Here is a 56,683-nt window from a genome sequence, read left to right as displayed (position 1 = left end):
TCCGCCGTCAACCGGAATGACGGCTCCAGTGATGTACGAGGCGTCGTCCGAGGCGAGGAACCGCACCGTCGCGGCGATCTCCTCCGGCTGCGCGTACCGGCCGAGCGGCACCTGCGACACGATGTTGTCACGCTGCTCGTCGGTGAGCGCCTTGGTCATGTCGGTGTCGACGAAGCCGGGCGCGACGACGTTGAAGGTGATGTTGCGCGAGCCCAGCTCCCGGGCGAGGGAACGCGCGAAGCCGACCAGGGCGGCCTTGGAGGCGGCGTAGTTTGCCTGGCCCGCCGAGCCGAGCAGGCCGACCACGGACGAGATCAGGACGACCCGGCCCTTCTTGGCGCGCAGCATGCCGCGGTTGGCGCGCTTGACGACCCGGAAGGTGCCCGTGAGGTTGGTGTCGATGACCGAGGTGAAGTCCTCCTCGGACATGCGCATCAGCAGCTGGTCCTTGGTGACGCCGGCGTTGGCGATCAGGACCTCCACCGGACCGTGCTGGTCCTCGATCTCCTTGTAGGCCTGCTCCACCTGCTCCGGGTCGGTGATGTCGCACTTGACGGCCAGGAAGCCGGCCGGCGGCTCACCCGAGCGGTACGTGATCGCGACCTTGTCGCCGGCGTCGGCGAAAGCGCGGGCGATGGCGAGGCCGATGCCCCGGTTGCCTCCGGTGACGAGAACCGAGCGGCTCAACGGATCACCCTTTCGATAGCGGTCTGACACATCCGCCCGAACCCGTGGATGGCAGGCGGCTTCAGTCGAAAACCTATCGGTACCGCCGCGCCCGCGGACAAGCGGGCACCGACAGTGGCGCGGGGGTGTCGCTGTCGGGACCCTACAGAAGGAGCCGGTTCCGGGACCCGAAACATGTGGTCCGCCGGCCCGCTCCCGCGACATGATCGGACGCGACAGGCCACGACAGCAGGGAGACCTCCGTGCCTCATTCCATCGACGAAGCCTTCACGGCGCTTCCCCTACGGGCCCTCGCCGACGCCGCGCTCGCACGCGCGCGTGCGCTGGGGGCCGAGCACGCGGACTTCCGGTTCGAGCGGGTGCGCAGCGCCGCCTGGCGGCTGCGGGACGGCAAGCCCGCCGGATCCTCGGACACCACCGACCTCGGGTACGCGGTCAGGGTGGTGCACGGCGGCACGTGGGGCTTCGCCTCCGGGGTGGATCTGACCATGGACGCCGCCGCCCGGGTCGCCTCGCAGGCGGTGGCCATGGCCAAGCTGTCCGCGCAGGTGATCAAGGCCGCCGGCTCCGATGAACGCGTGGAACTGGCCGACGAGCCGGTGCACGCCGACCGGACGTGGGTCTCGTCGTACGAGATCGACCCGTTCTCGGTACCGGACGAGGAGAAGTCGGCGCTGCTCGCGGAGTGGAGCAACCGGCTGCTGAGCGCGAACGGCGTCGACCACGTGGACGCCTCGCTGCTCACCGTCCACGAGAACAAGTTCTACGCCAACACGGCCGGGACCGTGACGACCCAGCAGCGGGTGCGGCTGCATCCGCAGCTGACGGCGGTGTCGGTCGACGAGTCGAGCGGGGAGTTCGACTCGATGCGCACGCTCGCGCCGCCGGTGGGCCGCGGCTGGGAGTACCTGACCGGGACCGGCTGGGACTGGGACGCCGAGCTGGAGCGGATCCCGGAGCTGCTCGCCGAGAAGATGCGGGCACCCAGCGTGGAGCCGGGTCTGTACGACCTGGTGATTGACCCGTCCAACCTGTGGCTGACCATCCACGAGTCCATCGGGCACGCCACGGAGCTGGACCGGGCGCTCGGCTACGAGGCCGCGTACGCCGGCACCTCCTTCGCCACCTTCGACCAGCTGGGCAAGCTGAGGTACGGCTCCGAGCTGATGAACGTCACCGGCGACCGCACCGCCGAGCACGGCCTCGCCACCATCGGCTACGACGACGAGGGCGTCGAGGCCCAGTCCTGGGACCTGGTGAAGGACGGCACGCTGGTCGGCTACCAGCTGGACCGGCGGATCGCCCGGCTGACCGGGTTCGAGCGGTCCAACGGCTGCGCGTACGCCGACTCGCCCGCGCACGTCCCGGTGCAGCGCATGGCCAACGTGTCCCTGCGGCCGGACCCCGCCGGGCTGTCCACCGAGGACCTGATCGGCGGTGTCGACCGGGGCATCTACGTGGTCGGTGACCGGTCCTGGTCGATCGACATGCAAAGGTACAATTTTCAATTTACCGGCCAGCGGTTCTTCAAGATCGAGAACGGGCGGATCACCGGGCAGCTCAAGGACGTCGCCTACCAGGCCACGACCACGGACTTCTGGGGCTCGATGGCCGCCGTGGGCGGACCCCAGACGTACGTCCTCGGCGGTGCCTTCAACTGCGGCAAGGCCCAGCCGGGCCAGGTGGCCGCCGTGTCCCACGGGTGCCCGTCCGCCCTCTTCAAGGGCGTCAACATCCTCAACACCACGCAGGAGGCCGGCCGATGAGCGCCCGCACCAGCAAGCCGCACGAGGTCGTCGAGCAGGCGCTCGCGCTGTCCCGCGCCGACGGCTGTGTCGTCATCGCCGACGAGCACTCCACCGCCAACCTGCGCTGGGCGGGGAACGCGCTGACCACCAACGGTGTGACCCGGGGCCGTACGCTCACCGTGATCGCGACCGTGGACGGGCAGGAGGGCACCGCCTCGGGGGTGGTGTCGCGGTCCGCGGTCACCGCGGAGGAGCTGGAGCCGCTGGTGCGGGCCGCCGAGGCCGCCGCGCGCGGTGCCGGGCCCGCCGAGGACGCGCAGCCGCTGGTCGGCGGTGTGCCGGAGTCCCCCGACTTCACGGACGCGCCCGCCGAGACCTCCTCCGCCGTGTTCGCCGACTTCGCCCCGGCCCTCGGCGAGGCCTTCGCACGCGCGCGTGCCGGTGGCCGGGAGCTGTACGGCTTCGCCAACCACGAGCTGGTGTCGACGTACCTGGGCACCTCCACCGGGCTGCGCCTCAGGCACGACCAGCCCACCGGCACGCTGGAGCTGAACGCCAAGTCGCCGGACCGCACCCGCTCGGCGTGGGCCGGCCGGTCCACCCGGGACTTCAAGGACGTCGACCCGGGCGCGCTCGACGCGGAGCTGGCCGTACGGCTCGGCTGGGCGGAGCGGCGCGTGGACCTGCCCGCGGGCCGCTACGAGACGCTGCTGCCGCCCACCGCCGTGGCGGACCTGCTGATCTACCAGCTGTGGTCGGCGTCGGGCCGGGACGCGGCCGAGGGCCGGACGGTGTTCTCCAAGCCGGGCGGTGGCACCCGGGTCGGCGAGAGGCTGAGCGAGCTGCCGCTGACCCTGCGCAGCGACCCGAACGAGCCGGGCCTGGAGTGCCCGCCCTTCCTGATCGCCCACTCCTCCGGCGGCGACGAGTCGGTGTTCGACAACGGGCTGCCGACCCACGCCACGGAGTGGATCAGCGGGGGCGTGCTGAAGCACCTGACGACGACCCGGCACAGCGCGGCCCTGACCGGGCTGCCGGTCGCGCCGGTGCTCGGGAACCTGATCCTGGACGGCGGCAACCGGTCCCTGGACGAGATGGTCGCGGACACCGAGCGCGGGCTGCTGCTGACCTGCCTGTGGTACATCCGCGAGGTCGACCCGGCCACGCTGCTGCTGACGGGCCTGACCCGGGACGGCGTCTACCTCGTGGAGAACGGCGAGGTGACCGGGCAGGTGAACAACTTCCGGTTCAACGAGTCGCCGGTGGACCTGCTGGGCCGGGCCACGGAGGCGGGGCGGACCGAGAAGACGCTGCCGCGCGAGTGGAGCGACTGGTTCACCCGGGCCGCGATGCCCGCGCTGCGGATCCCCGATTTCAACATGAGCTCTGTCAGTCAGGGCGTATAACCTCGTAGACGTTCGTGGTCGGGTGTCACCCGACCGCCCGAAGATCACCAAGGAGACACGAGAACCGTGACGGACATCGTCGACGAGCTGAAGTGGCGGGGGCTCATCGCCCTCTCCACGGACGAGGACGCACTGCGCAAGGCGTTCGCGGACGGCCCCGTCACGTTCTATTGCGGCTTCGACCCGACCGCGCCCAGCCTGCACCTCGGCAACCTCGTGCAGATCCTGACGATGCGCCGCATCCAGGAGGCGGGGAACCGCCCGCTGGCGCTGGTCGGCGGTGCCACGGGTCTCATCGGCGACCCGAAGCCCACGGCCGAGCGCACGCTGAACGCGCCGGAGGTCGTGGCCGGCTGGGTGGAGCGGCTGCGCGCGCAGATCGAGCCGCTGCTCCACTTCGACGGGCCGAACGCCGCGGTGATGGTCAACAACCTGGACTGGACCCAGGGCCTGTCGGCCATCGAGTTCCTGCGGGACGTCGGCAAGCACTTCCGGGTCAACAAGATGATCGCCAAGGAGGCCGTCTCCCGGCGGCTCAACTCCGACGCGGGCATCAGCTACACCGAGTTCAGCTACCAGATCCTGCAGGGCATGGACTTCCTGGAGCTGTACCGGCGGCACGGCTGCACGCTGCAGACCGGCGGCAGCGACCAGTGGGGCAACCTCACCTCGGGCACGGACCTGATCCACCGGGTCGAGCCGGACGCCGTGGTGCACGCGCTGGGCACCCCGCTGATCACCAAGGCCGACGGCACCAAGTTCGGCAAGACCGAGTCCGGCACGGTGTGGCTCGACCCGGAGATGACCACGCCGTACGCCTTCTACCAGTTCTGGGTCAACGCGGACGACCGTGACGTCTCCAAGTTCCTGCGCATCTTCAGCTTCAAGTCCCGCGAGGAGATCGAGGAGCTGGAGCGGCAGACGGAGGAGCGTCCGCAGGCCCGGGCGGCCCAGCGGGCGCTCGCCGAGGAGCTGACGACGCTGGTGCACGGCGCCGACCAGACCGCCGCGGTGATCGCCGCGTCGCGTGCCCTGTTCGGGCAGGGTGAGCTGGCGGACCTGGACGGGCGGACGCTGGCGGCGGCACTGTCCGAGGTGCCGAACATCCAGGTCACCGAGCTGGCTCCGGTGGTGGACCTGTTCGCCGAGGTCGGCCTGGTCGCCAGCAAGTCCGCCGCGCGGCGGACCGTGAAGGAGGGCGGGGCGTACGTCAACAACGTGAAGGTCACCGCGGAGGACTCCGTCCCCGGTGCGGAGGAGTTGCTGCACGGGCGGTGGCTGGTGCTGCGGCGTGGGAAGAAGAACCTGGCCGCGGTGGAGGTCACGGGCGCCTGAGCGGCGTAGGGGCGTGGGCGGACTGGCGACTGCGGCTTTCGTCGTGGTTGCTCGCGCGGTCCCCCGCGCCCCTTCCGGGGCTCAGGCCCGCTGCTGTTTCCGCTTGCCCAGCGTCGCCATGTAGAGGGCGTCCACGGCCGCGACGATGACGATGGCGGCCACGAGCTGGAAGATGTGCCGGCTCCAGTCGATGCCCGGGGTCGCCTCCACGCCGGCCGCGCGGGCGAGCGCGTTGCCCACGATGGCGCCCAGCATGCCGCAGATCGTGGTCAGCCACAGGGGGCTGTGCTGCTTGCCCGGGATGATCGCCTTGGCGATGAGACCCAGCACGAATCCCACGATGATCGCCCACAACCAGCCCATGGCTGCCTCCTCGTACGGATCGACGTGAGCATTACGGCCAGTGTGGTTCGGTCCGCCGTACGGCGCATGTCGAGTGCGCCCGTACGCGGCAGGGGCCCGAGGTGTCCTCGCAGGCAGGGGGCGACCCGGTCTCGAAGGCGGCGGGGGCGCGGCGTACCGTGGGAGGTGTCCCGCCCGGTTCCCCGCCGGGCAGTGGACGAGGGTGCGGGCCGGGGAGAGTCCGATGCGGGCGGATGGTGGAATGTGATGCGGAAACAGCACGGCGGCGGCGTCCAGGTGTTCCGGATCACCGGTGCCCGGACCGGGCTCGCCGAGGATGTCCGGGGCCGGCAGCGGCGGTACGTGATCTCGATGTCGGTCCGTACCGTTTCGGTGATCCTGGCGGTCGCGCTGTGGAACGTCGAGCGGCACGTGGCCATCGCCGCGCTGGTGCTCGGTGCGGTCCTCCCCTACATCGCCGTGGTGATCGCCAACGCGGGCCGGGAGAGGCCGCCGTCCCTTCCGTCGACGTTCGTCACCACGCCGGTGCGGCCGATGATCGCACCGGCTCGGGAGGACTCCGAGGCCGAGAACGTACCGCCCAATCCGGCGGCCGGAGTGCGCGGTGAGCGCTCCGGACCCGCCTGAGCAGGGCGGACGCGGCCGAAGCGGAATGCATTTATGCGCCAAGCTCAAGAAAAGCTCAGATCAATCCTGCTGTTCCGGTGCCGGGCGGCGGGGTACCCGTGACATACTGCGTACGCGCTCCGCATCCCCCGTCGGAGCGATGGACCGACGCCGGGCAGCTCCCCCCGTGGCTGCCCGGCGTCGCCCTGTTTGCGCCCCTTCGTGAGACGAACCCGAGACGAAACCGTGAGTGACGAGACCCCTATCTGCTCCGCCAAGGGCTGCCGTGCCACCGCCGTGTGGGTGCTGGCGTGGAACAACCCCAAGGTCCACACCCCGGAGCGGCGCAAGACATGGCTGGCCTGCGAGGAGCACCGCGAGCATCTGTCGCAGTTCCTCGGGGTCCGGGGGTTCCTGAAGGACGTGGTGGCGTTCGAGGAGTGGCGGGCGGCCGAGGGCTAGCCGCCGATCGCGGACATCGGGCGGTCCGGCTGCACGAACGACGGGTCGTCCAGGCCCGCTCCGGCCTTCTTGCCCCACATCGCCTGGCGCCAGATGCGGGCGATCTCCTCGTCCGGGGCGCCCGAGCGCAGGGCCGCGCGGAGGTCGGTCTCCTCGGTGGCGAACAGGCAGGTGCGTATCTGGCCGTCGGCGGTGAGACGGGTACGGTCGCAGGCGGCGCAGAACGGCCGGGTGACCGAGGCGATCACGCCGACCCGGTGCGGGCCGCCGTCCACCAGCCAGCGCTCCGCCGGTGCCGAGCCCCGCTCGTCCGCGCCCTCGGGACTGAGGTCGAAGCGGGTGCGCAGGGAAGCGAGAATGTCCCCGGCGGTGACCATGCCCTCGCGCTTCCAGCCGTGCTGGGCGTCCAGGGGCATCTGCTCGATGAACCGCAGCTCGTAGTCGTGCCCCATCGCCCAGGCGAGGAGGTCCGGGGCCTCGTCGTTGTTCAGCCCCGGCATCAGCACGGTGTTGACCTTGACGGGGGTCAGACCGGCCTCGCGGGCGGCTTCGAGGCCGTCCAGCACGTCCTTGTGGCGGTCCCGGCGGGTGAGGGTCTTGAAGACGTCCGGGCGGAGGGTGTCCAGGGAGACGTTGACCCGGTCCAGGCCCGCCGCCTTCAGGGCGGTCGCGGTGCGGCGCAGGCCGATGCCGTTGGTGGTGAGGGACATCTGCGGGCGCGGTTCGAGGGCCGCGACGCGCTCGACGATGCCGACCAGGCCCGGGCGCAGCAGCGGTTCGCCGCCGGTGAAGCGGACCTCCTCGATGCCGAGGCTGCGGACCGCGATGTCGATGAGCCGGACGATCTCGTCGTCCGTGAGCAGGTCGGGCTTGGCCAGCCACTGCAGGCCCTCCTCGGGCATGCAGTAGGTGCAGCGCAGATTGCACCGGTCGGTCAGCGAGACCCTCAGGTCGGTGGCCACTCGGCCGTAGGTGTCGATGAGCACGTGGGCCCCCTCCCTCTCCCGGTCACTCATTTTCGGTCGTGCGTAGGTCCTGCGTCACCTGTGAGCCTACGTGACCTCACCGACATCGACAGCGGCCCGATCCCACGAGGTACGACGCGACCGCGTCGTAGGACCGTACAGTCCCGTACGACGCGGTCGTCCGTACGAACCCTCAGTGCGCTCCGGTGCCGGTCAGGGACCGCACCTCCAGTTCCGCGTACTTGCCCTCGTCCGGGGCCTCCTTCGACAGGAGAGTGCCCACGACGCCGAGCAGGAAGCCGACCGGGATGGAGATGATGCCGGGGTTCTCCAGCGGGAACCAGTGGAAGTCGACGCCGGGGAACATCGAGGTCGGCTTGCCGGAGACCACCGGGGAGAACAGCACCAGGCCGACCGCGGTGACCAGGCCGCCGTAGATGGACCACAGCGCGCCCGTGGTGGTGAACCGCTTCCAGAACAGGCTGTAGAGGATGGTCGGCAGGTTGGCGGAGGCGGCGACCGCGAAGGCGAGGGCGACGAGACCGGCCACGTTCAGGTCGCGGGCCAGGGCGCCGAGCACGATCGAGACCGCGCCGATGCCGACGGTGGCCCAGCGGGCCGCGCCGATCTCCTGTTTCTCGGTGGCCTGGCCCTTCTTGATGACATTCGCGTAGATGTCGTGGGCGAACGAGGAGGACGAGGCCAGGGTCAGGCCGGCGACGACCGCGAGGATCGTGGCGAAGGCGACCGCGGAGATGGTGGCGAGCAGGATGGCTCCCCAGTTGGAGTCGACGCCGCCCAGATGCAGTGCCAGGAGGGGTGCCGCCGTGTTGCCCGCCTTGTTGGAGACGATGATCTCGTCCGGTTTGATCAGCGCGGCGGCGCCGAAGCCGAGGGCGAGGGTCATCAGGTAGAAGGCGCCGATCAGGCCGATCGCCCAGATCACGGACTTCCGGGCGGCCTTGGCGGTGGGGACCGTGTAGAAGCGGATCAGGATGTGCGGCAGACCGGCGGTGCCGAGGACCAGGGCGATGCCGAGCGAGAGGAAGTCCAGCTTGGTGGTGCCGGTGGCGCCGTACTTCAGGCCGGGCTCCAGGAAGGCGCTGCCCTTGCCGCTGTTGTCGGCGGCCCTGCCGAGCAGGTCCGAGATGTTGAAGTCGAACTTGAGCAGCACCAGGAAGGTCAGCAGCAGGGCGCCGACGATCAGCAGGACCGCCTTGACCATCTGGACCCAGGTGGTGCCCTTCATGCCGCCGATGGTGACGTACACGATCATCAGCACGCCGACCAGGGCGACGATGCCGATCTTGCCGCTGTCGCTGGTGATGCCGAGGAGCAGGGAGACGAGGACGCCGGCGCCGGCCATCTGGGCCAGCAGGTAGAAGATCGACACGACGATCGTCGAGGTGCCGGCGGCGGTGCGCACGGGACGCTGGCGCATCCGGTAGGCCAGCACGTCGCCCATGGTGTAGCGGCCCGAGTTGCGCAGGGGCTCGGCGACCAGGAGCAGGGCGACGAGCCAGGCGACGAGGAAGCCGATGGAGTACAGGAAGCCGTCGTAGCCGAAGAGGGCGATGGCGCCGGCGATGCCGAGGAAGGACGCGGCGGACATGTAGTCGCCGGAGACGGCGAGGCCGTTCTGGAAGCCGGTGAACTGCCGTCCGCCGGCGTAGAAGTCGGCGGCGTCCTTGGTCTGCCGGCCGGCCCAGACGGTGATGACGAGGGTCGCGGCGACGAACACCGCGAACAGGGTGATGATCAGCGTCCGGTGCTCGCCGGCCTCGCCGGCGGCGAGCAGGGTGTGCGATGCGGGGCTCATACTCCGCCCTCCATCCGGGACTTGATGGCCTCGGCCTTCGGGTCGAGCTTGGCGGCGGCGTGGCGCGCGTACCACCAGGCGATGAGGAACGTGGTGAGGAACTGGGCGAGGCCCAGGACGAGGGCCACGTTGATGTTGCCGACGACCTTGGTGCCCATGAAATCGCCCGCGTAGTTGGAGAGCAGGACGTACAGCAGGTACCAGGTGGTGAAGGCGATGGTCAGCGGGAAGGCGAAGGAGCGGTGGGCGCGGCGCAGTTCACCGAACTCCGCGCTCTGCTGCACCTCGGTGAACTCCTCGGTGGAGGGAAGGGAAGCTGGGGGTTTCGCGGGTGGCGGCGTCTCGGTAGCCACGGGCTCTCCTCGCGTCACGGACATGCGCTGTCTGGCCTCACAGGACCGGGGATCACGTTACCGGTAGTCGTGTTGCGACTCCGCTGGGTGATCCCGGTGGCGGGGGCGCCGAGTCGACGGTCCCCCGTCCACGGTCACGGCGCCCCGCGCGGACCGGTTCAAGTCCGCCGGGCTCTTTCGGAGATCGCGCGCGGCAGATAGCTTCGGCCACCACTCGTCATGTACCTGCCCGAGCACCACCTGTGTCTCGGGCGGTTCCGTATCCGGATGATGTGGAGATCCCATGGCTCATCTGCGCTCCAGACGGCGCCTCGCGCTCGCCGTGCCCGTCGTGCTGTCGCTGACCGCCTCGCTCGGCTTCCTGCCGTCGGTGGCCTCGGCGGCGCCCGCCGCCGGCACGGTGGCGCGGGCGGCGGACGGTCCGAATCTCGCCTACGTGGTCAACACCCGCACCGACCACCGCACGATCGAGTCCGTGCGGCGCGAGATAGCGCGCAACGGCGGTACGGTCGTGGCCGCTTACGACCGGATCGGCGTCATCGTCGTCCACTCCGCGAACCCCGACTTCGGCGCGCGGATGCGTGCGGTGCGCGGGGTCGACTCGGCGGGCGCGACCCGCACGGCACCGCTGAGCGCGGCGGGGACCACGGACGAGGGCGCGGCGCAGGTCCTGTCCCGGGCGGAGCAGGCGCGGCTCACGGCGAGCGCGGCGGCGGGCGAGGAGCCGCTGGAGGCGGACCAGTGGGACCTGCGGGCGATCGGCGCCGACCAGGCCGCGCGGATCAACCCGGGCAGCCGGAGCGTGACCGTCGGTGTCATCGACACAGGCGTCGACGACACCCACCCGGACATCGCCCCCAACTTCTCCGCGTCCCAGTCGGCGAACTGTGTGAGCGGCAAGGCGGACACGACGTACGGCGCCTGGCGGCCGGCGGACGCCGACCACTACCACGGCACCCATGTGGCCGGTGAGATCGCCGCGGCCCGCAACGGCACCGGCGTGGCGGGTGTGGCGCCCGGGGTGAAGGTCTCGAGCATCACCGTGTCCCAGCCGGACGCGACCTCGCTGTTCTACCCGGAGAGCGTGGTCTGCGCGTTCGTGTTCGCCGCGGACCACGGCGTCGAGATCACCAACAACAGCTACTACGTTGACCCGTGGCTGTACAACTGCATGGACGACCCCGATCAACGTGCCATCGTTGACGCGGTCAACAGGGCCCAGCTGTACGCACAGCGCAAGGGCACGCTCAATGTCGCCTCGGCGGGCAACTCCAACGATGACCTGGACGCCGACGCGATCGTGGACGACTCCAGCCCCGACGACTCGACGGCCCGGACCCGCACGATCGACCCGCACGAGTGCTTCGACGTGCCGACCCAGCTGCCCGGTGTGGTGACCGTGAGCGCGGTGGGCGTGAAGGGCACCAAGTCGTACTACTCCAGCTACGGCCAGGGCGTGGTCGACGTCGCCGGGCCGGGCGGCGACAAGTACCAGATCCCGGACACGCCGTCGAAGAACGGGCGCATCCTGTCCACCATGCCGAACAACCAGTACGGCTTCCTGCAGGGCACCTCCATGGCATCGCCGCACGTCGCCGCGGTGGCCGCGCTGCTCAAGTCGGCCCATCCGCACGCCACTCCGGCCCAGCTGCAGGCGCTGCTGAAGGCGCAGGCGGACAACCCGGGCTGCCCGACGGAGCCGTACGACGGTGACGGCGACGGGGTCGTGGACGCGACGTGCGCCGGGGGCAAGCGAGTGAACGGCTTCTACGGTTTCGGCGTTGTCAACGCGTTGCGGGCGGTCAAGTAGCCGCGGTTCACGTCAACAGCGTGCACTTCACTCTGCAGTCGTGACCCTCAGCGGCACTCATATTGATTGAATCAATACTGCATAGTGAAGTAATGACTAAAATCAACGATGCCTGGGAGGCACTGGGCGGGCAGCCCGGGCTGGTGTCGCGTGTGTCGGCCGTCGTACGCCGGGACGTGCTGGATGCCAGGCTGCCCGTCCGGGAGCTGGCACGCGCGTGTGTGGGAGCGTGTGCGCTGGCCGCCGCGGAGCTGGGGGCGCGGCGGGCCCGGCTCGCCGAAGTGCCGGCGGTCACCGTGGACGACGGGGCGGTGGCCGCCGCCTTCCACAGCGAGCGGCTGCTCCAGGTCGACGGCCGGGCGCCGGTCGTCTTCGCGCCGCTGTCGCGGTTCTGGCGCACCGCCGACGGCTGGGTGCGCACCCACACCAACTACCCGCACCACCGGGTCCGGCTGCTCGGCGCGCTGGGCCTTCCGGCGGACGCCTCGGCGGAGGAGGTCGCCGGCCGGCTCGCCGAGCGCTCCTCCCTGGAGACCGAGGAGGCCGTCCACGGCGCCGGCGGTCTCGCCGTCGCCCTGCGCACCCCGCAGGAGTGGCGGGCGCACCCACAGGCCGCCGAGGTGGCCGCACGCCCGCTGGTCGAGCGTGCGGTGCTGGACACGGCACCCGCGCGCGTGCTGCCGCCGGTGGACCCGGCCACCGCTCCCCTGCTGCCCGCCGCCGGGCTGCGCGTCCTGGACCTGACCCGGGTGCTGGCGGGCCCGGTCGCCACCCGCACCCTGGCCCTGCTGGGCGCGGACGTCCTGCGGCTGGACGCCCCGTGGCTGCCGGAACTCCCGGACCAGCACGCCGACACGGGCATCGGCAAGCGGTCCGCCACACTGGATCTGACCGCCGGCCGGGACACCCTGGAGGAGCTGCTGAGCGCGGCCGACGTCGTGGTGACCGGGTACCGGCCCGGCGCCCTCGACCGGTTCGGGCTCGCCCCGCAGGCGCTGGCCGAGCGGCACCCCGGCCTGGTCGTGGCCCAGGTGTCGGCGTGGGGCGGGTACGGGCCCTGGGGCGAGCGGCGCGGCTTCGACAGCCTGGTGCAGGTCGCGACCGGCATCGCGGTCACCGAGGGTGCGGCGGACCGGCCCGGCGCGCTGCCCGCGCAGGCCCTGGACCACGGAACCGGCTATCTGCTGGCGGCGGCCGTGCTGCGGGCCCTGACGGAGCAGTCGTACGACGGCGGGAGCCGGATGGTCCGACTGGCACTGGCCCGCACCGCCCACTGGCTGACGCACGGCATCCACCCGGCCCCGGCCGAGGGCGCACCGTACCCGGGCCCGGACACCTGGCTCACCGAGACCGACAGCCCCCTCGGCCGCCTGCGGCACCCCCGCCCGGCCGTGTCCTTCACCGACGGCCCCACGGGCTGGGCCCGGCCCCCGGTGCCCTGGGGATCGGAGCCGGCCGCGTGGCGGTGAGTCCGGGTGCGGGCGGTCAGCCGCCGTTGGTGACGAGTACCTTCAGGGCCGTGCGCTCGTCCATGGCCTTGTAGCCGGCCGGGACGCCCTCGATGTCGACGGTCATGTCGAACACCGGCGAGGGGTCGATCGAGCCGTCGAGCACGTCGGGCAGCAGGTCGGGGATGTAGGCGCGGACCGGGGCGACACCGCCGCGCAGGGCGATGTTGCGGTCGAACATCACGCCGAGGTCCAGGCCGGTGCCGCTGCCGTGGGGCACGCCCACGAAGCCGATGGCGCCGCCGTCGCGGGTGATGTCGACGGCCGTGCGCATGGACTGCTCGGTGCCGACCGCCTCCACGACGGCGTGGGCGCCCTGCCCGCGGGTCAGTTCGCGGACGGCCTCGACGGCCGCGTCCCCGCGCTCGGCGACGACGTCGGTGGCGCCGAACCGGCGGGCGATGGCGGTACGCGTCTCGTGCCGGCCGAGCGCGATGATCCGCTCGGCGCCGAGCCGCTTGGCGGCCAGCACGGCGCACAGGCCGACCGCGCCGTCACCGACGACCGCGACCGTGGCACCGGGCCGGGCGCCCGCGCCGAGGGCGGCGTGGTGGCCGGTGCCGAGGACGTCGGAGAGGGTCAGCAGGGCGGACAGCAGGTGGTCGTCGGAGGCCGCTTCCTTGGGCAACCGGACGAGGGTGCCGTCGGCGAAGGGCACGCGGACGGCCTCGCCCTGGCCGCCGTCGTAGCCGACGGAACCCCAGAAGCCGCCGTGCTCGCAGGACGTGGTCAGGCCCTCGCGGCAGTAGTCGCAGACGCCGTCGGACCACATGAAGGGCGCGACCACCAGGTCACCGCGCTTGACGGTGCTCACCTCGGAGCCGGTCTCCTCGACGACCCCGAGGAACTCGTGCCCGATCCGCTGCCCCGGCTGCCGGGCCGCCTCGCCGCGGTAGGCCCACAGGTCGCTGCCGCAGATGCAGGCCCGCAGCACCCGCACGACGGCGTCGGTAGGCAGCTGCACCACGGGCTCGGGAACGTCCTCCACGCGCATGTCGTACGGGGCGTGGATGGTGGTGGCGCGCATGACGGGGATCCTTCTCGTGCGGGGTGGTGCGAGGTCGCGGGGTGCGCTCGGGGTGTGGGCGCCCTTCACCGTACGTCGCCTCCCGCGCGGCACGCGCGGCGAGGTGCGGTCAGCCCCCACGACCCCACCGTCAGACCGTCATCCGACCCCACCGTCAGACCGTCATCGCCCCACCGTCGGCCCCCACCGCCCCCGTCAGACCCCCGCCGCCCCGAGCAGGCTCCCCGCCCCGTACGTCACCCCCATCGCCAGCGCCCCGCCCACCGCGTTGCGCAGCACCGCCCGCTTCGGGTCGGCGGCGCCCAGGCGGGCGCTGGTCCAGCCGGTGAGGACGAGGGCGGCGAGGACGGAGGCGACGGTGACGACGAGGCGCCGGCCGGGTGGGGGCAGGACGATGGCCAGCAGGGGCAGCAGCGCGCCCGCGGTGAACGACAGGAAGCTCGCCCAGGCCGCGTTCCAGGGGTTGGTCAGCTCGTCGGGGTCGATGCCCAGCTCCACGCGCGCGTGGGCCTTCAACGCGTCCCGCGCGGTGAGTTGTCCGGCGGCCTCGCGGGCCACCTCGTGGGACAGGCCGCGCGCCTCCAGCAGTGCGGTCAGCTCCCGCAGTTCGGCCTCGGGCTGTTCGCGCAGTTCCCGTTTCTCCAGGGCCAGCGCGGCCATCTCGGAGTCGCGCTGGGTGGACACGGAGACGTACTCGCCGGCCGCCATCGACATCGAGCCGGCGAGCAGGCCGGCCAGTCCGGCGGTGAGCAGGGCGCCCCGGCTCTCGGTGGCGCCGGCCACGCCGACGACCAGTCCCGCGGTGGAGACGATGCCGTCGTTCGCGCCGAGCACGGCCGCGCGCAGCCAGTTCAGCCGGGCGCCCAGGGCGCCGCCGTGGGCCTCGTCGTGGGTGGGTTCCGTCACAGCAGGGAGGATCCCACTCGCGGGGCACGGCAGCCGTACCGACGCCCCGCGCGCGGGACCGGGCCACGCCGAACTGGGCGCGCACCGCACCCATATGCCGCTGCTCCGCGACTTCCCGGTCTCCCGCGCGGGTGAAGCGGCGGCGAAGAAGCACGTGTTGCCGGCGCTGGCGAGGTGTACCGGCTGCCGCCCGGCCCGGCCGACGGCCGCGGACCCGCACCGCCGAACTCGCCGACCGCGGGGCATGTGTGTGCGGCGACCGAGCGGGAGGACGAGCCCGGGGCGGGTGGCGGGGACCTGAGGGACCGCGCTGTCAGTCGTGGCCCGTATCCTCAGTGACCATGCTCGAAGACCGTGCGACCGCAGTGTCCTCCCCCACCCAGTGGCCGGCCGCGTATCCGAAGGGATACGCGGTCGTTGACGTGGAGACCACCGGCCTGGCCCGGGACGACCGCATCATCTCCGCGGCCGTCTACCGGCTGGACGCGCGCGGCGAGGTCGAGGACCACTGGTACACGCTGGTCAACCCGGAGCGGGATCCGGGACCGGTGTGGATACACGGTCTGACGAGCGAGGTGCTCGACGGCGCGCCGCTGTTCGGGGACATCGCCGAGGAGTTCGCGGCCCGGCTGGACGGCCGGGTGCTCGTCGCGCACAACGCGGTCTTCGACTGGCAGATGATCGCGCGGGAGTACGCGCGCGTGCGGCGCGAGGCGCCGGTACGGCAGCGGCTGTGCACCATCGCGCTGTCGAAGGAGCTGGGGCTGCCGCTGCCCAACCACAAGCTGGAGTCGCTGGCGGCGCACTTCGGGGTCGTACAGCAGCGGGCGCACCACGCGCTGGACGACGCGCGCGTGCTGGCGGAGGCGTTCCGGCCCAGCCTGCGGGCCGCGGCGGCGGGCGGCGTACGGCTGCCGCTGCTGGAGTGCCGGCCGCTGACGGAGTGGTCGGACCGGCCGGTGCCCCGGCAGTCGTCGGGCGGCTACGGCGGCTACCGGAGCGGCAGTTGGCGCCCCTCCCGCAAAAGGCCCGCATGCCCCTATCCCAACCCAGGGCGCTATGAAGACGGCAAACGCCTCAAACAGGGCATGCGGGTGGCCTTCTCCGGCGACACGTCGACCGAGCGGGAGCTGCTGGAGGACCGCGCCGTGGAGGCCGGGCTGCATGTCGCCACCAGCATCTCCCGGCTGACCAGCCTGCTGGTGACCAACGACCCCGACTCGGGCACGTCGAAGACGGTCAAGGCCCGGCAGTACGGCACACCGATCGTGGACGAGGCCGCGTTCGGCCAGCTGCTCGGGGATGTGGAGCCCGCCGACGAGTAGGCACCCCACGGTCGGGTGATCGTACGGACGGGTGATTGCCGCACGACTCACCCGGCCCCGGCTCGCTCGGGGATCGGTGACGGCCCACCCTGTGGCGCATGGCGAAATGCGAAGTTTGCGGCAATGACTACGGGATGGCCTTCGAGGTCCACGCACAGGGCGCCGTCCACGTCTTCGACTGCTTCTCCTGTGCGATCCACCGCATGGCCCCGGTCTGCGAGAACTGCAAGGTCTCGATCATCGGCCAGGGCGTGGAGGCCGACGGCATGTTCTACTGCGGCGCCCACTGCGCCCGGGCCCAGGGGAAGGCGGGGATCGTCGACCACGTCTGAGCCGGTACCCCCCGCAATGCACCCCACGGCCCGGAGGTACCGTCGTGGGGTGCACCGTTACCGCTTCCTGTTGTCCCGCCAGTGGGTGATCCTCACGCTCGTCGCGATCGCGCTGATCCCGACGATGATCCGGCTGGGCTTCTGGCAGCAGCACCGGTACGAGGAGCGCACCGCCCGCAACGACCTGGTCTCCACGGCGCTGCACGCCGAGCCGGTCCCGGTCGAGCGGCTGACCTCCCCCGGGCACCAGGTGACCCGCGCCGAGAAGTACCACACGGTCACCGCGACCGGCACCTTCGACACCGACAGGGAGGTCGTGGTCCGGCGCCGGACGAACTCCGACGACCAGGTCGGCTTCCACGTCCTCACCCCGTTCGTCCTCGACGACGGCAAGGTACTGCTCGTGAACCGCGGCTGGATCCCCGCGAACGGCGTACAGACCGCCTTCCCGAAGGTCCCCGCCCCGCCGGCCGGCCGGATCACCGTCAAGGGGCGCCTGATGGCCGACGAGACGACCGCGGCGAGCGGCATCAAGAACGTCAAGGGCCTCCCCGACCGGCAGATCATGCTGATCAACAGCGCCGAGGAGGCACGCCGGCTCGGTGCCGAGGTGCTCGGCGGCTACATCCAGCAGACGGCGCCCGCGGCCAAGGGCGGCTCCCCGGAGCAGATCTCCGACCCGGGCAGCGAGGACGCCCCGCTGAACTACGCGTACATGATCCAGTGGTGGCTGTTCGCGGCGGCCGTTCCGGTCGGCTGGTGGTTCCTGGTCCGGCGGGAGGTCCGCGACCGGGAGGAGGCCGCGGCGCGGGCACAGCCGCAGGAGAGCGAGCCGGCCGCCGTCTGAGCGCGCCGCGCGTTCCCCGTACGGCGCGTCACTCCCCCGGCGCACCACCTGATTGGCCCCCTGGTCCGCCGGGAAACCGCATCCCGTGAACGCGCGCATCGAGGACTACGCCCTCATCGGAGACGAGCAGACCGCGGCCCTGATCGGCAAGGACGGCTCGATCGACTGGCTGTGCCTGCCGCGCTTCGACTCCGGTTCCTGCTTCGCCCGGCTGCTCGGCGACGAGGACCACGGCCACTGGCGGATCGCGCCCGAGGGGGCGGACGTCTGCACCCGCCGCGCCTACCGCCCCGACACCCTCGTCCTGGACACCGAGTGGGAGACCGCCGACGGCACGGTGCGCGTCACCGACCTGATGCCCCAGCGCGACCGCGCCCCCGACGTCGTACGGATCGTCGAGGGGGTCAGCGGCCGGGTCACCGTCCGCAGCACGCTGCGCCTGCGCTTCGACTACGGCTCGATCACCCCGTGGGTGCGCCGCTCGGACGGCCACCGGGTGGCCATCGCCGGACCGGACTCGGTCTGGCTGCGGGCGGAACCGGCCGTGGAGACCTGGGGCGAGGACTTCGGCACGCACTCGGAGTTCACCGTCGCCGAGGGCGAGCGGGTCGCGTTCGTGCTCACCTGGCACCCCTCGCACGAGAAACGGCCGCCGCTCATCGACCCGTACCAGGCGCTGGCGAGCAGCGTCACCGACTGGCGGCGCTGGGCCCGCCAGTGCCGCTACGACGGCCCGTACCGGGACGCGGTCGTCCGCTCCCTCATCACCCTCAAGGCCCTCACCTACGCCCCGACCGGCGGGATCGTCGCCGCGCCGACCACCTCGCTGCCCGAGAAGCCGGGCGGCGTGCGCAACTGGGACTACCGGTACTGCTGGCTGCGCGACGCCACCCTCACGCTCGGTGTGCTGCTCAAGGCGGGCTTCCACGAGGAGGCCGAGGCCTGGCGGAACTGGCTGCTGCGCGCGGTCGCCGGCGACCCGGCCGACCTGCAGATCATGTACGGCGTCGCGGGTGAGCGGCGGCTGCCGGAGACCGAGCTGCCCTGGCTGCCCGGGTTCGGCGGCGCCGCCCCCGTACGCACCGGCAACGCCGCCGTCGACCAGCTCCAGCTGGACGTGTACGGCGAGGTGATGGACTCCCTGTCGCTGGCCCGCTCCTCGGGCCTGCCCTCGAAGCCGCACATGTGGGCCCTGCAGCGCTCGCTGATGACGTTCCTGGAGTCGGCGTGGCGGCAGCCGGACGAGGGCCTGTGGGAGGTCCGCGGCGGCCCGCAGCAGTTCGTGCACTCGAAGGTGATGGTGTGGGTGGCCGCCGACCGGGCCGTGAAGACCCTGGAGAGGCACCACGAGCTGCGCGGCGACCTGGAGGGCTGGCGCAGGCTGCGGGACGAGGTGCACCAGGAGGTGTGCGAGAAGGGCTTCGACGCGGAGCGCAACACCTTCACCCAGTACTACGGCTCCCGGGAACTCGACGCCTCCCTGCTGCTCATCCCGCGCGTCGGGTTCCTGCCGCCGGACGACCCGCGGGTGGTCGGCACGGTCGACGCGATCCGCGACGACCTCGGCCACGACGGCTTCCTGCGCCGCTACGACACCGAGGACTCGGTCGTCGACGGCCTGCCGAGCGGCGAGGGCGCCTTCCTCGCCTGCTCGTTCTGGCTGGCCGACGCACTGCATCTGACCGGCCGGACGAAGGACGCGCGCGAACTGTTCGACCGGCTGGTGGGCCTGTGCAACGACGTGGGCCTGCTGGCCGAGGAGTACGACCCGTTGGACGGCTGCCAGCTGGGCAACTTCCCGCAGGCGTTCAGCCACATCGGCCTGGTGAACACCGCCCTCACCCTGTTCGGGGGCGAGCGGGCAGGATAGGGGCCATGGATCTTGGACTGAAGGACAGGGTGTACGTCGTCACGGGCGCCACCCGCGGGCTGGGCAACGCCACCGCGCGGGAACTGATCGCCGACGGGGCGAAGGTGGTCGTCACCGGCCGGGACGAGAAGCGGGTCGCCGACGCGGCCGCCGAACTGGGCCCGAACGCGGTGGGCGTGGCCGTGGACAACGCCGACGCGGAGGCTCCCGAGCGGCTGGTCGCCACCGCCCGTGAGCACTTCGGCGGCTTCCACGGGGTGCTGGTGAGCGTGGGCGGCCCGCCGCCCGGGTTCGTCGCAGACAACACCGACGAGCAGTGGCGCGCCGCGTTCGAGTCGGTGTTCCTCGGCGCGGTGCGGCTCGCGCGCGCGGCGGCGGCCGAGCTGGAGGAGGGCGGTGTCATCGGGTTCGTGCTGTCGGGCTCGGTGTACGAGCCGATCCCGGGGCTGACCGTGTCCAACGGACTGCGGCCCGGACTCGCCGGGTTCGCCAAGTCGCTCTCCGACGAGCTGGGGCCGCGCGGGATCCGGGTGGTGGGACTGGTGCCGGGGCGCATCGACACCGACCGCGTGCGCGAGCTGGACGCGCGCTCGGCCGACCCCGAGGCCACGCGGGCGGCCAGCGAGTCGCGGATCCCGTTGCGGAGGTACGGGGCACCGGAGGAGTTCGGGCGGGTGGCGGCGTTCCTGCTGTCGCCGGCGGCCTCGTACCTGACCGGGGTCATGGTGCCGGTGGACGGGGGCTCGCGGCACGGATTCTGACGGCCGTCCGCACCGCACCCCGCCTCCCCCGCTCGGCGTGGGCCGCGCCCACGGGGACGCGCCCGCGCCGTCACCGGTGTCGATCAGCAGCCCGGTCAGCCGGCGACGGCGAGGCCGGGCTGCCGCGCCGTCACCTCCGCGTGGAACCGGCGACCGGCGCGACGCACCGGACCGTGGACGTGGCCCGGCAGGTCCGCGCGGCACATCGCGACGCCCCGCCGGACCGGCCGACGGTGACCGTACCGATCACCGCGGTGGGCTGACGGCAGGGGTCATTCGCCGAGGCCGGCCAGGTCCCGCAGCCGCCGGGCCTGTGCGGCCCGCTCGGCCGCGCGCTGCTCGTCGTACGTACGGTCCACCGCACCCTGGAGCAGCGCCTTGGTCTCCACGACGGCGTCCCGCGGCGCGGCCAGCAGCGCGGCCGCCAGGTCCCGTACGGCGCCGTCGAGTTCACCGGCGGGCACCGCGAGGTTGGCCAGCCCGCTGGACACCGCCTCCTCGGCCCCGACGAACCGTCCGGTCGCGCAGATCTCCAGCGCGCGGGCGTATCCGACGAGGCCGACCAGCGGGTGCGTGCCGGTCAGATCGGGGACGAGGCCGAGGCTGGTCTCGCGCATGGCGAACTGCACGTCGTCGGCGACGACCCGCAGGTCGCAGCCGAGCGCGAGCTGGAAGCCGGCCCCGATGGCATGTCCCTGGACGGCGGCGATGGACACGAGGTCGGTCCGCCGCCACCAGGTGAACGCCTCCTGGTATTCGGCGATGGTCGCGTCGAGCCCGGCGTCGTCACGGCGCGCGAGTTCGATGAAGGTCGGCTCGCCCGGGATCCCCTCCGGGGTGAACATCTGACGGTCCAGCCCGGCGGAGAAGGACTTGCCCTCGCCGCGCAGCACGACGACGCGGACGGAGCCCGGCAGCAGCCGCCCGGCCTCGGCGAGCGCCCGCCACAGGGCGGGGCTCTGTACATTGCGCTTGGCCGGATTGGTCAGCGTCACCGTGGCGAGCGCGTCGTCGACGGTGAGCCGTACGCCGTCCTTGTCGAGTGCGGGAGCGAGGTCCTGCTCGGGCGAAGCCATGGGGCGCCTCCGATGGGTGCGGTCAGCTGAGCGAAGCTAAGTGACTGCACAGTAACCACCCGGCCGGTCGGTCCGCCGACCGGGTGGCCACCATCGAAGCCGATGGGCCGCCCGGAGTCAGGACGAAGCGGCCTTCTTACCCCGGGTCGCTCCGCCACGCCCACGGAGCGTGACGCCCGACTCGCTGAGCATCCGGTGCACGAAGCCATACGAGCGGCCGGTCTCCTCGGCCAGCGCCCGGATGCTCGCACCGGAGTCGTACTTCTTCTTCAGGTCTGCCGCGAGCTTGTCGCGCGCGGCGCCGGTCACCCGGCTGCCCTTCTTCAGAGTCTCGGCCACCCGTGCCTCCTCATGGGAAGTGCGCTCTGGTCTCCTCATGATCACCCCTCCCGGGCCCGATGGCCACCCATTCGGCAAGGTCGGTGAGACATCGTTGTGACGACAGGAGCGGATCCCCACAAGCGGAATGGACGATTCCACGGGGTGCGGTCCGAGGGGCCGTACGGGTGGATTCGCGAAGTACCAGGTCAGGGACGCGGACCGGCCGACCCCTTGGCTACCAGGGGATCGGCCGGAAAGTCCGTGTACGACACACCTCGATACGAGGAGATCTCACACAGATGATGGATCACGGATCGGCCGAATGATCCATACTCAGTGGATCAGGCTTTCGATCACGCCGGTTTCCCTCACGCCAGGGCGACGAGATCCGCGTAGTCGGAACCCCACAGGTCCTCGACGCCGTCCGGGAGCAGGATGATCCGCTCCGGCTGGAGCGCCTCGACGGCGCCCTCGTCGTGGGTGACGAGGACGACCGCGCCCTTGTAGGTGCGCAGGGCGCCGAGGATCTCCTCGCGGCTGGCCGGGTCCAGGTTGTTGGTCGGCTCGTCCAGGAGCAGCACGTTCGCGGAGGAGACGACCAGGGTGGCCAGGGCGAGGCGGGTCTTCTCGCCGCCGGAGAGGACACCGGCCGGCTTGTCGACGTCGTCGCCGGAGAACAGGAACGAGCCGAGCACCTTGCGGACCTCGACCAGGTCCATGTCGGGGGCGGCCGAGCGCATGTTCTCCAGGACCGTGCGGTCGGCGTCCAGGGTCTCGTGCTCCTGCGCGTAGTAGCCCACCTTGAGGCCGTGACCGGGGACGACCTGGCCGGTGTCCGGGGTCTCCACGCCCGCGAGGAGCCGCAGCAGGGTGGTCTTGCCGGCGCCGTTGAGGCCGAGGATGACGACCCGCGAGCCCTTGTCGATGGCGAGGTCGACGTCGGTGAAGATCTCCAGCGAGCCGTACGACTTCGACAGGCCCTCGGCCGTCAGCGGGGTCTTGCCGCAGGGGGCCGGCTCCGGGAAGCGGAGCTTGGCGACCTTGTCGGACATCCGGACCTCCTCGAGGCCGGAGAGCAGCTTCTCGGCGCGGCGGGCCATGTTCTGCGCGGCGACCGTCTTGGTGGCCTTGGCGCGCATCTTGTCGGCCTGCGCGTTGAGCGCGGCGGCCTTCTTCTCGGCGTTGGCCCGCTCCCGCTTGCGGCGCTTCTCGTCGGCCTCGCGCTGCTGCTGGTACAGCTTCCAGCCCATGTTGTAGACGTCGATCACGGACCGGTTCGCGTCCAGGTAGAACACCTTGTTGACCACGGTCTCCACGAGGTCGACGTCGTGGGAGATCACGATGAAGCCGCCGCGGTAGGTCTTCAGGTAGTCCCGCAGCCAGATGATCGAGTCCGCGTCGAGGTGGTTGGTCGGCTCGTCCAGCAGCAGGGTGTCGGCGTCCGAGAACAGGATCCGGGCCAGCTCGATACGGCGGCGCTGACCGCCGGAGAGGGTGTGCAGCGGCTGGCCGAGCACCCGGTCGGGCAGGTTCAGGGCGGCGGCGATGGTGGCGGCCTCGGCCTCGGCGGCGTACCCGCCCTTGGTGAGGAACTCCGTCTCCTGGCGCTCGTACTGCTTCAGGGCCTTCTCGCGGGTGGAGCCCTTGCCGCCCGCGATGCGCTGCTCGTTCTCGCGCATCTTGCGGATCAGGACGTCCAGGCCGCGCGCGGAGAGGATGCGGTCGCGGGCGAGGACGTCGAGGTCGCCGGTGCGGGGGTCCTGCGGGAGGTAGCCGACCTCGCCGGAGCGGGTGACGGTGCCGGCGGCCGGGATGCCTTCGCCGGCGAGGACCTTGGTGAGGGAGGTCTTGCCCGCACCGTTACGGCCGACGAGGCCGATGCGGTCACCCTTGGCGACACGGAAGGTGGCGTTCTCGATGAGGACGCGCGCACCGGCGCGCAGCTCGATACCGGAGGCGGAGATCAAGGACAGACTCCAGGGCGTACAGGGAGATTGGCGGGTGGGCGGCTGAGGACGTTCCCGCCGTCTAATGCGCGAGGAGAATGGCCATGGGAACCAGTCTAACGGGGGCGGGCAAGCGCTTTTTCTGCGTCCGGGCGCCGTGGCCGGCGCCCGGGGCGCGGGCTGGGCGGATCGTTGCCCAGCGGGGTGCGGCCGGGCGCGATCCGGCCCAGGTCGTCCAGGGCCACGAGCTGGCCGGTCCAGGCGGAGTCCGCGCAGGGCTGGGCGAGGAGCAGGGCCGCGCCCCGCCGTACGGCGCTCTCCGGCCGGAACGCGCAGCCCTTCCCGGCGGGCAGCACCCAGCGCAGGTCCCCGTCGGCGGTGCGGTACGCGGTGACCCGGCGCGGGGTGACGACCGCCAGGATGCCGCGGCCGAGGGGGCGCAGCACGCCCGTGCCGCCCTGGGCCGGGAGCCACTCGGCCGCGTCGGGCAGGGCCCGGTGCCAGCGCACGGAGCGGCCGTCGGTGTCGGTGAGCAGCCCGTCGTCCCAGAGCGCGATCGCCTCCCCGCGCGCGGGGAGCACGGCGAGGGGGCGGTGTCCCACGCGCGCGTAGCGCCACCGCAGCGCGCCGGTACGGCTGTCGAAGCCGGCCACGGCACCGCCGTGCGCCCGCGCCGCCCACGCTCCCGGCCCGGGCTCGCCCTGCCCGGGGTGGAGCAGCCGGTCGCCGTAGGGAGCGGGCCTGAGGTGGCGGGCCGCCCCGAGCAGACCGAGCGCCAGGACGGCGACGAGGAGGCCGGCGGCGGCCCGGCGGAGGAGGGCGGGGGCGCGGGGGTCGGGGCGGGGGCCGGGCGGCCCGTTCGGGGAGGGGAGGGCTGTGGCGGTCCGGCGGGGGCGGGGGCCGTGTGGTGGAAGCGCCACCTTGCCCCCTCTCGGTCTCCACCGTCCGGATCAGGCGCCGAGCGTAGTCACCGCCGGCCGGGTCGGCGGGGTGTCCTGGCAGGTGCGGACGGGATGTCCCCCGTTCGGCGGTTCGCCCGGCGGCGGGGGATCGGGCACGTTCCGCCGAGGCGTTGTCAGTGGCGGCTGCCAGACTCGGAAACGCACGGCGGAACCGATGCACGAAGGAGTGATCGGCATGGCAGACACGGGTGGCGGCGCACGGCCGGGCATCTGTCCCACGCTGCTGTACGCGGACGCCAGGGCGGCGATCCGGCAGCTGACGGAGGCGCTGGGCTTCACCGAGCTGTCGGTGTACGAGACGGCGGACGGCAAGGTGATGCACGCCGAGCTGGTCCAGGGCAACGGCGCGGTGATGATCGGCTCCAAGGGCCGCGGCGGCCTCTTCGACACGGCGATGAAGGACGCGGGACCCGCCGGGGTGTACGTCGTGGTGGACGACGTGGACGCGCACCACCAGCGGGCCGTGGAACACGGGGTGGAGATCCTGATGCCCCCGACGGACCAGGACTACGGCTCGCGGGACTACATGGCCCGGGACGCCGAGGGCAACATCTGGAGCTTCGGGACGTACGCGCCCGACATCGGCGTCTGAGCCCCTCCCCCGCCGCCCGGGCTCCGGCTCATCCCCCGGTGTGCACCTGGAAGGCGGCCCGGCGGACGGCCTTGGCCAGCGCCGGGTCGGGGTGCGCGGCGGCGAGCGCGACCAGGACCTGCACGGTGCGCGGGTGGCCGACGGCGCGGACCTCGTCGAGCAGCTGGGGCACGGTGGGCTGCACCGCGGACTCCAGATGCCGGACCAGCATCGGTGCCTCGCCGTGGTCGGCGACGGCGGCGGCGGTGTCCACCCACAGCCAGGTGGCCTCCTCACGGGTGAGCACCTCGTGGGCGTCCTCCGGGTCGACGCCGTCGTGCTCGGCGAGCCACAGCAGCGCGTACGGCCGCAGCGCCGGCTCGTCCACGACGGCCCGTACGTCGGGCTCGGCGGGGGCACCGACGACGCGCAGCGCCTCGAAGGCCAGGCCGCGCAGCAGGGCGTCGTCGCCGCGGGCGGCGCCGATCAGCTCGGTGACGGCGCTGCCGACGGGGCGGGCGGCGAGCCAGGCGCGGTACTCGGCGCGGGCCGCGTTGGGGCGGAGCTGGGCGCAGCCGCGGAGCATGTCCTCGGCGGACTGCTCGATGTTGCCGGCGGGGCTCTGCGCGGCGACGCAGATCTGCTCCAGCTTGACCCAGACCGCCCAGCTGCCCAGCGGGGTGAGCGTGGCCTGGCCGTCGCCGTAGGTGAGGGCGCCGACGGAGGCGAGGGCGCTCAGCGCCCAGTCGAGCAGCGGGGCGAGCGGGGCGCCCTCGGCGGGTACCGGGTCCGCCGGGGCCAGGGGTCCGGCGGGCTCGCCGGTGCCGGGCTCGTAGGAGACCTCGCAGCGTTCGGTGCGCAGTTCGGTGACCCGCTGCTGGAGCAGGTCGAGCAGCTGCTCGACCGGGACCGGGCCGGCGGACAGCTGGAGGAAGGAGAGCACCTGGGGCATGGCCGAGACGACCTCGGCGACGGCGGCCGGTTCGTGCCCGTCGGGTTCCGGGCAGGCGAGCGACCAGGCGTCGAAGAGGGCGACCCAGCCGCGCAGTACGGCACTGTCGTCGCGGTCCCAGGCGCGCAGCCGCCAGCCGGGGCGCGCGCTGTCGCCGTGCACCTCGACGAGTCCGGCGAGGCGGGCGGTGTCCCAGTCGGCGCGGACCTGAGCGGTGCTCAGGCCCAGCTCGGCGGCGGCGCGTTCGGCGGTGGCGGCGGAGAGGGTGGCCTTGCCGTCGGTGGTGGCACCGGTGCGGCCGGGGCCGAGTGCGGCGTCGGCCCAGCGGGCGACGCGAGCCGCGCCGGCCAGCCTGGTGCGGGCCATTCCGGCCAGTTCGGCCGGGGCGGGTGTGCCCTCCGGCGGCCGGGGTGCGGGGCGCTGCGGGCGCCGCTGGTTCACAGCTCTGGGGGCGGCGGCCAGGGGTCGCGGTCGGACGAGTCGGAGCCTGGAGTCGCGCGGGATACGGGACGTCACGGGTGCAGTCTTCCGGTTGACGGTCCGAAAACCCAAACGGAATGTCACGGCGGGCTACCGGACTGGCCAATGCACGGGGTACGGGTCGGGCCGGAGCGACCCGATCGCGCCATACGTACGACATGAAACGGAATGCTTCGTGCCGGTGTCGGCCGGATGCGGTCCGGGTGTCACATCAGCGGGGTCAGGAACCGGCGCAGCCGTTCCTCGTACTCCTCGGGGTCCACGTTCCACATGGCTCCGTGCGGGGCGCGCGCGACGGTGTGCAGGGCGACGATGTCGGCGCGGCGGCCGGCGAGCCGGCGGGAGAACTCGAAGGGGGCGACCTGGTCGTCCGGGCCGTGGATGACCAGGGTGGGGACCCGGAGCCGGGCGGAGTCGGCGGTCCCGGCGACGCGGTCGGCGTGCAGTCCGGCCCGCCCCTGCGCGGCCCGCACGGCGAGCGGCAGCAGCGGCGGCGGGGTGTGCCGGGCCCGGGCCAGCGCGCGCAGCGTGGCCTCCCAGCTGAGCACCGGCGAGTCCAGGACCAGCCCGGCGACGCGGTCGCGGACGGCGGAGCGCTCGGCGGCGCGCAGGGCCATGGTGGCGCCGGTGGACCAGCCGAACAGGACGACCCGGCGGGCGCCGTGGCGGAGGGCGTAGCGGATACCCGCCTCGACGTCCCGCCACTCGGTCTCGCCGAGGTGGTTCAGCCCGTCCGGCGGGCGCGGGGCACCGAGGTCGCCGCGGTAGGCGAGGGCGAGGACCGGCAGGCGGCGGCCGTGCAGGAAGCCCATGACGTTCAGGGTGTGTTCCCGGGTGGTGCCGAGGCCGTGCACGGCGATCACCCAGGTGTTCCGGTCGCCGGGCAGGAACCAGGCGGGCAGGGCGCCGAGTTCCCCGGGCACGTCGACGTCGGCGTGGTCCAGGCCGAGGGCGGCGCCGGGGTCGCCGACGTACAGGTTCGGGGTGAGCCACACCGCGTCGCCGGGGGCGAGGGCGCCGTGGGTGACGCGTTCCAGGCGGCGCACGACGGTGTCGGCGGTGTGCTCGGCCGTCTCCAGGACGGGGCCGACGATCGCGTGGGAGCCGTCGCCGGCGAGGCCGTAGGTGCCGGGGCGCAGGGCGGCCAGGTCGCGGGTGAGTGTGATCCGCCCGGCGGCCGTGCCGTGCACGGTCAGGCGGGGCTCGGTGGGCAGCGGACGCCCCGCGGGCGCCTTGAGCGCGGCGTCGCTGGCGAGCCGGCCGGCGACCACGGAAGCCGTGCCGGCTGCCAGGGCGGCGGCGAGTGCGGTGGCGGTCGCCTTTGCAGTGCGCACGGGTCCAGTGTCGGCGCGGGCCGGGCCACCGGCCAGCGGAAGGGGGAGCCGCCGGGCACCGGTGCGGTGGAGCGGGGGGAGCCGGCTCGCGCCGGCGCGGTGCAGCAGGGCGAGCGGGGTGGGCAGGGGTCGGGGCGGGTTGCTGCGGGGCAAGGGGTCACCTCCGTTGGCCGTACCCCTTCAAGCGTTCCCCGGCCTGGGCCAGTTGTGCCTCCGTAAGCAGGGACGGTGTCAGGCCCGGCACCGAGGACGCCGTCAGCCACAGCCGGCACATCCACTCCAGCTGGGCGGTGCGGTCGTAGGCCTGGTCGAGGGTGGCGCCGTGGGTGATCGTGCCGTGGTTCTGCAGCAGGCAGCCGGAGCGGCCGGCGAGGGCGCGGAGCATGTTCTCGGCCAGTTCGTCGGTGCCGTAGGTGGCGTAGGGGGCGACCCGTACGGGGCCGCCGAGGGCGCCGGCCATGTAGTGGACGAGGGGCAGCTCGGGCACGAGCGTGGAGACCGCGGTCGCGTGCACGGCGTGGGTGTGGACGACGGCACGGGCGTCGGTGGTGCGGTAGACGGCGAGGTGCATGGGCAGTTCGCTGGTCGGCACGAGCGTGCCGAGCACCTGGCGTCCGGTGAGGTCGACGCCGGTGATGTCGGCGGGGGTGAGCCGGTCGTAGGGGACGCCCGAGGGGGTGACCAGCACCAGGTCGCCGATGCGGGCGGAGACGTTGCCGGAGGTGCCGACGACCAGTCCGTCGGCGACGGTACGGCGCGCCGTCGCGACCAGTTCCGCCCAGAGCCGTGCCTCGTCCTGGTGTTCGTCTTCCGTGTGCAGCAGCGGTTCAGCCATGCGGTGATCCTGCCAGCCGGGGCTGCGGGAGCGGGTGGGGCGGCGGCTTCCGCCCGGAAACCGTGCGGCCGAACGGGCGAATTTTACGGCGAAACACCTGAAACCGCACCAAATCAGTGCGTACGGGTGATCATCGGGCTTTTCAATGGTCCCTCTTGCCCACTGGACGACCGCTGCCGCCCGCGAGGGGAGGGCGTCCGCCGTCCGCCACCCCGGAGAGACGCATGGCCCGTGAACGCACCCTCGTCCGCCGCCGCGCCGCGGTTCTCACCGCGGCCACGGCGGCCCTCGCCCTCGCGGGCCCCGCACCCGCGTCGGCCGCACCGACGGACCCCGTCGTCCCGCCATCGGCGGGATCACCGGCGCCGACGGGATCGCCGGAGGCGGCCGGGATCCTGGAGGCGGCCGGAGCGTGGGGGGCCACCGGAGCATGGGAGGCCACCGGACTGCTGAGGCCGACCGGACTCGCGGAGACGGCCGGACTCACGGAGACGGCGGGACTCACGGAGACGGCCGGGCTGTCGCAGTCGGCCGGGCAGGCGGAGACGGCCGGGCAGGCCGGGGCCGCCGGAACACCAGAGGCCGCCGCGGCGCCGGAAGCACCCCCAGCACCGGAGGCCGCCGCAGCGCCGGGAGCCGCCGGGACGCCGAAGACCGGTGCCGGGCTGCCCCGGGGGCACGACGTGTCGTCGCATCAGAAGCGGGTCGGCTGGGCGGCCGCACGGGCGAAGGGGGCGCGGTTCGTGTACGTCAAGGCGACCGAGTCCACGGACTACCGCAACCCCTACTTCTCCGGACAGTACGGCGGCGCCCGCAAGGCCGGCCTGATCCGGGGCGCGTACCACTTCGCGCGGCCGGACCGGTCCTCCGGGGCCCGGCAGGCCGCCTACTTCGTGCGGCACGGCGGGGACTGGCGGGCGGACGGCTGGACCCTGCCGCCCGCGCTGGACATCGAGTACAACCCGTACGACGCGCAGCACAAGTGCTACGGGCTGGGCCGGAAACGGATGGTCCGCTGGATCCGGTCGTTCAGCGACGAGATCAAGCGGGAGACCGGCCGCCGCCCGGTGATCTACACCACAGCCCAGTGGTGGAGGCTGTGCACCGGGAACAGCCGCGCCTTCTCCTCCTCTCACGCCCTGTGGATCGCCCGTCACGGCACCTCGCGGCCGGGCGCCCTGCCGGGCGGCTGGCGGTACTGGACGTTCTGGCAGTACGGCACCAAGGGCCGGCTGCCGGGTGACCAGAATCTCTTCAACGGCCCCCTGAGCCGGCTGCGGATCCTGGCCCGGGGCCGCTAGCCAAGGGGCGCCTGGGCCGAGAGAGCAAAGCGGAGTCTCGTACGCGCGTTACTGACACCCTCACGCCCGCCTCAGTTCATCTTCCGTTCACCCAGGTTGCCTACGTTCGTCCAGCCAATGACCTCGAACGATTGCCTGGGTAAATGGAAAGCTTCTCGCTGATCCTCGCGATAGTGGTGGTAACCGCTCTCGCGTTCGATTTCACGAACGGTTTCCACGACACCGCGAACGCGATGGCCACCACCATCTCCACAGGCGCCCTGAAGCCGAAGATCGCGGTGACCATGTCCGCCGTCCTCAACCTTGTGGGCGCCTTCCTCTCCGTGGAGGTCGCGAACACGATCTCCAAGGGTCTCGTCGACGAGACCGGCATCCGTCCCGAGGTCATCTTCGCCGCCCTGGTCGGCGCGATCCTCTGGAACCTGCTGACCTGGCTGGTGGGCCTGCCCTCCAGCTCCTCGCACGCCCTGATGGGCGGCCTGGTCGGCGCCACCGTCGCCTCCGCCGGCTTCGGCGCCGTCCACGGTGACGTCCTGGTCACCAAGGTGCTGCTCCCGGCCGTCGCCGCGCCGGTCGTGGCGGGCCTCGCCTCGCTGCTGGCCACCCGGTTCTCCTACGGCATCGGCGGCACCGCCGACGGCGAGGCCACCCGCAAGGGCTACCGCGCCGGCCAGATCGCCTCCGCCGGCCTGGTCTCCCTCGCGCACGGCACCAACGACGCCCAGAAGACGATGGGCATCATCACCCTGGCCCTCGTCGCGGGCGGCTCGATCGCCCCCGGCTCGAACCCTCCCACCTGGGTGATCCTCTCCGCCGGCCTGGCCATCGCGCTCGGCACCTACATCGGCGGCTGGCGCATCATCCGCACCATGGGCAAGGGGCTGACCGACCTGGAGCCGCGCCAGGGCTTCGCCGCGCAGACCAGCGCCGCGACCGCCATCCTGGCCTCCTCCCACCTCGGCTTCTCCCTCTCCACCACGCATGTCGTCTCCGGCTCGGTGATGGGCGCGGGCCTGGGCCGCAAGGGCGGTGTGGTCCGCTGGTCCACCGCGACCCGCATGTTCATCGCCTGGGCGCTCACCCTCCCGGCCGCCGCGCTGGTCGGCGCGGGCGCCGAGGCCGTCACCGACCTGGGTGACTGGGGCACCGCCGTCGTCGCCGTCTTCCTGGTCGCCGCGTCCGCCGCGATCTGGAAGATCTCCCGCCGCGAGGTCGTCGACCACACCAACGTGGTCGAGGAGACCACGGAGCCCGTCGGTGTCGTCACCGCCGCCATCGCCGCCGTGACCCCGCCGCCCGCGGGCACGATCACCGAGGACCTGACGGCCACCATCCCCGCCCCGGCCACCGAGCCGGCCCCCGCCGCCGCCCCGGCCACCCCGCCGGCCGCCGCGGTCTGACCCCGAGCACACGGTTACTGAAGGAAGCATCCCCATGAAGATCGACTGGGCGGCCCTCGGCTCCGTCTTCGGCGTCAGCCTCGGGGTCACCGTGGCCCTGGTGACCCTGTTCACCCTCGGCATCGCGGGCCTGAACCGGCGCGAGAAGGCCGTGGCACAGGGTGGCTCCGCCGCCCTCGCCGTCACCGGCGCCTACCTCTGCTTCGCGGCCTGCGCGGCGGCGGTGGCGTACGGCATCAACCTGATCGTGGCCAAGGCCTGACCACACCCACAGAGGCTCCCCCGCGCGTGTCGCGCGGGGGAGCCTCTGCCGTACTCCGGCAGACCCCGCACACCCCACGGTGTGGGGATCGGCACACTCTCCCCACGCAGGTCAAAGGCAAGTTGACGGCCGTTCCGGGCGCGTGGTGGACTGCCCAGGCCATGTACGGCGGCAGGAGAGGAAGCCGGTGCGAATCCGGCGCGGTCCCGCCACTGTCACCGGGGAAGAACCCCCCGGGAGCCAGGAACTCTCACCGCCGATTCACGTCGAACCAGGGCGCGGACACCCTGAGTGAGGACACATATCGCCATGCTCGGCTGCCGATCGAGGACCAGCACCAGGCCTACCGGGCCCGTTCCTGCGCCCACGGCCGGCTGAGCCGATGGGTGCCGATCGCACATACGCGTACGGCGCCGCCGCCGGCGTCCTCGGTGACCTGCTCCTCGGCGATCCCCGCCGCGGGCACCCGGTCGCCGCGTTCGGCCGGGCGGCCGGGGCCGTGGAAGGCGCGTTGTGGCACGACCACCGCGGCTGGGGCGCCCTGCACACCGCCGTGTGCGCCGGTGGCGCCGTCGCTCTCGGCGCATTCGCCGCGCGTGCCGTACGCCCCTCCCGCACCGCCTCCGTGGCGCTGACCGCCGCCGCCACCTGGGCCGTGGTCGGCGGCACCTCGCTCGCCCGCGAGGCCCGCACCATCGGACGCGCCCTCGAGGCCGGGGACGTCGAGGCCGCCCGGGCCCGGCTGCCCCATCTGTGCGGCCGGGACCCGCAGGCGCTGGACGCCGACGGTATCGCCCGGGCCGTGGTCGAGTCGGTCGCCGAGAACACCTCGGACGCCGTGGTCGGCGCCCTCGTCTGGGGTGCCGTGGCCGGGGTCCCGGGGCTCCTCGGGTTCCGGGCGGTCAACACCCTGGACGCGATGGTGGGTCACAAGTCCCCCCGTCTGCGGCGCTTCGGCTGGGCCTCCGCCCGCCTCGACGACGTCGCCGGCTGGCCGGGGGCCCGGCTGACCGCCGTGCTCGCCGCCGCGGCCGGACCGGATCCGCGGGGTGCCCTGCGCGCCTGGAAGGCCGACGCGCGCAAGCACCCGAGCCCCAACGCCGGTCCCGTGGAGGCCTCCTTCGCGGGTGCGCTCGGCGTACGCCTGGGCGGGACGCTCTCCTACGGCGGCCGTACCGAACACCGGCCCGTGCTCAACGGCGCCGCCGGACGGCCGGTCCGGGTCACCGACATCGACCGGGCCGTACGGCTCTCCCGCCGTGTCGGCCTGCTCGCCCTCGCCGGCACGCTCGCCGCACGCCGGCTCCTGAAAGGACGCGGGAAGTGAACGGTGGTCTCCTCGTCGCCGGCACCACCTCCGACGCCGGCAAGAGCGTCGTGACGGCCGGCATCTGCCGCTGGCTGGTACGCCAGGGTGTCAAGGTCGCGCCGTTCAAGGCGCAGAACATGTCGTTGAACTCGTTCGTCACGCGCGAGGGCGCGGAGATCGGGCGGGCTCAGGCGATGCAGGCGCAGGCCTGCCGGCTCGAGCCGACCGCGCTGATGAACCCGGTGCTGCTCAAGCCCGGCGGCGAGCAGAGCAGCCAGGTGGTGCTGCTCGGCAAGCCGGTGGGCGAGCTGAGCGCACGCGGGTACCACGGCGGGCGCCAGCAGCGGCTGCTCGGCACGGTGCTGGACTGCCTGGCCGAGTTGCGGGGCACGTATGACGCGGTGATCTGTGAGGGGGCGGGCAGTCCGGCCGAGATCAACCTCCGGCGGACGGACATCGTCAACATGGGCATCGCGCGCAATGCGCGACTGCCCGTGCTCGTCGTCGGCGACATCGACCGCGGGGGCGTGTTCGCGTCCTTCTTCGGGACCGTCGCCCTGCTCTCGCCGGAGGACCAGGAGCTGGTCGCCGGGTTCCTGGTGAACAAGTTCCGCGGCGATGTCAGCCTGCTGGAGCCCGGGTTGGACATGCTCCAGGGCCTGACCGGGCGGCGGACGTACGGCGTGCTGCCCTTCCGGCACGGGCTCGGCATCGACGAGGAGGACGGGCTGCGTGTCTCGCTGCGCGGCACGGTCCGCGAGTCCTCCGTCACTCCCCCGGTCGGCGAGGACGTGCTGCGGGTCGCCGTGTGCGCGATCCCGCTCATGTCCAACTTCACCGATGTGGACGCCCTGGCCGCCGAACCGGGCGTCGTCGTGCGGTTCGTGGACCGCCCGGAGGAGCTGGCGGACGCCGACCTCGTGGTGGTGCCGGGCACGCGCGGAACGGTACGGGCCCTGGAGTGGCTGCGGGAGCGCGGGCTCGCGGACGCGCTCGTACGCCGGGCCGCCGAGCAGCGCCCCGTCCTCGGCATCTGCGGCGGCTTCCAGATCCTCGGCGAGCACATCGAGGACGACGTCGAGAGCCGGCGTGGTCATGTCGACGGGCTCGGCCTCCTGCCCGTCCGGGTGCGCTTCGCCCGGGAGAAGACCCTGACCCGGCCGAGCGGGGAGGCCCTCGGCGAGCGGGTCGACGGCTACGAGATCCACCACGGGGTGGCCACCGTCGACGGGGGCGAGACCTTCCTGGACGGCTGCCGGGTCGGCCAGACCTGGGGCACCCACTGGCACGGCTCGCTGGAGTCGGACGGCTTCCGGCGGGCCTTCCTGCGCGAGGTGGCCGCCGCCGCGGGCCGCCGCTTCGTGCCCGCGCCGGACACCTCCTTCGCCGCGCTGCGCGAGGAGCAGCTCGACCGGCTCGGCGACCTGATCGAACAGCACGCGGACACGGACGCGCTGTGGCGGCTCATCGAGTCCGGCGCGCCGCAAGGACTGCCTTTCATTCCACCGGGAGCGCCCGCATGAGCACAGTGTTGTTGTTGTCGACCGCCGACACGGATCTGCTGGCGGCCCGGGCCTCCGGCGCCGGCTACCGCATCGGCAACCCCACCCGGGTCGACGTCGCCGGCGAGCTGCCGGGCCTGATCGAGGGCGCGGACCTCGCCGTCGTACGGCTGCTGGGCGGCAAGCGGGCCTGGGAGGACGGGCTGGCCGCGCTGAAGGCGTCCGGCATCCCGACCGTGCTGCTGGGCGGCGAGGCCGTGCCGGACGCCGAGCTGATGGCCGAGTCGTCCGTGCCGGCCGGTGTGGTCGCGGAGGCGCTGAAGTACCTGGTCGAGGGCGGCCCCGAGAACCTGCTGGAGCTGTCCCGGTTCCTGTCGGACACCGTGCTGCTGACCGGTGAGGGCTTCGAGGAACCGCGCCGGATGCCGGAGTTCGGCGTGCACGGCTCGTACGAGGTCCGAGGCGGCCGGCCGACCGTGGGCGTGCTGTTCTACCGGGCGCACGAACTGAGCGGCAACACCGCCTTCGTGGACACCCTGTGCGAGGCGATCGAGGCGCAGGGCGCCAACGCGCTGCCGGTGTACTGCGGTTCGCTGCGCGGCGCGGACGCCGGGCTGTACGAGCTGCTGGGCCGGACCGACGCGCTGGTGGCCACCGTGCTCGCGGCCGGCGGCACGCACGCCTCGCAGGCCTCGGCGGGCGGCGACGAGGAGTCCTGGGACATCGGCGCGCTCGCCGACCTGGACGTCCCCGTGCTGCAAGGGCTCTGCCTCACCTCCTCGCGGGCCGCGTGGGAGGAGTCCGACGCGGCGCTGTCCCCCATGGACGCGGCGATGCAGGTCGCGATCCCGGAGTTCGACGGCCGGCTGATCACCGTACCGTTCTCCTTCAAGGAGCAGGGCCCCGACGAGGTGCCGGTGTACGTCGCCGACCCCGAGCGGGCCGCCCGCGTGGCCGGGATCGCCGTCAGGCACGCCCGGCTGAGGCACAAGCCGAACGCCGAGAAGAAGATCGCCCTGGTCTTCACCGCGTACCCGACCAAGCACTCCCGGGTCGGCAACGCGGTCGGCCTGGACACGCCCGCGTCGGCGGTACGCGTGCTGGACGCGCTGCGGGACGCGGGGTACGGGCTCACCGAGTACCCCTCCGGCGGCGACGAGTTGATCCACCGCCTCATCGAGGCCGGCGGCCACGACGTGGAGTGGCTGACCGAGGAGCAGCTGGCCGCCGCGCCGGCGCGGGTGCCGCTGGCGGACTACCGGGCGTGGTTCGAGAAGTTGGACCCCGAGCTGCGGGACGCGATGACCGAGGCGTGGGGCGAACCGCCGGGCGGTCTGTACGTCGACGGTGACGACATCGTGCTGGCCAGCCTCCAGTTCGGGAACGTCGTCGTGATGATCCAGCCGCCGCGCGGCTTCGGCGAGAACCCGATCGCGATCTACCACGACCCGGACATGCCGCCGTCGCACCACTACATGGCGGCCTACCGCTGGCTGGAGAACAGCTTCGGGGCCGACGCGATCGTGCACATGGGCAAGCACGGCACGATGGAGTGGCTGCCCGGCAAGGGCCTGGGCCTGTCGCGTGGATGCGCCCCGGACGCCGTACTCGGCGACCTGCCCCTCGTCTACCCGTTCATCGTCAACGACCCCGGCGAGGGCACGCAGGCCAAGCGGCGCGGGCACGCCACGGTGGTCGACCACCTGGTGCCGCCGATGGCGCGGGCCGACACCTACGGTGACCTGGCCAAGCTGGAGCAGCTGCTGGACGAGTACGCGCTCGTCTCCGACCTGGACCCGGCGAAGGCCCCGGCCGTCCGCGCCCAGATCTGGACGCTGGTGAAGGCGGCCGAGCTGCACCACGACCTGCATGTGGACGAGCAGCCGGACGACGACGCGTTCGACGAGTTCGTCATGCACATCGACGGCTATCTGTGCGAGATCAAGGACGTGCAGATCCGGGACGGTCTGCACATCCTCGGCGGCGGCCCGGTCGCCGAACCGCGGGTGAACCTCGTCCTCGCCGTGCTGCGCGCCTCGCAGGTGTGGGGCGGCCAGGCGAACGCGCTGCCCGGTCTGCGGGCGTCGCTCGCCCAGCACTTCGGCCTGGTGGAGAAGGAGCTGCTGGCCGAGCCGGGCGCCCCGGTGAAGGTGCCGGTGGAACTGACGGACCTGGTGGACGGGCCCGCGCGGACCGCGTCCGACGCGATCGACCTGCTGGAGCAGCTGTGCCGGCGGATCGCGGAGGAGATGGAGGCGCGGGCGTGGGACCGCGCGATCGTCCCGGCGGTCCTGCGGGGCGCGCTCGGGGCCGAACTCCCCGACGCGGTCGCCGTGCTGGAGTTCGCGTGCGACGAGGTCGTGCCGCGTCTGGCACGGACCACGGACGAGATCGGGCACATCCTGCGGGCGCTGGACGGCGGTTACGTCCCGGCGGGTCCGTCGGGCTCCCCGACCCGCGGCCTGGTCAACGTCCTCCCGACGGGCCGGAACTTCTACTCCGTCGACCCCAAGGCCATCCCGTCGCGGCTGAGCTGGGAGGTCGGCCAGTCGCTGGCGGACTCCCTGGTCGCACGCTATCTCCAGGACACCGGGGAGTACCCGAAGTCCGTCGGTCTGACGGTCTGGGGCACGTCCGCGATGCGCACCCAGGGTGACGACATCGCCGAGATCCTGGCGCTGCTGGGCTGCCGCCCGGTGTGGGACGAGGCCTCGCGGCGGGTGACCGGCTTCGAGGTCGTCCCCCTCGCTGAACTGGGCCGTCCCCGCATCGACGTCACCGTCCGCATCTCCGGCTTTTTCCGGGACGCGTTCCCGCATGTGGTCGCTCTGATCGACGACGCGGTACGGGCGGTGGCGGAGCTGGAGGAGCCGGCCGAGTCCAACTACGTGCGGGCGCACGTGGAAGAGGACGCGGCCGAGCACGGCGACCGGCGCCGCGCCACGGCCCGTGTCTTCGGCTCCAAGCCGGGCGCGTACGGCGCCGGTCTGCTGCCGCTGATCGACGCCCGCAACTGGCGCAGCGACGCCGACCTGGCCGAGGTGTACGCGGTGTGGGGCGGCTACGCCTACGGGCGCGGGCTCGACGGGCGGGCGGCGCGCGGGGACATGGAGACGGCGTTCCGGCGGATCGCGGTGGCGGCGAAGAACGTCGACACCCGTGAGCACGACCTGGTCGACGCCGACGACTACTTCCAGTACCACGGCGGCATGGTCGCCATGGTCCGCCACCTGACGGGCGCCAGCCCCGAGGCGTACGTGGGTGACTCGGCCGTGCCGGACCAGGTGAGGACGCGGACGCTCGGGGAGGAGACCCACCGGGTCTTCCGGGCCCGGGTGGTCAACCCGCGCTGGATGGCGGCCATGCGCCGGCACGGTTACAAGGGCGCCTTCGAGATGGCGGCGACCGTGGACTACCTGTTCGGCTACGACGCGACGGCGGGCGTGGTCGACGACTGGATGTACGAGAAGCTGAGCGCGGAGTACGTCTTCGACCCGGAGAACCGGGATTTCATGAAGAAGTCCAACCCGTGGGCGCTGCGCGGCATCACCGAGCGTCTGCTGGAGGCGGCGGACCGCGGCCTGTGGGCGGAGCCGGACGCGGACACGCTGGAGCGGCTGCGCGCCACCTACCTGGAGCTGGAAGGCGACTTGGAGGGCGACCAGTGACCACCCCGTTCCCCTTTACGGCCGTCGTCGGCCAGGACGATCTGCGGCTCGCGCTGCTGCTGAACGCCGTGTCGCCGGCGGTCGGCGGTGTGCTGGTGCGCGGCGAGAAGGGCACCGCCAAGTCCACGGCGGTACGCGCGCTCTCGGTGCTGCTGCCGGAGGTGCCGGTCGTCTCCGGGTGCCGTTTCTCGTGTGACCCCTCGAAGCCGGACCCCGCCTGCCCGGACGGTCCGCACGAGCCGGGCCAGGGCACCGAGCGTCCCGCGCGGATGGTCGAGCTGCCCGTCGGTGCCTCCGAGGACCGGCTGGTCGGCGCCCTGGACATCGAGCGGGCGCTCGCGGAGGGTGTGAAGGCCTTCGAGCCGGGTCTGCTGGCCGACGCGCACCGCGGGATCCTGTACGTCGACGAAGTGAACCTGTTGCACGACCACCTGGTCGACCTGCTGCTGGACGCCGCGGCGATGGGCGCCTCGTACGTGGAGCGCGAGGGCGTGTCCGTGCGGCACGCCTCGAAGTTCCTGCTCGTCGGCACCATGAACCCGGAGGAGGGCGAGCTGCGGCCCCAGCTGCTGGACCGGTTCGGGCTCACCGTGGAGGTCGCGGCCTCGCGGGAGCCGGAGCAGCGGGTGGAGGTCGTCCGGCGCCGGCTGGCGTACGACGACGATCCGGCCGGGTTCGCCGCGCGGTGGGCCGACGAGGAGGCCGCCGTACGGCAGCGGATCGTGGCGGCGCGCGCGTTGCTGCCGGAGGTCCGGCTGGGGGACGGCGCGCTGCGGCAGATCGCGGCGACCTGTGCCGCCTTCGAGGTGGACGGGATGCGCGCCGACATCGTGATGGCGCGGACCGCCACCGCGCTGGCCGCGTGGGCCGGTCGGACCGATGTGCTCGCCGAGGACGTGCGGCAGGCGGCGCTGCTCGCGCTGCCGCACCGGCGGCGGCGCAACCCGTTCGACGCGCCGGGGCTCGACGAGGACAAGCTGGACGAGACGCTGGAGCAGTTCTCCGGGGACGACGCGGACGGCGACGACGATCCCGGCCCGGACGGTCCCGGTGGGGGCGGCGGGCAGCCGGCGCCGGACAGCGGTCCGCAGGGCGACGGCGGTGACGCCGCGCGGCCCGAGGCCGGTGAGGGCGGGCAGCCGCAGGCGTCCGGCGGGCAGGAGCAGTCGCCCGCGCGGGCCGCCGAGCCGTTCCGGACCAGGGTGCTGAGCGTGCCCGGCATCGGTGAGGGTGCGGCCGGGCGGCGGTCCCGGGCCCGGACCGAGCACGGGCGGACCACCGGGGCCCGGCGGCCCCGGGGGGCGCTGACCAAGCTGCATCTGGCCGCGACCGTGCAGGCCGCCGCGCCGCATCAGCGGGCGCGGGGGCGGTCCGGTCCGGGGCTGGTCGTGCGTCGGGACGATCTGCGGCAGGCGGCCCGGGAGGGGCGCGAGGGGAACCTCGTGCTGTTCGTCGTGGACGCCTCCGGGTCGATGGCCGCGCGGCAGCGGATGAGTGCCGTGAAGGGGGCCGTGCTGTCGCTGCTGCTGGACGCCTACCAGCGGCGGGACAAGGTGGGGCTCGTGACGTTCCGGGGGGCGGCGGCCGAGGTCGCGCTGCCGCCGACGTCGTCCGTCGACGCCGCCGCCGCGCGGCTGGAGTCGCTGCCGACCGGAGGGCGTACGCCGCTCGCGGCCGGGCTGCTCAAGGCGCACGAGGTGCTGCGGGTGGAGCGGCTGCGGGATCCGGCGCGGCGGCCGCTGGTGGTCGTGGTGACGGACGGCCGGGCCACCGGTGGTCCGGAGCCGCTGCTGCTCGCCTCGCGGGCCGCCGGGCTGTTCGCGGCCGAGCAGGTCGCCTCGGTGGTCGTGGACTGCGAGTCGGGGCCGGTGCGGCTGGGGCTGGCCGGGAAGCTCGCGGGTGAGCTGGGCGGTACGGCGGTGACGCTGGACGAGCTGCGGGCGGACTCGATCGCCGGGCTGGTGAAGGGAATTCAGGGCAGGAGGGCCGCGTAATGCCGCAGGGACAGCCGAGTGTCGTACCGGACGACGGTCTGACGACTCGTCAGCGCAGGAACCGTCCGCTGGTCGTCGTGCACACGGGCGTGGGCAAGGGCAAGTCCACCGCCGCGTTCGGGCTCGCGCTGCGCGCCTGGAACCAGGGGTGGCCCATCGGGGTGTTCCAGTTCGTCAAGTCGGCGAAGTGGAAGGTCGGCGAGGAGAACGCGCTGCGTGTGCTCGGCGCCTCCGGCGAGGGCGGCACCGTCGACTGGCACAAGATGGGCGAGGGCTGGTCGTGGGTCCAGCGCGATGCCCAGATGGACAACGAGGAGAAGGCCCGCGAGGGCTGGGAGCAGGTCAAGCGGGACCTGGCCGCCGAGACGTACCGGCTGTACGTGCTGGACGAGTTCGCGTACCCGATGCACTGGGGCTGGGTCGACACCGACGAGGTCGTCGATGTGCTGCGGAACCGGCCCGGTACCCAGCACGTGGTGATCACCGGGCGGAACGCGCCGGAGAAGCTGGTGGACTTCGCCGATTTGGTCACCGACATGTCCAAGGTCAAGCACCCCATGGACGTGGGGCAGAAGGGCCAGAAGGGCATCGAGTGGTGACCTCTGTTCCCCGGCTGGTCATCGCCGCGCCCTCCTCGGGCAGCGGCAAGACCACCGTCGCCACGGGGCTGATGGCCGCGTTCGCCGCGCGGGGGCTCGCCGTGTCCCCGCACAAGGTCGGGCCGGACTACATCGACCCCGGGTATCACTCCCTCGCGACCGGGCGGGTGGGCCGCAACCTGGACGCGTACCTGTGCGGGCCGGAGCTGGTGGCTCCGCTGTTCCTGCACGGGGCGCGGGGGTGCGACCTGGCCGTGGTCGAGGGGGTGATGGGGCTGTACGACGGGGCCGCCGGCGCAGGTGAGCTGGCGTCCACCGCGCAGGTCGCCAAGCTGCTCGGGGCGCCGGTCGTGCTCGTCGTGGACGCGTCCTCGCAGTCGCGGTCGGTGGCGGCGCTGGTGCACGGGTTCGCGTCGTGGGATCCGCAGGTGCGGGTCGGGGGCGTGATCCTGAACAAGGTCGCCTCGGACCGGCACGAAGAGCTGCTTCGGGAGGCGTTGGACTCCTCCGGGGTGCCGGTGCTGGGTGTGCTGCGGCGGGTTCCCCAGGTGGACACGCCTTCTCGGCATCTGGGTCTGGTGCCGGTGGCCGAGCGACGGTCCGACGCCGTGGACGCGGTGGCGGAGATGGCCGGGCAGGTGGAGCGCGGATGCGATCTGGAGGCTCTGCTCGCACTGGCGCGGGGTGCGGGAACGCTGTCGTGCGCTGCCTGGGAACCGCCCGTCACCGCGGCGGCGACGCGTGAGGTGGTCGCCGTCGCCGGCGGGCCCGCCTTCACCTTCTCCTACGCCGAGCACGCCGAGCTGCTCACCGCCGCCGGAGCCGAGGTCGTCACCTTCGATCCGCTCCGGGACGCGCGGCTGCCCGAGGGGACGGCCGGGTTGGTCATCGGGGGTGGTTTCCCCGAGGTGTACGCCCAGGAGCTGTCCGCCAACGTGCCGCTGCGCAAGGCCGTTGCCGAACTGGCCCTCTCCGGTGCCCCGGTCGCCGCCGAGTGTGCCGGGCTGCTCTACCTCTGCCGTGAGCTGGACGGGCAGCCGATGTGCGGTGTGCTGGACGCCACCGCGCGGATGTCCGATCGGCTGACCCTCGGCTACCGGGATGCCGTGGCCGTCGGCGACAGTGTGCTGGCGGTGGCCGGGACGCGGATGCGGGGGCACGAGTTCCACCGCACCGTCGTCGAGCCGGGTGCCGGTGCCGCTCCCGCCTGGGGTGTGCGGGCCCCGGTCCGGCGGGTCGAAGGTTTCGTACAGCAGGGCGTGCACGCGAGTTATCTGCACACGCACTGGGCGTCCGAGCCCGGTGTCGCCCGTCGGTTCGTGGAGAGGTGCCGGACGTCATGAGCAGCAGGCTGGTCGGGGTCGGGGTCGGTCCCGGGGATCCGGAGCTGGTGACCGTCAAGGGGGTCAACGCGCTGCGGGCCGCCGATGTCGTCGTCGTCCCCGTCATGGACACCGGGGAGCGGGGGCGGGCCGAGGCGACCGTGTTGCACTACGTTCCCGAGGACAAGGTCGTCCGGGTGGTGTTCGCGCTGAACGAGCGGACGGACCGGGCGCGGCGGGAGGCCGCCTGGGACGCGGCGGGCGAGCGGGTCGCCGGGCTGCTGAGGCAGCACGGCACGGTCGCCTTCGCCACCATCGGCGACCCCAACGTGTACTCGACGTTCACCTATCTCGCGCAGACCATCGCGGAGCTGGTGCCGGGTGTCGTCGTGGAGACGGTGCCCGGGATCACCGCCATGCAGGATCTCGCGGCGCGTTCGGGTGCCGTGCTGACCGAGGGCACCGAGCCGCTCACCCTGGTACCGGTGACCGCCGGGTCGGCGGTGCTGAAGGAGGCGCTGGCCGGGCCGGGGACGGTCGTGGCGTACAAGTTCGGGCGGCAGGCCGCCGAGGTGGCTCAGGCGCTGCGGGAGACCGGGCGGATCGGGGACGCCGTGTGGGGGTCGGCGCTCGGGCTGCCGGAGGAGTCGGTGCGGCCGGCCGCCGAGCTGGACGGGGCCGCGCTGCCGTACCTGTCGACGCTGATCGCGCCCGCGCGGCGCGACGGTGGGCGGGGCGGGAAGCTGTGAGACCGCCCGGGTCAGCCGGTGACGCCCACCACCAGCCAGATGAACGCCGCGCCGGCGACCGTGCACAGCAGGGTCGACCGGGCGGGGTGTTCGTGGTGGGCCTCGGGGAGGATCTCGGCCGCGGCGAGGTACAGCAGTGCGCCGCCGAACAGGCCGAGATAGCCGCCGAGGAGGTCTTCCGGGACGGTGAGGAACGCGGACGCGGCGGCTCCGGCGACGGGGGCGACGGCGTCCGCGAAGAGCATGGCGAGGGCCTTGCGACGGGCGTTGCCGTACAGGCTGGTCAGGGTGAAGGTGTTGAAGCCGTCCGCGAAGTCGTGGGCGATGACGGCGAGCGCGACCGCGGTTCCCATGCCGCCGCCCACCTGGAAGGACGCGCCGATCGCCACCCCGTCCATCAGACTGTGCCCCACCATCGCCGCGGCCGCCGTCAGGCCCACCTCGGGGGCGCGGTGGTTGTGTTCGTCGGCGCCGTGCGAGGCGCGGCGGGCCGCCAGCAGGCGTTCCACCAGATGGGCGAGGAGGAAGCCGGCCACGAACAGCAGGAGCGCGGCCGGGACGCCGTAGACCTCGGTGTCCGCTGCCCTGAGGGCCTCGGGCAGCAGGTCAAGGCCGACCACGCCCAGCATCAGTCCGCCGGCCAGGCCCAGCACCAGATGGCGGCGGTCGGTCACGCGCTGTGCCGTCCAGCCGCCGGCCAGCGTCATGAGGAACGCGCCGAGCGCGACGAAGACCGCCATAGGCCCTTGCTATCGGATCGACCCGCGTTCCCGCACGTCCGACAGCCACAACCGCAGTACTCGTAGGAGAGGACCGATTCCCATGGCCGATGCCACCACCGGCAAGGTGACCTTCGTCGGTGCCGGCCCCGGCGCCGCCGACCTGCTGACGTTCCGTGCCGCGCGGGCCATCGCCGAGGCCGACGTCGTGATCTGGGCCGCGAGCCTGGTCCAGGCGGAGGTCCTCGAACACGCTCGCGAGGACGCCGAGATCCTGGACTCGGCGACGATGTCGCTGGAGGACGTCGTCGCGGTGTACCGACGTGCGTTCGAGGAGGGGCTCAAGGTGGCCCGGATCCACTCCGGCGACCCGGCCCTGTGGGGCGGCACGCAGGAGCAGCTGGACCGCTGCCAGGAGATCGGCATCGCGACCGAGGTGGTGCCGGGCGTGTCCTCGTTCTCCGCGGTGGCCGCGCTGGCGCGGCGCGAGCTGACGATCCCGGAGGTCGCCCAGTCCGTGGTGCTGACCCGGCTGGGCGGCGGCAAGACGCCGATGCCGCCCGGCGAGGAGGTGCGCGAGTTCGCCCGCCACGGCACCACCATGGCGGTCTTCCTGTCGGCGGCGCGCAGCGGGCAGCTGGTGCGGGAGCTGCTGGAGGGCGGCTACCCCACGAGCACACCGGTCGTGGTCGCCTACCAGGCGACCTGGCCGGAGGAGCTGGTCGTGAAGTGCACGATCGGCACGCTGGAGGAGACGGTCAAGGAGCACAAGCTCTGGAAGCACACGCTGTTCCTGGTCGGCCCGGCGCTGGACGCCCACGGGACGCGCTCGCACCTGTACCACCCGGGTCACTTCCACGGCTACCGGAAGGCCGACCCCCAGGCGCGGCGGGAGCTGCGCGAGCAGAGGGCGAAGAGTTGATCACGGTCGTCGGTACGGGGACCGGGGCGCCGGTGCCCGCGGACGTCCTCGCCGGGGCCGCGCTGGTGGTCGGCGGGCGGCGGCACCTGGACGCCGTACGGCTGCCGGACGGGGCGGAGCGGGTGGTGCTCGGGCCGCTGGCGCCCGCCCTGGACACGGTCGCCGAGTACGTCGGCAAGGAGCTGCCGGTCGTCGTGCTGGCCTCCGGGGACCCGGGGTTCTTCGGGATCGTGCGGGCGCTGGCCGAGCGGTTCGGGTCCGGGCTGCTGGACGTGCGGCCGGGGGTGTCCTCGGTGGCCGCGGCCTTCGCCCGGATCGGGCTGCCCTGGGACGACGCGGTCGTGGTCAGCGCGCACGGCCGGGACCTGCGGACGGCGGTGAACGTGTGCCGGGCCCGGCCGAAGGTGGCCGTGCTGACCGGGCCGGGCGCCGGGCCCGCCGAGCTGGGGGCCGCGGTGCCGCGTGACCGGGTGCTCGTGGTGGCGAGCGCCCTCGGCGATCCGGAGCGGGAGCGCGTGGAGCGGGTGACGCCCGCGCAGGCGGCGGCCCGGGACTGGGGTACGGCGGTGAGCGTGGTGCTGTGCCTGGACGAGTCGCGGGCGCTCGGCGCGGTGCGGACGGTCGCCGGGGTGCCGCAGGCGCCGGTCCGGTGGGCGCTGGAGGAGGACGCGTTCACCCACCGCGACTCGATGATCACCAAGTTCGAGGTACGGGCGCTGGCCCTGGCCCGGCTCGGGCCGCGCCTCGGGGACCTGGTGTGGGACGTGGGCGCCGGGTCGGGCTCGGTGGCGGTGGAGTGCGCGCGGCTCGGCGCGGCCGTCGTCGCCGTCGAGAAGGCGGCCGACGGTGTCGAGCGGATCCGGGCCAACGCGCGCGCCCACGGCGTCGACGTGGACGTGGTGCACGGCTCGGCGCCGAAGGCCCTGGCGGGGCTGGCCGGCGATCCGGACGCGGTGTTCGTCGGCGGCGGGGGCCGGGAGCTGCCCGCCGTGGTGGCCGCGTGTGCGCGGCGGGCCCGGCGGACGGTCGTCGTCGCCATGGCCGCGCTGGACCGGGTACCGGCCGCCCGCGAGGCGCTGACCGGTGCCGGGTTCACCTGCGACGGGGTGCTGGTGCAGGCCTCGCGCCTCGCGCCGCTGCCGGGGGACGTGACCCGGCTGGCGGCCACCAATCCTGTGTTTCTGCTGTGGGGCGTCAGAACCCCGGCGTCTAGCGAAGGAGTAGTCCAGTGATCGGCCTCATGTCCGCCACCGCGGCGGGAGCGGCGGCGCGGGACCGGCTGGCCGCGGCCTGGCCGGAGCGCACCCGGGTGTACGAGGGTCCCGTCGGGGAGGCCGTGCGGGCCGCGTTCGCCGAGTGCGACCAGGTGGTGTGCTTCCTGGCGACGGGCGCGGTGGTACGGCTGCTCGCGCCGCTGCTCGGCGGCAAGGCGGCCGACCCGGGCGTGGTGTGCGTGGACGAGGCCGGCCGGTTCGCGGTGTCGCTGCTCGGCGGGCACGGCGGCGGCGCCAACGAGCTGGCCCGCGAGGTCGGCGAGGTGCTCGGTGCCGAGCCGGTGGTGACGACCGCGACGGACTCCGTCGGGCTGCCCGGCCTGGACACGCTGGGCCTGCCGTACGAGGGCTCGGTCGCCGTGGTCTCCCGGGCGCTGCTGGACGGCGAGCCGGTCGCGCTGGAGACGGAGGTGGCGTGGCCGCTGCCGCCGCTGCCGGTCGCGGCGCAGGGGCCGTACACGATCCGGGTCACCGACCGGGCCGTCACGGCGGGCGAGCGGGAGGTGCTGCTCAGGCCTCCGTCGCTGGTGGTCGGGGTGGGCGCGTCGAGCGGCGCGCCGGCCGAGGAGGTCCTCGCCCTGGTCGAGGGGGCGCTGCGGGAGGCGGGGCTGTCGTCGAAGTCGGTCGCCGAGCTGGCCACCGTGGACGCCAAGGCGGAGGAGCCGGGCATCGTGGCCGCCGCCGAGCGGCTCGGGGTGCCGCTGGTGACGTACGCCGCCGAGGAGTTGGCGGCGGTCGAGGTGCCCAACCCGTCGGACGCGCCGCTCGCGGCCGTCGGCACCCCGTCGGTGGCGGAGGCCGCCGCGCTGGTCCGGGGCGGTGAACTCCTCGTCCCGAAGAAGAAGTCGGAGCGCTCCGACGGGCAGCCGGCCATGGCGACCTGTGCCGTGGTGCGGCGGCCCGCTCGCGGGCGGCTCGCGGTGGTCGGGCTCGGTCCGGGCGCCCGTGACCTGCTCACCCCGCGCGCGGCGGCCGAACTGCGGCGGGCCTCGGTGCTGGTCGGGCTCGACCAGTACGTGGACCAGATCCGCGACCTGCTGCGGCCCGGCACCCGGGTGCTGGAGTCGGGGCTCGGCGCGGAGGAGGAGCGGGCCCGTACGGCGGTCGCGGAGGCCCGCAAGGGGCACGCGGTCGCGCTGATCGGCAGCGGGGACGCGGGCGTGTACGCCATGGCCTCCCCCGCGCTCGCGGAGGCCTCCGACGACATCGACGTGGTCGGGGTGCCCGGGGTGACGGCCGCGCTGGCCGCCGGGGCGATCCTGGGCGCGCCGCTGGGCCACGACCATGTCTCCATCAGCCTGTCCGACCTGCACACGCCGTGGGAGGTCATCGAGCGCCGGGTGCGCGCGGCGGCCGAGGCGGACCTCGTCGTCACCTTCTACAACCCGCGTTCCCGGGGCCGGGACTGGCAGCTGCCCAAGGCGCTCGCGATCCTCGGCGGACACCGGGAACCGACGACACCGGTCGGTGTCGTCCGCAACGCCTCCCGGCCGGACGAGTCCAGCCGGGTCACCACGCTGGCCGCACTGGACCCGGCGACGGTCGACATGATGACGGTCGTGACCGTGGGCAACACGGCGACCCGTGAGATCGCGGGGCGCATGGTGACGCCGCGTGGCTACCGCTGGCAGGGATCGCCGGAGGGGGCGAAGTGAACCGCGTCGTCCACCCGATCGAGCAGGAGTCCTACCGGCGGCTGCGCGCCCGCCTGGACACCTCGCACTTCCCGCCGCTGACCCGGGCGGTGGTGGAGCGGGTCATCCACTCCGCCGCCGACCTGGAGTACGCGACCGATCTCGTCATGGACGAGGGCGAGCTGGAGACGGCGCACGCGGCGCTGCACGCCGGGGCGCCGGTGGTCGTGGACGTCGAGATGGTGGCCGCCGGGATCACCCGGCGCGAGACCGTCTGCCGGCTCAGGGACGCCGTGGCCGGGCCGGGTCTGACCCGGTCGGCGCACGCGATCCGGCTCGCGTACGAGCAGGTCGGGCCCGGTGCCCTCTGGGTGATCGGCAACGCGCCGACCGCGCTGGAGGAGCTGCTGACCCTGGACGCCGCCCCGGCCCTCGTCATCGGCCTGCCCGTCGGCTTCGTCGGCGCGGTCGAGTCCAAGGCCGCGTTGCGGACGAGCGGGCTGCCCGCCGTGAGCAACGTGTCCGAGAAGGGCGGGTCGGCGGTCGCGTCCGCCGCGCTCAACGCCCTGCTGTACCACCCCGTTTCACACTCCGAGGAGACCTCGTGACCACCCCGCCCGCCCTGCTCATCGCCGGACACGGCACCCGTGACGACGCCGGAGCCGAGGCGTTCCGCGACTTCGTCCGGGAGCTGGGGCGCCGCCACCCCGGGCTGCCCGTCGCCGGCGGCTTCATCGAGCTGTCCCCGCCGCCGCTGGGCGAGGCCGTCACCGAGCTGGTCGAGCAGGGCGTACGCCGGTTCGCCGCCGTGCCGCTGATGCTGGTGTCCGCCGGGCACGCCAAGGGCGACATCCCGGCCGCGCTGGCCCGCGAGAAGGAGCGGCACCCGGGCATCTCCTACACCTACGGCCGCCCGCTGGGCCCGCACCCGGCGCTGCTGAACGTGCTGGAGCGGCGGCTGGACGAGGTGCTGGGCGACACGGACCGCTCTGAGGTGACGGTGCTGCTGGTCGGGCGCGGCTCGACCGACCCCGACGCCAACGCCGAGGTGTTCAAGGCGGCGCGGCTGCTGTGGGAGGGCCGTGGGTACGCCGGGGTGGAGACGGCGTTCGTGTCGCTCGCGGCGCCGGACGTGCCGAGCGGCCTGGACCGGTGCGCGGCGCTGGGGGCGCGGAGCATCGTCGTACTCCCCTACTTCCTCTTCACCGGCATCCTGCCGGACCGGGTGCGGCAGCAGACCGGGGAGTGGGCGGCGGCGCACCCGGACCTGGACGTGCGGTCGGCGGACGTGATCGGACCGGAGCCGGAGCTGCTGGACCTGGTGATGGAGCGGTACGAGGAGGCCGTCAAGGGTGATCTGCGCATGAACTGCGACTCGTGCGTGTACCGGATCGCGCTGCCGGGCTTCGAGGACAAGGTGGGGCTGCCGCAGCAGCCGCACTTCCACCCGGACGACGACGACCACCACCACGGGCACGGGCATCACCACCACGGCGGGCACTCGCACAGCCATGCGCACTGAGCAGGACGGCGGGGCCGGGCCCGATCTGCGGCACCACGGGGACGCCGAAGTACGGGACGACGGGGCCGCGTTGACCGACCTCGCCGTCAACGTCCGCGCGGACACGCCCCCGTCGTGGCTGCGGGAGGAGATCGCCGGCTCGCTGGCGTCCCTCGCGGCCTACCCGGACGGGCGGGCCGCGCGGGCGGCGGTGGCGGCGCGGCACGGGCTGCCGGTGGAGCGGGTGCTGCTGACGGCGGGGGCGGCGGAGGCGTTCGTGCTGCTCGCCCGCGCCCTGAAGGTCCGCCGGCCGGTCGTGGTGCACCCGCAGTTCACGGAGCCGGAGGCCGCGCTGCGGGACGCCGGGCACAGCGTGGACCGGGTGCTGCTGCGGGCGGAGGACGGGTTCCGGCTGGACCCGGCGGCCGTGCCGGAGGGCGCCGACCTGGTGGTGATCGGCAATCCCACCAATCCGACGTCGGTGCTGCACCCGGCGCAGACCATCGTCCGGCTCGCCCGTCCGGGGCGGACGCTGGTGGTGGACGAGGCGTTCATGGACGCGGTGCCCGGTGAGCGGGAGGCGCTGGCCGGGCGGACCGACGTACCCGGTCTCGTCGTGCTGCGCAGCCTCACCAAGACCTGGGGGCTGGCCGGGCTGCGCATCGGGTATGTCCTGGCCGCGCCCGAGGTGATCGCCGAACTGGAGCGGGCCCAGCCGCTGTGGCCGGTGTCGACGCCGGCGCTGGCGGCTGCGCGGGCGTGCGTGGCGCCGCGGGCGCTGGCGGAGGCGGGGCACGCGGCGCACCGCATCGCGGCGGACCGGGCGCATCTGGTGGCCGGGCTGCGTTCCCTCGCCTCCCTCGGGGTGCGGGTGGCGGAGCCGGCGGAGGGGCCGTTCGTGCTGGTGCGGATGCCGGGGGCGGCCGGGGTACGGCGCCGACTGCGCGACCTTGGTTACGCGGTGCGGCGGGGGGACACCTTTCCGGGGCTCGGGGAGGAATGGGTACGGATCGCTGTCCGGGACCGGGCCACGGTGAACGGCTTCCTGAAGGCACTGTCGGCCGCGCTTGCCGACACCGGCGGGGCGGGCCGGGGGGCCGCTCCCCACCCGGGGTGACCCGCGGGGCGGGGAGCGGCCGGGGGTCGGTCAGTTCTTCCGGCGGCGGGCCATCGCCACCGCTCCCCCGCCCGCGAGCAGCAGCGCCAGTGCGCCGCCCGCGAGGTACGGGGTCGCCGGGCTGCCGCCCGTCTCCGCGAGGCCGGCCTCGGCGGTTCCGCCCTGGGGGCGGGGGCCGGCCGGGTCGTGGCTGGGGACCGGCTTTCCGGTGGGCGGGGCCATCGGGGACTCGCAGGTGGCCTTGGCCAGGGTGAGCGTGCCCTCGACGTCGGCCACGTTGAGCTTCAACGGGTTGACGGAGACCTTGAGTTCGAGGGCGGTCGCGGCGGCCGTACGGGTCGTGGTGCGCCGTCGGGAGAGGTCGAGGCGGACCTCGCCGACGCCGGGGACCTTGACCTCGGCCGGACCGCCGGCGGTCAGGGTGACGCGCTTGCCGAGGACGGTGACGGCGCCGAGGACGTCGGCGGAGGCGACCGGCGCCTTGCCGACCTCGCAGGTCGCCTTGGCGGTGATCGCGTCGGCCTCGAGGAGGGACAGCAGGGGCAGGCCGGGTACGTGCAGCTCGGCGTGGGCGACGCGGACCGAGCCCTCGGCGCGCCGCGCGGTCACCGTGGCCTTCGCCTCGGCGACGTCCGCGCCGAGCACCGTGAACGGCCTGCCGCCGTTCACGCCCTCGAGCCGGGCGGACAGCGCCGTTCTGTCGGCGCTCCGCGGGGCCTGGACCTCGTTGAGGGAGACCGCGAGCGGGACGTTCACGGTCTTGTCGAGCAGGGAGACGTCGAGGCCGGTGCGGAGCACGACGGCGGAGGCGCGACCGTGGTCACCGGTCGCGTGCGCGGCGCCCGCGCCCCCCAGGACCACGGGCGCCGAGGCGAGGGCCGTCGCCGTCGCGAGCGCGGCGAGTCGGCGTGCGGGCATGCGGAAGTTGTTGCTGTTCAAGGCGGTGGGACCCCCAGACGGGACATGCTTGGGACCCGTCAACCTTGTCCCCGCTGCGGGTGAACAGTCAGCGTTCCAGGGGCACTTCACCCAAACGTGGATTCCCCGCCCACTCGTTCGAGAGGACGGGAACGGCTACTCGATGACCCGGCCGTTCAGCACCACCCGCCGCGGTGCCGCCAGCACCCGTACGTCGGCCCGGGGATCGGCCTCGTACACCACGAGGTCGGCCGGGGCGCCCTCCTCCAGGCCGGGCCGGCCGAGCCAGGCGCGGGCGGCCCAGCTGCCGGCGGCGAGGGCCTCGACCGGCGGGATGCCGGCGGTGACCAGCTCGGCGACCTCCTCGGCGACGAGCCCGTGGGCCAGGGAACCGCCGGCGTCCGTGCCGACGAAGACCGGGATGCCGGCGTCGTAGGCGGCGCGGACGGTGTCGTAGCGCCGCTCGTGCAGCCGGCGCATGTGCGCGGACCAGCGCGGGAACTTCTTGTCGCCGCCGTCGGCGAGCTTGGGGAAAGTGGCGATGTTGACGAGCGTCGGGACGATCGCGACGCCCCGCTCGGCGAACAGCGGGATCAGGTCCTCGGTGAGACCGGTCGCGTGCTCGATGCAGTCGATCCCGGCCTCGACCAGGTCGCGCAGGGAGTTCTCGGCGAAGCAGTGGGCGGTGACCCGGGCGCCCAGCCGGTGGGCCTCGGCGATGGCCGCCTCCACCGCCTCGCGCGGCCAGCAGGGTGACAGGTCGCCGAGGTCGCGGTCGATCCAGTCGCCGACCAGCTTGACCCAGCCGTCGCCGCGCCGGGCCTCCTGGGCGACGTAGGCGACGAGGGCGTCCGGCTCGATCTCCCAGGCGTAGTTGCGGATGTAGCGGCGGGTGCGGGCGATGTGCCGGCCCGCCCGGATGATCTTCGGCAGATCGGCCCGGTCGTCGATCCAGCGGGTGTCGGAGGGCGAACCCGCGTCGCGGATCAGCAGGGTGCCCGCGTCCCGGTCGGTGAGCGCCTGCTTCTCGGCGGTGCCCGCGTCGACCGGGCCGTGCGCGTCGAGGCCGACATGGCAGTGGGCGTCGACCAGGCCGGGCAGCGCCCAGCCCGCGACGGTCCGCACGTCGCGGGCGCCGGCGGGGCGGTCGTAGGAGATCCGGCCCCCGACGACCCACAGCTCGTCGCGGACGTCGTCCGGCCCCGCCAGGACCCGGCCCTTCACGTGCAGCACGGCACCATCGCTCATGCACCGCACCTTAACGACCTACGGCTCGGACTTCCCCACCTGGTCGGAGATCTCCTCCTCCACCTCGGCCATCGCCGGGTCGAGCAGCCGGGACAGGAAGTGCCGGGTGCGCTCGTGCTGCGGGTCGCCGATCACCTGCTCGGGGCTGCCGTCCTCGACGATCACACCGCCGTCCATGAAGACGACCCGGTCGGCGACCTCACGGGCGAAGGTCATCTCGTGCGTGACGACCATCATCGTCATGCCCTCCCGCGCGAGCCTGCGCATCACGGCGAGGACGTCGCCGACCAGCTCCGGGTCGAGCGCGGAGGTCGGCTCGTCGAAGAGCATCACCTCGGGGCCCATGGCGAGCGCGCGGGCGATGGCGACGCGCTGCTGCTGGCCGCCGGAGAGGGAGGACGGGTAGGCGTCCGCCTTCTCGGCCAGGCCGACGCGGGCCAGGTTCTCGGCGGCGGTCCTCGCGGCCGTCGCCCTGTCCCGCCCGAGGACCCGGCGCTGGGGCAGTGTGAGGTTCTCGGTGACGTTCAGGTGCGGGAACAGGTTGAACTGCTGGAAGACCATGCCGATACGGCGGCGGACGGCGTCGATGTCGACGTCGGGGTCGGTCACCTCGGTGCCACCGACGAAGACCTGCCCCTTGGTGGGCTCCTCCAGCAGGTTCACGCAGCGCAGCAGCGTCGACTTGCCGGAGCCGGAGGGGCCGATGACGCAGACGACCTCGCCCTGGCCGATCTCCAGGTCGATGCCGCGCAGCACCTCGTTGTCGCCGAAGGACTTGTGCAGTCCGCGGACCTCGATCTCCGGGCGGCTCACCGGATCGCCTCCTGGGCCTTGGTTTCCATACGGCGGACGACGAAGCTGAGCGGGATGGTGACCAGCAGGTAGCACAGGCCCGCGACCAGGATCGGCGTGGAGTTGGCGGTCGTACTGGCGAGGTCGCGGCCGAACTTGGACAGTTCCCGCTCCTCCAGGGTGACGCCGAGGAACAGCACCAGCGAGGAGTCCTTGAAGAGCAGGACGAGTTCGTTGGTGAGCGGCGGCAGGATGATCCGGAAGGCCTGCGGGATGATGACGGAGACCATGGCCTTCGCGGGCGAGAAGCCGAGCGAACGTGCCGCCTCCATCTGCCCCTTGGGCACCGCCTGGATGCCGGCGCGGATGGTCTCCGCCATGTAGGCGGCCGAGACCAGGCCGAGCGCGAGAGCGACCTTGCCGTAGGTGCCGCCCGGGATCTCCGTGCCCGGGAAGGCGAGCGGGACGGCCACACCGACGAAGATGAAGATCAGCAGTGCGGGCAGGCCGCGGAAGATCTCGATGTACACGCCGGCCAGCCAGCGGTAGGGGCCCACGGAGGACAGCCGCATCAGCGCGATGACCATGCCGAGGACGAGGCCGACGACGAAGCCGGACAGCGTGTAGAGCACGGTGTTCTTCAGCGCCAGCGTGATGACGTCCGGGAACATCTGCCGGGCGATGTCGGCCTGGGCGAACTGGTTCTGCAGCCGGTCCCAGTCCGCCGTCACCGCGAAGGCGATCACGGCGGCGACGAAGACGGCGTACTGCACGCCCCGCGACAGCCTGCGCTTCTGGCGCCGGGTCAGTCCCTTTTTCTTCGGCTGGAGGGTGGTGACGTCCGTATCGGTCATGAGGCGGCGGGAGAGGCGACGGAGGCGTCGTACGGGCCGATCCACTGCTCGTAGATCTTCTTGTAGGTGCCGTCGGCCTTGGCGGTCTTGAGCGCCTTGTTGACGGCGTCGAGCAGCGCCTTGTTGCCCTTCTTCACGGTGAAGCCGTACTGCTCACCGGTCTTGAGGTTGTCGACCACCTTGAACTTGTCCGCGTTGGCCTTGTCCTTGAGCCAGCCCTGGACGACCGGGTAGTCGATGACGACGGCCTGGACCTGGCCGGTGCGCAGGCCGTTGAGGACGGCGTCGGAGGACTCGAAGGAGATCGGGTCGTAGCCCTTGCCCTTGACGTAGTCCTCGCCGGTGGTCTGGGCCTGGGCGCCGAGCTTCTTGCCCTTGGCCTTGACGTCGGCGAGCGAGTCGATCCCGCTGCTCCTGTCGGCCAGGACGGCCTGGGTGGCCTCGAAGTACGGGTCGGAGAAGTCGACGTTCTTCTTGCGCTCGTCGGTGATGGTCATGCCGGCGGCGGCCAGGTCGCACTCGCCCGAGTTCAGGAAGGCGCCGGTCTTGAAGTTCTCGAAGGGCGTGTCGAGGATCTGCTGCTTGACGCCGAGGTCCTTGGCCACAAGGTCGATGAGGGAGACGTCGAAGCCCTGCACCTTGCCGTCGATCTCCGACTGGAACGGCGGGTAGGGCAGGTGGGTGCAGGTGGTCAGCTGACCGCCCTTGACCAGGTGGACACCCTTGACCGTGGTCTTGCCGCTCCCCGAGTCGCTGGAGGAGCAGCCGGCCGCGACGAGCACGAGTGCGGCGGTCGCGGTGGTGGCGGCCAGAAGGCGGGCCCGGCGCCCTGCGAGCGTTTTCATGGGGAGATCTCCTGTGATGGAACTGTGGCTTCCGATTATAAGGAAGGGTTTGAGTCTCTCAAATCAAACCCATGGTTACGAAGGCTTTCGACCTAAGATCGGTGGAGTCGACCTCCCAGACCTACCCCCGAGAGCGAAGAGAGCACCGCCGTGACCCACCCCTTCCTCGACCTGCCCCCGCTGAGTGCCGAGCGCTTCGCCGCCATCGAGGACGGGGTGGCCCGGCTGCTGGACACCCGGCAGGACGTCCTGATCACGCAGGGCGAGGCGCTGCTGCCGCTGGAGGGCGCGATCCGCGCGGCGGCCGGTCCGGGCACCGTGGCGCTGAACGTGATCACGGGCCCGTACGGCCAGACCTTCGGCAACTGGCTGCGGGACGCCGGCGCCACGGTGTACGACCTCTCCGTCCCGTTCCACACGGCGGTGACCGCCGGGCAGATCCGGGAGGCGTTCGCCGAGCACCCGGAGATCGACTTCGTGTCGCTGGTGCACGCCGAGGCGGCGACCGGCAACACCAACCCGGTCGCGGAGATCGGCGAGGCGGTACGGGAGCAGGGCGCCCTCTTCTACCTGGACGCGGTGGCCTCCGTGGGCGCGGAGCCGGTGCTGCCGGACGCGTGGGGCGTGGACCTGTGCGTGATCGGGGCGCAGAAGGCGATGGGCGGCCCGGCGGGTGTGTCGGCGATCTCGGTGAGCGAGCGGGCGTGGGCCCGGATGGCCGCCAACCCGAACGCCCCGCGCCGCTCCTACCTCTCCCTGCTGGACTGGAAGGACCGCTGGATCGACGCCGGCCGCAAGGCGCTGCCGCACGCTCCGGCCCAGCTGGAGATGCTGGCGCTCGAGGCGTGCCTGGAGCGGATCGAGTCGGACGGTCTCGAGACGGTGATGGCCCGGCACCGGCGCGCCGCGCTGGCCTCGCGGGCCGGTGCGGTGGCGCTGGGCGGGGGCCTGGAGCCGTACGTGCACGAGGAGCGGGACGCGGCGCCGGTCGCCACGACCCTGCGGGTCCCGTCCGGGGTGGTGGCCTCGGAGCTGGTGGCCCGCGCCCTGGCGACGGATCCGACACTGCCGCTGGCGGCCGGTGGCGGCGCCCTGGCGAAGGAGATGATCCGCGTCAACCACTACGGCCCCGACGCGACCCCGGGGGCGGTCCGGAACTCCCTGGCCGCCCTGGGCGCGGCACTCGCGGAGCAGGGCCTGCCGGTGGACCCGGCCGCCGGGCGCCGGGCCGCGGAGAAGGCCTGGCAGTAGTCCCACCCCTTCGAATTCAATTTACTTTCACAATTCCCGCCAATTCCCCGGACGATAGCTTCCCGTCTTCTTCTGCCCCCTTTTTGCAGAGCTAAACAGGGGACTTTGCAGGCGGGTTTCCGGCGGTTTCAGGGCTGTGACACAATCCACAACGTGGGCGTTTTGCCCTGGTTTATCGCGGGATACTTCGGACATTCCACCGAGGCGACGGGCAGTCCCAGCGATCACTCCCGTGCATTTTCGAATTCGCCTCGCTAAATTCGTGCCGCATGACTGCCGCACCTGCAGACCTGCTCATCGAACGGCCGGCGCCGACCGACGGAGCCGCGCTCTGGCGCCTCGCCAAGGACTCGAAAACCCTCGACCTGAACTCGTCCTACAGCTATGTGCTGTGGTGCCGGGACTTCGCCGGCACCTCGGCGGTGGCGCGTGGCGTGGACGGGGAGCCGGTCGGCTTCGTCACCGGATACCTGCGGCCGGACCGCCCCCGCACCCTGCTCGTCTGGCAGGTGGCCGTCGACCCCGCCCACCGGGGCCACGGCATCGCCGCCAAGCTGCTGGACGGGCTGGCCGCCCGGCTCACCGCCGAACGCGGGATCACCGAGCTGGAGACCACCATCACGCCCGGCAACACCGCCTCCGAGCGGCTGTTCACCTCGTTCGCCGAGCGGCACGGCGCACGGGTCCGCCGCGAGGTGCTGTTCCCCGCCGACCTGTTCCCGGACGGCCCGCACGACCCCGAAGTCCTGTACCGCATCGGCCCGCTGACCGCGTCCACCGCCCACTGAGGAGCGAATCACCGTGACCATCACCCAGCCCGACCTCAGCGTCTTCGAAACCCTGGAGTCCGAGGTGCGCAGCTACTGCCGCGGCTGGCCCACCGTCTTCGACCGCG

General features: G+C 73.0%; 51 protein-coding genes and 1 riboswitch (1 of these 52 cut by a window edge). Of the genes, 31 read left to right on the top strand and 20 right to left on the bottom strand.

What is annotated here, in order from left to right; genetic code table 11:
* Positions 1-687: the 5' portion of a 3-oxoacyl-[acyl-carrier-protein] reductase gene (gene fabG / locus ACZ4U1_RS39565; RefSeq protein WP_356150904.1), read on the bottom strand. 18 nt of this gene lie to the left of the window's left edge; the window shows 687 of its 705 coding nt (coding positions 1-687); its start codon is at positions 685-687; its stop codon lies beyond the left edge, outside the window.
* Positions 688-929: 242 nt separating this feature from the next.
* Here fabG and ACZ4U1_RS39560 point away from each other — a divergent pair, with 242 nt between their 5' ends.
* The 3 genes from ACZ4U1_RS39560 (at position 930) to tyrS (ending at position 5,176) form a co-directional block, all read left to right on the top strand.
* Positions 930-2,453, top strand: coding sequence for a TldD/PmbA family protein (locus ACZ4U1_RS39560; protein WP_467909023.1), 1,524 nt, complete (start codon positions 930-932; stop codon positions 2,451-2,453).
* Entirely contained in the window at positions 2,450-3,841 is a 1,392-nt protein-coding gene (locus ACZ4U1_RS39555) for a metallopeptidase TldD-related protein (protein ID WP_467909022.1), read from the top strand. The genes ACZ4U1_RS39560 and ACZ4U1_RS39555 overlap by 4 nt, the downstream gene beginning before the upstream one ends.
* A 66-nt stretch (positions 3,842-3,907) precedes the next feature.
* Complete coding sequence (gene tyrS / locus ACZ4U1_RS39550; protein WP_467909021.1) at positions 3,908-5,176, top strand: tyrosine--tRNA ligase; 1,269 nt, start codon at positions 3,908-3,910, stop codon at positions 5,174-5,176.
* 81 nt (positions 5,177-5,257) lie between these two features.
* On the opposite strand, the gene ACZ4U1_RS39545 is transcribed toward tyrS, so the two are convergent.
* Positions 5,258-5,539, bottom strand: a complete 282-nt coding sequence (locus ACZ4U1_RS39545) for a GlsB/YeaQ/YmgE family stress response membrane protein (RefSeq protein WP_467909020.1) — start codon at positions 5,537-5,539, stop codon at positions 5,258-5,260.
* A gap of 246 nt (positions 5,540-5,785) precedes the next feature.
* On the opposite strand from ACZ4U1_RS39545, the gene ACZ4U1_RS39540 reads away from it, so the two are divergent.
* On the top strand, positions 5,786-6,166 hold the full coding sequence (locus ACZ4U1_RS39540; protein ID WP_467909019.1) for a DUF3099 domain-containing protein: 381 nt from the start codon (positions 5,786-5,788) through the stop codon (positions 6,164-6,166).
* A gap of 225 nt (positions 6,167-6,391) precedes the next feature.
* Positions 6,392-6,607 carry a hypothetical protein gene (locus tag ACZ4U1_RS39535; RefSeq protein ID WP_467909018.1) on the top strand — a complete coding sequence of 72 codons (216 nt, stop codon included), beginning with the start codon at positions 6,392-6,394 and terminating at the stop codon, positions 6,605-6,607.
* Here the strand turns inward: ACZ4U1_RS39535 and moaA are convergent.
* From moaA to ACZ4U1_RS39520, 3 genes are all read right to left on the bottom strand, one after another.
* Positions 6,604-7,593, bottom strand: coding sequence for a GTP 3',8-cyclase MoaA (gene moaA / locus ACZ4U1_RS39530; protein ID WP_467909017.1), 990 nt, complete (start codon positions 7,591-7,593; stop codon positions 6,604-6,606). The genes ACZ4U1_RS39535 and moaA overlap by 4 nt on opposite strands.
* A gap of 172 nt (positions 7,594-7,765) precedes the next feature.
* Entirely contained in the window at positions 7,766-9,391 is a 1,626-nt protein-coding gene (locus ACZ4U1_RS39525; protein WP_467909016.1) for a solute symporter family protein, read from the bottom strand.
* Complete coding sequence (locus ACZ4U1_RS39520) at positions 9,388-9,744, bottom strand: DUF485 domain-containing protein (protein WP_467909015.1); 357 nt, start codon at positions 9,742-9,744, stop codon at positions 9,388-9,390. The genes ACZ4U1_RS39525 and ACZ4U1_RS39520 overlap by 4 nt, the downstream gene beginning before the upstream one ends.
* Before the next feature lie 283 nt (positions 9,745-10,027).
* Here ACZ4U1_RS39520 and ACZ4U1_RS39515 point away from each other — a divergent pair, with 283 nt between their 5' ends.
* Both ACZ4U1_RS39515 and ACZ4U1_RS39510 read left to right on the top strand, forming a co-directional pair.
* Positions 10,028-11,554 (top strand): S8 family peptidase, encoded by a 1,527-nt coding sequence (locus tag ACZ4U1_RS39515; protein ID WP_467909014.1) that lies wholly within the window; start codon positions 10,028-10,030, stop codon positions 11,552-11,554.
* Positions 11,555-11,646: 92 nt separating this feature from the next.
* Positions 11,647-13,023, top strand: a complete 1,377-nt coding sequence (locus ACZ4U1_RS39510; protein WP_467909013.1) for a CoA transferase — start codon at positions 11,647-11,649, stop codon at positions 13,021-13,023.
* Positions 13,024-13,039: 16 nt separating this feature from the next.
* On the opposite strand, the gene ACZ4U1_RS39505 is transcribed toward ACZ4U1_RS39510, so the two are convergent.
* Positions 13,040-14,089 (bottom strand): zinc-dependent alcohol dehydrogenase family protein, encoded by a 1,050-nt coding sequence (locus ACZ4U1_RS39505; protein ID WP_467909012.1) that lies wholly within the window; start codon positions 14,087-14,089, stop codon positions 13,040-13,042.
* A gap of 195 nt (positions 14,090-14,284) precedes the next feature.
* Positions 14,285-14,995 (bottom strand): VIT1/CCC1 transporter family protein, encoded by a 711-nt coding sequence (locus ACZ4U1_RS39500; RefSeq protein ID WP_467909011.1) that lies wholly within the window; start codon positions 14,993-14,995, stop codon positions 14,285-14,287.
* Between the two features lie 341 nt (positions 14,996-15,336).
* Between ACZ4U1_RS39500 and ACZ4U1_RS39495 the strand changes: the two genes are divergently transcribed.
* The 5 genes from ACZ4U1_RS39495 (at position 15,337) to ACZ4U1_RS39475 (ending at position 20,130) form a co-directional block, all read left to right on the top strand.
* Positions 15,337-16,320 carry a DEDDh family exonuclease gene (locus ACZ4U1_RS39495; RefSeq protein WP_467909010.1) on the top strand — a complete coding sequence of 328 codons (984 nt, stop codon included), beginning with the start codon at positions 15,337-15,339 and terminating at the stop codon, positions 16,318-16,320.
* A gap of 98 nt (positions 16,321-16,418) precedes the next feature.
* On the top strand, positions 16,419-16,652 hold the full coding sequence (locus ACZ4U1_RS39490) for a hypothetical protein (RefSeq protein WP_208031501.1): 234 nt from the start codon (positions 16,419-16,421) through the stop codon (positions 16,650-16,652).
* Between the two features lie 49 nt (positions 16,653-16,701).
* Entirely contained in the window at positions 16,702-17,499 is a 798-nt protein-coding gene (locus ACZ4U1_RS39485; RefSeq protein ID WP_467909009.1) for an SURF1 family cytochrome oxidase biogenesis protein, read from the top strand.
* Between the two features lie 85 nt (positions 17,500-17,584).
* Entirely contained in the window at positions 17,585-19,369 is a 1,785-nt protein-coding gene (locus tag ACZ4U1_RS39480; protein ID WP_467909008.1) for a glycoside hydrolase family 15 protein, read from the top strand.
* A 5-nt stretch (positions 19,370-19,374) separates the two neighbouring features.
* The gene (locus ACZ4U1_RS39475; protein WP_467909007.1) at positions 19,375-20,130 is read left to right on the top strand and encodes an SDR family oxidoreductase; all 756 of its coding nucleotides are present in this window, start codon (positions 19,375-19,377) and stop codon (positions 20,128-20,130) included.
* A 272-nt stretch (positions 20,131-20,402) separates the two neighbouring features.
* Here the strand turns inward: ACZ4U1_RS39475 and ACZ4U1_RS39470 are convergent, their stop codons facing one another.
* The 4 genes from ACZ4U1_RS39470 to ACZ4U1_RS39455 form a co-directional block, all read right to left on the bottom strand.
* The gene (locus ACZ4U1_RS39470) at positions 20,403-21,206 is read right to left on the bottom strand and encodes an enoyl-CoA hydratase/isomerase family protein (RefSeq protein WP_467909006.1); all 804 of its coding nucleotides are present in this window, start codon (positions 21,204-21,206) and stop codon (positions 20,403-20,405) included.
* A gap of 117 nt (positions 21,207-21,323) precedes the next feature.
* On the bottom strand, positions 21,324-21,545 hold the full coding sequence (locus ACZ4U1_RS39465) for a helix-turn-helix domain-containing protein (RefSeq protein ID WP_004002281.1): 222 nt from the start codon (positions 21,543-21,545) through the stop codon (positions 21,324-21,326).
* Between the two features lie 350 nt (positions 21,546-21,895).
* The gene (gene abc-f / locus ACZ4U1_RS39460; protein WP_467909005.1) at positions 21,896-23,494 is read right to left on the bottom strand and encodes a ribosomal protection-like ABC-F family protein; all 1,599 of its coding nucleotides are present in this window, start codon (positions 23,492-23,494) and stop codon (positions 21,896-21,898) included.
* A gap of 95 nt (positions 23,495-23,589) precedes the next feature.
* On the bottom strand, positions 23,590-24,393 hold the full coding sequence (locus ACZ4U1_RS39455) for a PQQ-binding-like beta-propeller repeat protein (protein WP_467909004.1): 804 nt from the start codon (positions 24,391-24,393) through the stop codon (positions 23,590-23,592).
* Positions 24,394-24,589: 196 nt separating this feature from the next.
* Between ACZ4U1_RS39455 and ACZ4U1_RS39450 the strand changes: the two genes are divergently transcribed.
* Entirely contained in the window at positions 24,590-25,027 is a 438-nt protein-coding gene (locus ACZ4U1_RS39450) for a VOC family protein (RefSeq protein ID WP_467909003.1), read from the top strand.
* Between the two features lie 28 nt (positions 25,028-25,055).
* On the opposite strand, the gene ACZ4U1_RS39445 is transcribed toward ACZ4U1_RS39450, so the two are convergent.
* From ACZ4U1_RS39445 to ACZ4U1_RS39435, 3 genes are all read right to left on the bottom strand, one after another.
* Positions 25,056-26,474 (bottom strand): hypothetical protein, encoded by a 1,419-nt coding sequence (locus tag ACZ4U1_RS39445; RefSeq protein WP_467909002.1) that lies wholly within the window; start codon positions 26,472-26,474, stop codon positions 25,056-25,058.
* 170 nt (positions 26,475-26,644) lie between these two features.
* Complete coding sequence (locus tag ACZ4U1_RS39440) at positions 26,645-27,772, bottom strand: alpha/beta hydrolase (protein WP_467909001.1); 1,128 nt, start codon at positions 27,770-27,772, stop codon at positions 26,645-26,647.
* Between the two features lie 157 nt (positions 27,773-27,929).
* The gene (locus ACZ4U1_RS39435; protein ID WP_467909000.1) at positions 27,930-28,607 is read right to left on the bottom strand and encodes a class II aldolase/adducin family protein; all 678 of its coding nucleotides are present in this window, start codon (positions 28,605-28,607) and stop codon (positions 27,930-27,932) included.
* Between the two features lie 518 nt (positions 28,608-29,125).
* On the opposite strand from ACZ4U1_RS39435, the gene ACZ4U1_RS39430 reads away from it, so the two are divergent.
* The 10 genes from ACZ4U1_RS39430 to cobI all read left to right on the top strand — a co-directional run bounded on the left by ACZ4U1_RS39430 (position 29,126) and on the right by cobI (position 42,713).
* Positions 29,126-29,908, top strand: a complete 783-nt coding sequence (locus tag ACZ4U1_RS39430) for a lysozyme (RefSeq protein ID WP_467909045.1) — start codon at positions 29,126-29,128, stop codon at positions 29,906-29,908.
* Positions 29,909-30,051: 143 nt separating this feature from the next.
* Positions 30,052-31,308, top strand: coding sequence for an inorganic phosphate transporter (locus tag ACZ4U1_RS39425; protein ID WP_467908999.1), 1,257 nt, complete (start codon positions 30,052-30,054; stop codon positions 31,306-31,308).
* Between the two features lie 34 nt (positions 31,309-31,342).
* Complete coding sequence (locus ACZ4U1_RS39420; protein WP_467908998.1) at positions 31,343-31,570, top strand: hypothetical protein; 228 nt, start codon at positions 31,343-31,345, stop codon at positions 31,568-31,570.
* Between the two features lie 128 nt (positions 31,571-31,698).
* A riboswitch (cobalamin riboswitch) is annotated at positions 31,699-31,840 on the top strand.
* A gap of 112 nt (positions 31,841-31,952) precedes the next feature.
* Positions 31,953-32,897: a cobalamin biosynthesis protein gene (locus tag ACZ4U1_RS39415; RefSeq protein WP_467908997.1), complete on the top strand. Its 945-nt coding sequence runs from the start codon at positions 31,953-31,955 to the stop codon at positions 32,895-32,897.
* Positions 32,894-34,402, top strand: a complete 1,509-nt coding sequence (locus ACZ4U1_RS39410) for a cobyric acid synthase (protein ID WP_467908996.1) — start codon at positions 32,894-32,896, stop codon at positions 34,400-34,402. The genes ACZ4U1_RS39415 and ACZ4U1_RS39410 overlap by 4 nt, the downstream gene beginning before the upstream one ends.
* Positions 34,399-38,049 carry a cobaltochelatase subunit CobN gene (gene cobN / locus ACZ4U1_RS39405; RefSeq protein WP_467908995.1) on the top strand — a complete coding sequence of 1,217 codons (3,651 nt, stop codon included), beginning with the start codon at positions 34,399-34,401 and terminating at the stop codon, positions 38,047-38,049. The genes ACZ4U1_RS39410 and cobN overlap by 4 nt, the downstream gene beginning before the upstream one ends.
* Positions 38,046-40,043: a putative cobaltochelatase gene (locus ACZ4U1_RS39400; RefSeq protein WP_467908994.1), complete on the top strand. Its 1,998-nt coding sequence runs from the start codon at positions 38,046-38,048 to the stop codon at positions 40,041-40,043. Before cobN ends, ACZ4U1_RS39400 begins: the two co-directional genes overlap by 4 nt.
* A complete protein-coding gene (gene cobO / locus ACZ4U1_RS39395; RefSeq protein ID WP_228623965.1) occupies positions 40,043-40,642 on the top strand; it encodes a cob(I)yrinic acid a,c-diamide adenosyltransferase in 600 nt (199 codons plus the stop codon). The genes ACZ4U1_RS39400 and cobO overlap by 1 nt, the downstream gene beginning before the upstream one ends.
* A complete protein-coding gene (locus ACZ4U1_RS39390) occupies positions 40,636-41,985 on the top strand; it encodes a cobyrinate a,c-diamide synthase (protein ID WP_467908993.1) in 1,350 nt (449 codons plus the stop codon). The genes cobO and ACZ4U1_RS39390 overlap by 7 nt, the downstream gene beginning before the upstream one ends.
* Entirely contained in the window at positions 41,982-42,713 is a 732-nt protein-coding gene (gene cobI, locus ACZ4U1_RS39385) for a precorrin-2 C(20)-methyltransferase (RefSeq protein WP_467908992.1), read from the top strand. The genes ACZ4U1_RS39390 and cobI overlap by 4 nt, the downstream gene beginning before the upstream one ends.
* 11 nt (positions 42,714-42,724) lie before the next feature.
* Here cobI and ACZ4U1_RS39380 read toward each other — a convergent pair whose 3' ends face one another.
* Entirely contained in the window at positions 42,725-43,453 is a 729-nt protein-coding gene (locus tag ACZ4U1_RS39380; protein ID WP_467908991.1) for a ZIP family metal transporter, read from the bottom strand.
* A gap of 82 nt (positions 43,454-43,535) precedes the next feature.
* Here ACZ4U1_RS39380 and cobM point away from each other — a divergent pair, with 82 nt between their 5' ends.
* The 6 genes from cobM to cobC are packed head-to-tail and all read left to right on the top strand — an operon-like array spanning position 43,536 to position 49,880.
* Complete coding sequence (gene cobM, locus ACZ4U1_RS39375) at positions 43,536-44,354, top strand: precorrin-4 C(11)-methyltransferase (RefSeq protein WP_467908990.1); 819 nt, start codon at positions 43,536-43,538, stop codon at positions 44,352-44,354.
* Positions 44,351-45,586 carry a precorrin-6y C5,15-methyltransferase (decarboxylating) subunit CbiE gene (gene cbiE / locus ACZ4U1_RS39370; protein WP_467908989.1) on the top strand — a complete coding sequence of 412 codons (1,236 nt, stop codon included), beginning with the start codon at positions 44,351-44,353 and terminating at the stop codon, positions 45,584-45,586. Before cobM ends, cbiE begins: the two co-directional genes overlap by 4 nt.
* Positions 45,583-47,283 (top strand): precorrin-3B C(17)-methyltransferase, encoded by a 1,701-nt coding sequence (cobJ, locus tag ACZ4U1_RS39365; protein WP_467908988.1) that lies wholly within the window; start codon positions 45,583-45,585, stop codon positions 47,281-47,283. Before cbiE ends, cobJ begins: the two co-directional genes overlap by 4 nt.
* Positions 47,280-47,870 carry a precorrin-8X methylmutase gene (locus ACZ4U1_RS39360; RefSeq protein ID WP_467908987.1) on the top strand — a complete coding sequence of 197 codons (591 nt, stop codon included), beginning with the start codon at positions 47,280-47,282 and terminating at the stop codon, positions 47,868-47,870. The genes cobJ and ACZ4U1_RS39360 overlap by 4 nt, the downstream gene beginning before the upstream one ends.
* Positions 47,867-48,784 carry a sirohydrochlorin chelatase gene (locus tag ACZ4U1_RS39355; RefSeq protein ID WP_467908986.1) on the top strand — a complete coding sequence of 306 codons (918 nt, stop codon included), beginning with the start codon at positions 47,867-47,869 and terminating at the stop codon, positions 48,782-48,784. The genes ACZ4U1_RS39360 and ACZ4U1_RS39355 overlap by 4 nt, the downstream gene beginning before the upstream one ends.
* Positions 48,774-49,880, top strand: a complete 1,107-nt coding sequence (cobC, locus tag ACZ4U1_RS39350) for an Rv2231c family pyridoxal phosphate-dependent protein CobC (RefSeq protein ID WP_467908985.1) — start codon at positions 48,774-48,776, stop codon at positions 49,878-49,880. The genes ACZ4U1_RS39355 and cobC overlap by 11 nt, the downstream gene beginning before the upstream one ends.
* Positions 49,881-49,910: 30 nt before the next feature.
* Here the strand turns inward: cobC and ACZ4U1_RS39345 are convergent, their stop codons facing one another.
* The 5 genes from ACZ4U1_RS39345 to ACZ4U1_RS39325 all read right to left on the bottom strand — a co-directional run bounded on the left by ACZ4U1_RS39345 (position 49,911) and on the right by ACZ4U1_RS39325 (position 54,537).
* The gene (locus tag ACZ4U1_RS39345) at positions 49,911-50,819 is read right to left on the bottom strand and encodes an SCO1860 family LAETG-anchored protein (RefSeq protein ID WP_467908984.1); all 909 of its coding nucleotides are present in this window, start codon (positions 50,817-50,819) and stop codon (positions 49,911-49,913) included.
* Between the two features lie 135 nt (positions 50,820-50,954).
* Positions 50,955-52,046 carry an amidohydrolase family protein gene (locus tag ACZ4U1_RS39340; RefSeq protein WP_467908983.1) on the bottom strand — a complete coding sequence of 364 codons (1,092 nt, stop codon included), beginning with the start codon at positions 52,044-52,046 and terminating at the stop codon, positions 50,955-50,957.
* Positions 52,047-52,064: 18 nt separating this feature from the next.
* Entirely contained in the window at positions 52,065-52,859 is a 795-nt protein-coding gene (locus ACZ4U1_RS39335) for an amino acid ABC transporter ATP-binding protein (RefSeq protein ID WP_467908982.1), read from the bottom strand.
* The gene (locus ACZ4U1_RS39330; RefSeq protein ID WP_467908981.1) at positions 52,856-53,692 is read right to left on the bottom strand and encodes an amino acid ABC transporter permease; all 837 of its coding nucleotides are present in this window, start codon (positions 53,690-53,692) and stop codon (positions 52,856-52,858) included. The genes ACZ4U1_RS39335 and ACZ4U1_RS39330 overlap by 4 nt, the downstream gene beginning before the upstream one ends.
* Positions 53,689-54,537 (bottom strand): transporter substrate-binding domain-containing protein, encoded by an 849-nt coding sequence (locus tag ACZ4U1_RS39325; RefSeq protein WP_467908980.1) that lies wholly within the window; start codon positions 54,535-54,537, stop codon positions 53,689-53,691. Before ACZ4U1_RS39325 ends, ACZ4U1_RS39330 begins: the two co-directional genes overlap by 4 nt.
* Positions 54,538-54,687: 150 nt before the next feature.
* On the opposite strand from ACZ4U1_RS39325, the gene ACZ4U1_RS39320 reads away from it, so the two are divergent.
* Both ACZ4U1_RS39320 and ectA read left to right on the top strand, forming a co-directional pair.
* The gene (locus ACZ4U1_RS39320; RefSeq protein ID WP_467908979.1) at positions 54,688-55,788 is read left to right on the top strand and encodes a pyridoxal-phosphate-dependent aminotransferase family protein; all 1,101 of its coding nucleotides are present in this window, start codon (positions 54,688-54,690) and stop codon (positions 55,786-55,788) included.
* A gap of 269 nt (positions 55,789-56,057) precedes the next feature.
* Positions 56,058-56,576: a diaminobutyrate acetyltransferase gene (ectA, locus tag ACZ4U1_RS39315; protein WP_467908978.1), complete on the top strand. Its 519-nt coding sequence runs from the start codon at positions 56,058-56,060 to the stop codon at positions 56,574-56,576.
* Positions 56,577-56,683 lie beyond the last annotated feature (107 nt).

The sequence above is a fragment of the Streptomyces sp. NPDC028928 genome, assembly GCF_055564915.1.
Note: the sequence above shows the minus strand (reverse complement) of the source record. Positions and strands in the feature narration are given on the sequence as shown.

Coding starts and splice junctions, on each gene's coding strand:
- ACZ4U1_RS39555 (WP_467909022.1), top strand. CDS start 2,450: ATGAGCGCCCGCACCAGCAAGCCGCACGAGGTCGTCGAGCAGGCGCTC.
- ACZ4U1_RS39545 (WP_467909020.1), bottom strand. CDS start 5,539: ATGGGCTGGTTGTGGGCGATCATCGTGGGATTCGTGCTGGGTCTCATC.
- ACZ4U1_RS39540 (WP_467909019.1), top strand. CDS start 5,786: ATGCGGAAACAGCACGGCGGCGGCGTCCAGGTGTTCCGGATCACCGGT.
- ACZ4U1_RS39525 (WP_467909016.1), bottom strand. CDS start 9,391: ATGAGCCCCGCATCGCACACCCTGCTCGCCGCCGGCGAGGCCGGCGAG.
- ACZ4U1_RS39515 (WP_467909014.1), top strand. CDS start 10,028: ATGGCTCATCTGCGCTCCAGACGGCGCCTCGCGCTCGCCGTGCCCGTC.
- ACZ4U1_RS39510 (WP_467909013.1), top strand. CDS start 11,647: ATGACTAAAATCAACGATGCCTGGGAGGCACTGGGCGGGCAGCCCGGG.
- ACZ4U1_RS39505 (WP_467909012.1), bottom strand. CDS start 14,089: ATGCGCGCCACCACCATCCACGCCCCGTACGACATGCGCGTGGAGGAC.
- ACZ4U1_RS39495 (WP_467909010.1), top strand. CDS start 15,337: ATGCTCGAAGACCGTGCGACCGCAGTGTCCTCCCCCACCCAGTGGCCG.
- ACZ4U1_RS39490 (WP_208031501.1), top strand. CDS start 16,419: ATGGCGAAATGCGAAGTTTGCGGCAATGACTACGGGATGGCCTTCGAG.
- ACZ4U1_RS39475 (WP_467909007.1), top strand. CDS start 19,375: ATGGATCTTGGACTGAAGGACAGGGTGTACGTCGTCACGGGCGCCACC.
- ACZ4U1_RS39470 (WP_467909006.1), bottom strand. CDS start 21,206: ATGGCTTCGCCCGAGCAGGACCTCGCTCCCGCACTCGACAAGGACGGC.
- ACZ4U1_RS39450 (WP_467909003.1), top strand. CDS start 24,590: ATGCACGAAGGAGTGATCGGCATGGCAGACACGGGTGGCGGCGCACGG.
- ACZ4U1_RS39435 (WP_467909000.1), bottom strand. CDS start 28,607: ATGGCTGAACCGCTGCTGCACACGGAAGACGAACACCAGGACGAGGCA.
- ACZ4U1_RS39425 (WP_467908999.1), top strand. CDS start 30,052: ATGGAAAGCTTCTCGCTGATCCTCGCGATAGTGGTGGTAACCGCTCTC.
- ACZ4U1_RS39420 (WP_467908998.1), top strand. CDS start 31,343: ATGAAGATCGACTGGGCGGCCCTCGGCTCCGTCTTCGGCGTCAGCCTC.
- ACZ4U1_RS39415 (WP_467908997.1), top strand. CDS start 31,953: ATGGGTGCCGATCGCACATACGCGTACGGCGCCGCCGCCGGCGTCCTC.
- cobN (WP_467908995.1), top strand. CDS start 34,399: ATGAGCACAGTGTTGTTGTTGTCGACCGCCGACACGGATCTGCTGGCG.
- cobO (WP_228623965.1), top strand. CDS start 40,043: ATGCCGCAGGGACAGCCGAGTGTCGTACCGGACGACGGTCTGACGACT.
- cobI (WP_467908992.1), top strand. CDS start 41,982: ATGAGCAGCAGGCTGGTCGGGGTCGGGGTCGGTCCCGGGGATCCGGAG.
- ACZ4U1_RS39380 (WP_467908991.1), bottom strand. CDS start 43,453: ATGGCGGTCTTCGTCGCGCTCGGCGCGTTCCTCATGACGCTGGCCGGC.
- cobM (WP_467908990.1), top strand. CDS start 43,536: ATGGCCGATGCCACCACCGGCAAGGTGACCTTCGTCGGTGCCGGCCCC.
- cobC (WP_467908985.1), top strand. CDS start 48,774: ATGCGCACTGAGCAGGACGGCGGGGCCGGGCCCGATCTGCGGCACCAC.
- ACZ4U1_RS39340 (WP_467908983.1), bottom strand. CDS start 52,046: ATGAGCGATGGTGCCGTGCTGCACGTGAAGGGCCGGGTCCTGGCGGGG.
- ACZ4U1_RS39330 (WP_467908981.1), bottom strand. CDS start 53,692: ATGACCGATACGGACGTCACCACCCTCCAGCCGAAGAAAAAGGGACTG.
- ACZ4U1_RS39325 (WP_467908980.1), bottom strand. CDS start 54,537: ATGAAAACGCTCGCAGGGCGCCGGGCCCGCCTTCTGGCCGCCACCACC.
- ectA (WP_467908978.1), top strand. CDS start 56,058: ATGACTGCCGCACCTGCAGACCTGCTCATCGAACGGCCGGCGCCGACC.